The organism is Tychonema sp. LEGE 06208, assembly GCF_015207505.1.
Classification (GTDB): Bacteria; Cyanobacteriota; Cyanobacteriia; order Cyanobacteriales; family Microcoleaceae; genus Microcoleus.
In genome coordinates this window covers 1-57,671 of record NZ_JADEWT010000016.1, presented here as the reverse complement: position 1 = coordinate 57,671, position 57,671 = coordinate 1, and the positions used below count along the sequence as shown (strand labels likewise).

The following is a 57,671-nucleotide window of genomic DNA, read 5'->3' as shown; positions in this document are numbered from 1 at the left end:
CGGAATTCTGTATCTAATTACACCTTACACCTCCGGTACTGCTGGAGAGTCGATCGGTCAACTCAGCCCCATACTCGGTTTCAATCTCAGATACGGATTTTCCTTCCTAAGCTTGCTAGGTATAGCAGCAGCTACAGCAACCAAATTAAAAACTCCGAATCAACTTGTCGTAGCAGTTGTTTTAATTAGCAGTATTTCCGGCATTATTAGCAACATAATTTTTGACCTAATTAAAAATGATTCTTTTACCGGCAACAGTATTGTTTGGGGAAGCGGGTTGATTGATCGGTTTAAATCCGAGCCAGTGGCAGCCATCAATGTGGTAATTAAAATATTAGCTCCCTACGGGCTAGATTTAGCAATATACCTGTTAGCTTATATTGGCTTCATGCTGTTAGGTTGGATTTCGTTTAAGCAAAGTTCAAGTTTAACCGAGTTAAAAAATAAACTGGTAAATTTGAAAAAATCGAGTTATATGATGATAATTTGTCTGTGTATAGCTCTGTGTATAGCATTGATGGTAAGTGCTAGTTGGGTGGCGAGGGAAAAGCGAGATATTGCTAGAACCCAACTGTATCGAGGCATATACGAGTATATCGATCAAAATACAGTACCGGATGAAAGAATCGGCTTCTTTCTGAGTTCCCGCAGCTACCTGTTTTACGGGAGAAATTTAGACAGAAAAGTTTTATATATGCCCTTTAGAGCCGATCGACTTCCGGCATGGATTGACAACCTCCGAAAAAATAAAATTAGCCTTGTGGGATTCGGGCCCATGACTGAGACAGACGAATACACCAAACAAGGTTTATCTTGGCTGACAAGTCCCGATGGCCCGCTACAACCAGTTTTCGGCAAAGATTTTAATACTGAGTCGGTGTTATATCGCTTGAAAAATTAAAAGTAATTAGTTATCATGAACCAAGCGAACATTCTATTTTCAATTATTGTTCCGACTTACAATCGACCTGAGAAATTAGCGCAGTGTCTTCAGTCTTTTGTTGAACTAGAATATCCGCGCGATGGGTTTCAAGTCATTGTGGTTAACGACAGCACGGAAATATCTGTAGAAAGTACAATTTCTCCTTTTCTCAATCAGCTAAATCTCAGACTTCTGACACAACCAAATTCTGGCCCGGCTACGGCGCGAAATACTGGGGCTTTTGCAGCCGAGGGCAAATTTTTAGTGTTTACTGACGATGACTGTACTGTGGCGGTAGATTGGCTGCGAAATCTGGAACGGCGATTTATGGAAACACCAGATTGTTTGATTGGAGGTCGGACTGTCAACGCGCTGCAGGATAACATCTATTCTACGGCCAGCCAGCAATTGATCGACTATCTTTACAGTTATTACAATGCTATTGGCGATCGCGCGCAATTTTTCACTTCTAACAATTTTGCTCTTTCGGCTGAGGCTTTCCAAAAAATCGGCGGGTTTGACACGACTTTTTCGCTAGCGGCGGGAGAAGACCGGGAATTTTGCTTTCGCTGGCTCAATGCCGGAGGCTGCGCGGTCTACCGTCCTGAAGTTACAGTTTATCACTTTCACGCCCTAACTCTGGGCAAATTTTGGCGGCAGCAATTCAATTACGGTAGAGGTGCTTTTTTGTTTGGGAAAATTATCTCGAACAGCGGGGCTAAGGGGAAATTGCAACATCCGTCGTTTTATTTGAATTTGCTCGCTTATCCATTTTCCCACGCAGCGGGTATTCAAAAGCTATTAATTGCAGGATTGTTTTTTGTTTCTCAGGCGGGAATTGCGGCGGGTTTGTTTTGGGAGAAAAACAAGGTTGTTGAGGAATAGATTTGGATTTTTTAACCGCAGAGAGCGCAGAGAGCGCAGAGGGAGAAGTTAGTTTTATAGCCTTTCTCAAAAAGATGAGGTACTATCCGGCATAGGGCATAGGGCATAGGGCATAGGGCATGAGGCTCTCCTAACTTTTTTGAGAACCGCTATAGTAAATGCGTCAGCTTTGAGTGGTCGATTATTGATGGAATAGTTCGCTGTCGCACTCTACAACTTTATTCTTTAGTCCGCGGAGGTGGACTTCGTTTCTGTAGTAGCGGTTTCAACTGCCGAGTTATGCGATTAATTGCAGCATTGTTTTTTGTTTCTCAGGCTGGAATTGCGGCGGGTTTGTTTTGGGAGAAAAACAATGTTGTTGAGGAATAGATTTGGATTTTTGAACCGCAGAGAGCGCAGAGAGCGCAGAGAGAGAAGTTAGTTTTAGTAGGTGCGTCAGCTTTGAGTGGTCGATTATTGATGGAATAGTTCGCTGTCGCACTCTACAACTTTATTCTTTAGTCTGCGGAGGCGGACTTCGTTTCTGTAGTAGCGGTTTTAACCGCCGAGTTCTGCGATTACATAAATCCGTGTTCGGCTAAGAATTCGGGTGTAATTGTTCCTAAACTTTTGATTGCGGGGGTTTCTTCCCAGGATTCGGGATGCGGTTGTCGGCCGCTGCGGAGAAATTTTGCTACGTATTTGCCGAGTATATCTGCTTCTAAGTTTACTAAACTTCCTGGTTGCAAATATTTGAGATTGGTTTCGGAAAAACTGTGGGGAATTACGGCAATTTCAAACCAATTTCCGTCTGCATCGCAATCGGCGACGGTTAGGCTGATGCCGTTGATGGCGATGCTGCCTTTGGAAACGATGTAGGGTGCGATTTGACGCTGCCATGCCGAATTGGCTGCTGGTGGGGCTGCAAACTTCATTTCCCAAGCGTTGGCGGTTTGGGTTGATGTGGCTAAACTGCCGATCGCATCTACGTGCCCCGTCACAAAATGTCCGCCTAATTTGCTACCGGCGCGCAGGGAGGTTTCTAAGTTGACCAAAGCATCGGGGAACGATCCCAGAGTTGTGCGCCGCAGGGTTTCTGGCGAAGCGACGGCGACAAAACCTTGCGGCAGAACTTCTACTACTGTCAAACAAACTCCATCGACGGCTACGCTGTCTCCAATGGCTAAATCTTGTAAAATCTGGTAGGAGTTGCTTGAGGTGCAGGAAATTTGGAAGTAGTCGTTACCTAGCGACTTCAGTTTTCCGAGAGATTGAATTAGTCCTGTAAACATAGTTATTTTTCCTTGGTCGATCGCTTATTTAAGTCAAACCACAAACCAGACGCAGGAGCTTTGGCCGCCCCCTCTCCCCCCCAAGTCAATCTAAAATCTAAAATCGACTCATGCCGATCCGTTGCAGATTCAGGCGAAGATCGAGTCATACTGGATTTAGCAGGTCATTTTTGTGTCCGAGTTCTTTACCGCCTTGCAGTGTCTTAATTCTATGAGGCCGATCGAATGATTGAAATGAAAGTCGCTGGAATTGCCTTAGATGCAGCCACGCGCAGCCCTATTGTCCTATTGAGAGACGCTACTGAGCGACGCGCTTTGCCTATTTATATCGGTCAGGAGCAGGCAAAGGCTATTATTAGTGCTCTCGAAGGCAACAAGCCTCCTCGACCCTTAACTCACGATCTGATGGTCACTTTTTTAGAGGCCTGGAGTGTTACTTTGGAGCGGATAGTGATTCACTCGCTGCAAGATAACACGTTCTATGCCGTGCTGATTGTCCGTCAGGGAGAAGTTAAAAAAGAGATCGATGCCCGACCCAGTGACGCGATCGCCCTCGCCCTGCGAACGAATAGCCCCATCTGGGTGATGGAAGAAGTTGTCGCCGATGCTTCGATACCGGTCGATCGAGATGCTGATGAGGCCGAACGCCGCGCCTTCCGGGAATTTATCTCAAACCTCCGCCCAGAGGATTTGATCAAGAGAAGCGGCTTTAGCTCCGGCGAAACTTCCTAAAATTTATGCGCTATCGACGGTTTGGCAAAACGCAGTTGCACCTGTCTGTATTTTCCTTGGGAACCATGCGCTATTTGGCTTCTGAGGAAATTGCCCGTCAGACTGTACAACAGGCGGTGTCTATGGGAATCAATCACCTGGAAACGGCGGCGGGTTACGGTTGCAGCGAGGAATATCTCGGTGTGGCCATCTCGGCTGGTTTGTCGATCGATCGATCGCGCTTCCACATCACTACAAAAATCCCCCCAACGGACGATGCTGCTGCAATGGAACGCTGCATCGATTCGTCTCTCAAACGCTTGAATCTAGACTATATCGACTGTCTGGCAATTCACGGTTTGAATGTTTGGGAACATTTGGCGATCGTGCGATCGCCCACAGGCTGCATGAGCGCCGTACAAAAAGCCCTCGCTGATGGCAGAATTCGGCACGTCGGTTTTTCGACTCACGGGCCTCTGGAGCTGATTTTGGCGGCAATTAATACAGATTTGTTTGAATTTGTCAATCTGCATTATTACTATTTTTTTCAGCGCCACGCCCCCGCAATTCAACTCGCCAAAGACAAAGATATGGGCGTTTTCATCATTTCCCCGGCAGACAAAGGAGGGCAACTCTACACGCCCCCGGAAACTCTCACAAAATTGTGTTCGCCTTTCTCGCCTTTAGAGTTGAACTATCGGTTTTTGCTGAGCGATACTAGGATTGGGACTGTGAGCGTGGGGGCTGCAAATCCGAGAGAATTGGAACAACCTCTGAAATATTGCGATCGCGACTTTCCCCTCACCGACAGCGAAATCGCTGCATTTGCGAAGTTAGAATCAGCTATGGTCGATCGTTTGGCAACCGACAAATGCAGCCAGTGCTATGCCTGTTTGCCTTGCCCGGAAAACATCAACATTCCCGAAGTGTTGCGCCTTCGCAATCTCGCCGTTGGCTGCGACATGACGGACTTCGGTAAATACCGCTACGCGATGTTTGAAAATGCCGGCCACTGGTTTCCCGGCAACAAAGGCAACCGCTGCACCGATTGCGGCGAATGTTTGCCCAGATGTCCCGAAGAGTTGGACATCCCAACTCTGCTAAAAGATACTCATCAACGACTAGGCGGTAAAGCAGGGAGGCGGTTGTGGGATTGAGGCGAAGCAGCCAAAACAGGGAAAAGCTCGATCGAGCCGATGTCGAGTGATGCCAGAATTAAGTTAGACTTTTTTTAAGTAAATTTACAATACAGTCGATCGCAAAAGTACCTAGTTTGGGGACTGCCTTCGCTAGTATCCCAATTTTGCAAAAAGCATTTTTGTTTGAGTGCGAGCATCCTACACAGCCCAGCCTACATCTAAGCGCAAACACTTTTGTGAAAGCGCCTGTTTGGATGCTTCCAACACACTTTAAATAAGAGCCAAAATAATATGTAAAAACAACTAAATAACACAATCAGATCGAACGAAAAAAACAACCATTTTCTGAAATACCGATTATTTTATTACTGGGTTAGGCAGGGCAAAACCGAAGAATTTTATGATGATTGATTAACCGAATTGGACTTCAAATCTCACGTCTCAAATTGATAATTCCAGATTAATGTATCGCGTGTCATCTAGAACCGATTCAGCATCTACTACTATGAATCAAACTCAGTTAAATGACAGTCAGCTAAATTGTCCGCAGCTAACTCAAGTTGCGACTTCTGAAAGATTTCAAGCAGGGTTTAAACCGTACACCTACAACTTATCTTTTACGAGAAAACAGCTAATCGGACTGCTGGCTTTACAAATAATCTTGCCAGTCGGATTAACGGGAGCAGCTTTTTTGCTAACATCAGCACTTAGCAGCAATCAACTGCAAAATCAAGCTAAATCAGAATTGAGCCTTAGTGAAATTAACGACAATCTCAAACTCGATCGCGCCGTCCACCATTTGCCAAACTCCTCTGACAGCAAAATTATCGCCCAAACAGCCTTAATTTATAACAGCGATAAAAACATTTCCAATTTACAAGAATCTGTTAAGAAGATTCTGGAAAATCAATTTAAAATAGGGGGGATAGACGGCGCGGTTTTAGTTGAAAAAAATCGGCAAATTGTGGTTAGTGTCAACTCCAACCTGAAGCTAGCAAGTTTTAACCTAGAAAAAATAGTCGATCAAGTATTTGCTGCAAAACAGCCAATTACCGCCACCGAAATTATTGCTCGATCGGAAATTCAGAAACAATTGGGATATTTGCCACCAGCGGGCGATCGCCCTGCGGTAGTCCGCTACACAGCAATTCCCGTAAAAGATCCCAAAAATCAGACAGTGATTGCTGCCTTAGTGTTGGGAAAAATTCAGAATCAAATGCCGGCAGTTGCTATCGGCGAAACAGTCAATTTACGCAGTGGCGGATATCGCGCTATCTACACAGCGCTGGCTGACGGTAAATTTGTTTTGGCAAGCGCGCAAACACTTACAAAAAATCAAGAGTTGCCAGATTTGCTGGCAGACAAATCTGTGCTAATATCTGCACTCGCCGCCGAGGGCAAACCAGTCGCCGCCCAGCTAAAAACAGGCAGTCAAACTTATACAGTAGCAGCCCGATCCCTGGACAATTTAGCCGGAAAACCGACAGCAATTTTAGTGCGGGGCATTCCCAAAACTTCTGAAATTTGGTGGGAGAACAATTGGCTGCTGCTGGCTTTGTCTGCGACAGTCGCCCCCGTAGTTTTGGCAGTTGCAGTCGCCCGCCGGATTGCCAAACCAGCTAACTCTGTTTTACTAACAACCGATGGGAATTGGGCATCTAATTCTAGGGCACAACCGCTGCTGCAATCGGGGAAGTTCGATCGCACTTCTGATAATTTATCCGATCGTATAAATTTGGCTGAATTTGGTTTATTTTCCAAAAAACCGAGTTTAGACGGTCAATTAGCGGTTGATTTTCAAGATAATTTTTTTTCGGGCGATGGAGGACAAATCGCCAATCCCGAAAGTCCGCTAACTTTCCCACCCGGAGAATTGCATGAAAACTGGATTTCTCAGCAGCCGTTGCTGGTAAGTACAGAACTAGAAAAAAGCGCGATCGCCTTAAATCAAGTCCAAGAAGCTTGGCAAGATTTAAATCGCCTCAACTGGGAATTGCAGCAAGAAATAGTCGAACGCCAAAACACTAAAAAAGCCCTGCGAAAGAGCGAAGCACTGCTGCAAGCGATTTTAGACAACTCAACAGCAATGATTTACATCAAAGATGTTGACGGAAAATACCTGCTCACAAACAGCCATTTTGACAGTTTGTTCCACAGGACAAAAGAACAAATAACAGGCAAAACTGACAGAGATATTTTTCCCGAAGACTCTTGGGCAGCCTTGCGAGAAAATGACCTAAAAGTTATCGAGACCTGTACGCCTTTGAGCATTGAAGAAGTCATCCCTCAAGACGACGGGCCGCACACTTATATTTCTCTCAAATTTCCCCTCTGCAACTCCAAAGGCAAAGTTTATGCAGTCGGTACAATTTCTACAGATGTCAGCGATCGCAAAACAGCCGAACTCACCCTAGAAAAAGCTAAAGCAGAACTAGAAATAGAAGTCGAACAGCGCACGCTATTCCTCAAACAAGCCAACCAACTATTGGAGTTTGAACTGGCGGCTAAAGTTCGCGGGGCGATCGCCGTCAGACAAATGACCGCCCAGGTAGCCCGACACGCCAGAACAGTTGACGGCATTCTCCGCGCTTCCCTCGATTTAATTTTTTTGGTCGATCGATCGGGAAAATACACCTATGTCAGTCGCATGGCCGCTAAAGCTGCCGGCATGAACGCCAGAGAAATGATTGGCAAAACCTGGCAGGAATTAGGCTGGTCGCCAAAAATTATGCAGCGAGTTCACCAAGAATGCGACACCGTATTTGCCACAGCCGAGTCGGTCAAAGGCGAAGTAATAGTCCCCACCGCCACCTGGGGAACCCGCGACTACGAATACATTCTCAGCCCGGTTGGGGGGACAGACGGCAGTGTGGAATCGGTGGTGGCGACGTTGCGGGATATCACGGATCGCAAAAATGCCGAGGAAGCGTGGCAGTTGGCCAAAGAAGCTGCAGAAGTCGCCAACCGCGCCAAGAGTGCTTTTCTGGCAAACATGAGCCACGAGTTGCGGACTCCCCTCAACGCGATTATTGGTTATAGCGATATGTTGGTGGAAGATGCCGAAGAGTTGGGCAATTTAGAAGTTGTCTCGGATTTAGACAAAATTCGCACTGCTGGCAAACATTTGCTGCGGCTGATTGACGACATTCTCGACATTTCCAAAATTGAAGCTGACAAGATGGATATTTACCTCGAAAGCTTTGATGTTGGCGGGTTAATTGAGGAGGTGGCGACAACTGTAAAACCGCTAATGGATAAAAACGGCAATACTTTGCAAGTGTTGATTGCTGAGAATGTCGGCGCTATGCACGGCGATTTGATGAAAGTGCGACAGGTAATACTGAATTTGTTGAGCAATGCGGCTAAATTTTCGACTGATGGGACGATCGTGCTTAATGTCGAAAGAATTACCAGCGCAGAATTAAAAAATAAATATCAACCGAGGGTTGCTCAAATGTTAATTTTGGATTCAGACTTTTTAGTTTTCCGAGTGACGGATACGGGCATCGGCATGACAAAACAGCAGCAAGATCGACTATTCCAACCTTTCACCCAAGCGGACAATTCGACTACTCGCAAGTACGGCGGTACTGGTTTGGGACTGACTATCAGCCAGCGTTTTTGTCAGATGATGGGCGGCGATATTGAAGTTAGCAGCGAGTTGGATTGCGGTTCTACTTTTACTGCTTGCCTGCCTGCTTCGCTGTTTAGGCGATCGGAATTTTAACTTTTTTGTCGCCATAAAATATGATGAATTACCACAAATTGCCCCACATAAATCAAGATTTCCCCCGCAGACCTAGCATTTTGACAAAAAGTTTATTTTTGTTCTCAATTGCCAGTTCTACCTGCATCACGGCCTTGCTGTGGGGACAATCTGCGGCGTATTCCCAGCAGCGGTTTTGCCCGACTGGTGACATTGCGAATTTCCCGTCGCCGCCGCTTTCGCAAGCCGAACCAAGCGTGCCGAGTCTGTGGTTAGCTGAAAAACTGTTTGGTGGCAAATTGCTCGATCGCTGGTTTGTCGATCGCGATAACGCTTTGGTAATCATCATCGTCAACCGCCAACTGTGGAGTTTGCTAGACTATATCGAACGCTATCAGTTTGTCAACCGCTTCGGCACGGTTTCGAGCGAATACGGTTACAATCTGCGAGTTTGCAACCGTCAAGGGAAGGCTTTGGCGGTTTATTCGTGCAAGGGCGATCGGCTTAACTGTAAAATTGATTTAGATTCTCTCTCAAATCCAGGACTTAGAGGCAAAAAGAAAGGCTTTTAGTAGGGTGCGTCAGCTAGAGAGATTTTTGGGATAATCGATAAATCAAAAGCTGACGCACTCTACATTTTAGCTAACAAAATAACAGACAAAAAATGGCATTTCCTAAAAAAGCTTCACGTAGTATCACCATAAACGGGGAAAAATATCGTTGGCTTATTTCACGCGACGATTACGGCATTGGTTTGTACGTAGAGTTATATGATAATCCTGCTTAGAAATTGACGACAGGTTTTTCTGATGATTATCAAGCTATTACGCCTGTGCTGGTACGTGAGGTAATTCTCCATGCCTTAGCACAAGGATACACGCCTCACAAAAAAGGTCAGGATTTTTGTTTACCTGAAAATTCACCCTTAGTAGTAGTAGAGAATCTAAGAGCTGACGCACCATACAGGTACAACTGGTGACTGACGAACCCTACGGTTTAAGGTGTGTCAGTTTTGATGATTTTCTCGGCGCTTTTGGGCTGGCGACTGACGCACCCTAGATTTTAAGTTCTCACTACTTGCCGAATTTCTTGCCAGAGCGATCGATATTGCTGAATCCCCGCCTCCCCGAAAGGCAGCATAAAGTCGCTAGCAGCAAGAATTTTAGTAGGCGGCAACAGCACGGGATTAGCGCGAATATCCGCAGGCAAATCCTCGGGTTTCATGCCGACAATTATCGGCGAACTAGCCTTAGCCAGCAAAGATAACTGAGGCGCAATTTGAGGCTGCAAGCAAAAATCAATCCATTTTGATGCTAACGAAACTGCTTTTTTCGAGGCGGGTTCTACCCACAAATCCGTCCAAAGTGCAGTTCCCGAAACCGGAATTACTAAAGCAAGATCCTTTTGAGTTTGTAGCAGTGGCAGCAAGTCTCCAGATGAACCGACAGCTAACCAAGTATCGCCTAAAACCAACGGTTGCAGGTAAGCGTCGGAACTGTAAAATTTAACTTGTGCGTTCAGATTTGTGAGTTCTTTTTTGAGGTTTGGAACTCGATCTAATTGCTGCGTATTGTAAGATTTTCCCAGTTTTTTTAAGGTTAAACCGATAACTTCTCTGGCGCTATCCGGTAGAGAAATTCGATCGCGCAATTCGGGCTTCCACAAGTCACTCCAATCTGTCGGAGTCCACCCCAAAGCCTTAAATTTGTCGGTTCGATAGGCAATTACCGTACTTCCCCAGCGGTAAGGTGCCGCCCAAATTTGACCTTTAGCGTCCAATTGTCCGTCATCGTTGCGCCGGACGAGTTTTTGCCATCTTTCGGGCAATTTTGACCAATTATCAAATTTAGCAGGATCGATCGGCTGAATCAATTTTTGCCGAATTGCCAAAGTCAGCCAATAATCTCCCAACATCACCAAGTCAGCTTGATTTTTGGCTTTCGGAATTCGTTTCCACTGCTGCAACAGCGCGAATAATTCTTTTAATTGTGCTTCCTGCGTTACCTGCAAAACCGGAGACGGTTGTAAGTCGCGGCTAAATTTGCTTGCGAGTTGGGCCGGAATACCGTTTTTGAGCGATCGAATTTTGAGAATGGGCTTCGAGTCGCATCCTGCCGCCAATTGACTTAAAGTTAGGGTGGCTGCACCCAATAGCAAAGACCTTCGTTTCACCTGTGAACCCGTTTTATCTAAATATTAAGCGATCGTGTTGTATTCAGCCGCCATAAAAATAATAGTTTATTGAGTCCGGTATTTGGCGCTGAGTTGTTTTACTCTAGGAGGCGCGGGCACCCGTCACCTTTGTTTTTAGAGAAAATTATTCTCACGCTACCCGCAGTCAGGGTAAAAAAAACTCAGGTTTGAAGGTCTTCATGCGTCCGGGAGCGTATTTTATTTCTTTCTGAAACACAGAGCCATTGTACTAGGTTTTGGTGCGATCGGAGTTTGTTTTACCGAAAGCGCTGGTGGCGCACAATTAATTTAACGGAAGACTCCGCCATCCAACTCGCAGAAACCTGATTGTATAATTCTGATTAAAGGTTAGAACGAAGTGTCGGGGTTAACAAACCTCGTTTCAGCCTCCAAGACAAGCTAAAATCTCAAATCTCAAATCTAAAATCCTGAAACTGAGTCCCTAAATCTACCGTCAGGATTTGAAACACAACAATTACCTCAAAAATTAAATAATTTAGTGATAAATGCCAGTTATGTAAAGATTTCCCTAGAATGTAAAGATATAAGTCACGAGCCAAAGGATGATGGTATGGAAGCGCTACGCCAGCAAGTTACAGTATTGAGTCAACAAGTCGAGGCCCTGTACAAACTCATAGAAAATCTCAATGAAAAGTTATTAGAGTCGGCGACGGAAAGGAAGCAGGCCCAGCGGCAGATCGACGATCGCCCTGGAACGGTAGGAAATGACCAAACCTCGTCAGATCAAACCTACAGCCGTCTCGACTTGTTCCTCGAACACAAGGACGTACTGTTAGATGACAGCTACTTCGACAAGAATTCTCAAAGCTTTGAAAAAGAGCACAGCACAGAAATTCAAATCCAGCGCCTCACTGCTCAGCTAACAGCAGCATACAATCGAATTGCAGCCTTAGAAGAACAGTTGCTCTCCAAAAGAATATACTCGCACCACGTAGGCGGGTCTAATTAAATATTGCTGCTGGCGATTGGGCATTAATTGCAGAAAAAATACAAGTAGCGTAAATTTCGGCTCGTCAACTTATAGAGAGATTGCATGGAGTTTTTTCTCTCCCGCAATTAGCATGAAAAACACTGCATCTAAGCGAAATATGGTGTAGGAAATTCTGTAAATCTGAGAGCCCAAATGCTACAGAAAATGATATAATTATCTAGCTAAAATGAAGCGGGTTGAGCGACACAAGTAGCTTCACAGTTTGAGGGGCGTATCGAAATTTTTAATGTTTAATTCCTAAAAGTTGGATCTTTGCAGGCTGCTTCGAGCATCTCCGGCTTGGTAAAAAGTATTTTTTTGCTTGAGTGCTTGAGTGCGATCGCCCCCCGATATAACCCTAAAATATACCTCTTGCAAAAATTATAAATTATCTAAAATTATCTGCGTCGATCTGTGTTGCATCTGCGGTTTATGTATCAGATACTCCCCTAGCTTTGAGAAGATTCGTCTCATGTTTAATTTCGCATCGCGAGGCTAGAGCTTCAACAGCTTGGAGAAGTTGAGCCGGAGTCCAATTTGCACTCAGCCCGCTGGCGATCGCGCACGCTCCGGCACCGACACCCTCTTTAACATACCCGCGATCGTAAGCCTGCAGTTGCCCGTAACGAGAACCCGCAAAACTGAGCTGCGCCGCCAACAGAGGCACACCGCCGATATCCTTAGCAAGTCCTACCGTGTCCCCTGTCGGGTCTTCGACCACCCAGCGCGTAGTCCCCACCGTGACTTGTTCGGGACACCATAACAGAGCATATTCCCGCGCTAAGGCTTCAATCAAAGCGTAGACTGCCAGCATTTGCGTGCCGCCAGCCAAGAGCACACCACAAGTCCGACTCGCGGCGATCGCCATTCCCGCCACCGCTATCTGCATCGGATCGCCCACCGCCGCTACCAAATCCAGGGGAGTGCTATTTTCTCCGCCAATTTTCCACTTAGCATTATTGAGTCCCGCTGTCACCGCAGCCAATTTTTGAGCGTGATTGCAGCGAGGGTGAGAACTGTTCACTTTTCCCGCCGCCGCAATTTCCAAACCCATTAACACGGCCAAAGCAGTAGTAGTTCCCCCAACTACGCACTCCCCTAAAATTAAATAACTGCCATTAGTTTGGGCGGCTAATTTAGCTCCCCAAATTAACCCTTCTTCCAGCAAATATTTGACTGTTTCGAGTTCTAAAGCATTTCCAGAAATCAGACATTTTGCTGGAGTACCGCCCAAATCAATTGCAGGTACGGGAGGCGACAGGGGTAAACCAGCATTAAACAGGTAAAGGGGAATTTCCAAAGCTTCGACTACAGCGCGAGAGATCAGTACCGGAGAAGCACCAGCTTCTAGGGGCGGCAAAGGATATTGGGGCGATGGTTGGGGGCCGTTATACAAAAATTCTGCATCCGCCAAACAAGTAAACTGTCGATCGCGCGGTGTTGCTCCGGCCGCCGAAATCCCCGGAATTAAGCCTGTCGCCGTGAATCCTAACACGCAGGCAAATATCGGTTGCTGTCCCCGATGGCGATCGAGCCACCGCTTCCCCTGTTCAATTTCTGTATAAATACCAATCATAAATTAGTTATTAGTTATTAGTTGTTGGTTATTAGTTATTAGTTATTAGTTATTAGTTATTGGTTATTGGTTATTCTTATTAGTTGTTAGTTGTGAGTTGTGAGTTGTGAGTTGTGAGTTATTAGTTATTAGTTATTAGTTATTGGTCATTCTTATTAGTTATTGGTTCTTGGTTCTGGTTATTAGTTATTAGTTATTAGTCATAGGTAATGGGTAATGGGGAATTGGTGGTCGGGAATTAATCTTTCTTCTTCCGTTCTGATTTGCTTTTGAATTCTGACTTCTTCCCTCAAAATACCTCCATTAAATCCGTTAAATCCCGTACATTGTTCGTTTGCCGAACTTCCCTCTTCCCTCAACATCAATCCGTTACATCCTTTAAATCCGCTACATAATCCGTTGCCCAACTTCCTAACACCCGTGAAATCAGTTACAAAATCTTTCTTCATTCTTCCTTCTTCCTGATGACGTTGTACGGAAAGCTCGGAGGCGACAGCACTAATGGCTAATGACTAATAACTAATGACTAATAACCAATAACCAATAACCAATAACCAATAACCAATAACCAATAACCAATAACCAATAACCAATAACCAATAACCAATAACCAATAACCAATAACCAATAACCAATAACTAATAACTAATGACTAATGACTAATGACTAATGACTAATGACTTCTTCCCTCGTATTACTCTTCATAATCAATTAAAACCTGCACCCAACGCGGCGGCCGCGGAATCGGATTTCCCAAACGATCGAGCAACAACAAAGCTACTAAATGTACGACAAATAAATAAACAATATTGTTAACCAAAATCATCCCGGCGGCGATCGCCCCAATTGCGTCCAAACTCGGCACCATCAGCCAGCCCAGCTTCACAAACGCCCATTCCACCATCTCTGTTACCTGCACAGTGATGTAAACCCAGAGATCTTGGCCCACCAAAGCTGACAGCAGCCAAAACCGAAAAAAGAAGCCGACAGTACCAATTAGCGCACCCACAATAATAGATAAAGACCAACTAGCTTTGCGCCTCCAAAGTCCTCCCAGCGCCACTCCCATAATTCCAAAAGGAATCACGTATAAAATGCTTCGCGTCGGGCCCATGAGTACCGAAAGCAGCAAACCCGATACCAAAGCTGACATCCAAGCGGCTCGGTTGCCCCAGCGCAGGTAAACCAAGGCGATGGGGAGGGGGAAAAAAACCCGCAGCAAAGGCCCCAGCGGAAAGTAATAATTTACCAGCCAAATCAAGCTAGCCGTACTTGCCAAAAATGCGGTTTCTACGAGCCTCAAAGGCGCTTCCGGGCCAGCGCGCGTCCCCGTATCTGGATTTGGGCGATCGCCCGCCAAATTTGAAATATCTGCAGTTTGGGGATCGTTATTGGTACTGGGTGAACTGCTCGAATTAGACGCGGCATCTGCTGACAAAAAATCACTCATCCGATTTTAGATTTTAGATTTTAGATTTTAGATTTTCAGGGACTTGGCGCTGGCTGATTCCCGGTTTTTGATTCCCGGTTGTTGGTTTTTGATTTTTGATTAGACTTGAGTTGCACAAGTCTTCGATCCAGAAACCGCAGATATCGGGCAGATGGAACACACCCTATAGCAGATAATTTCAGGGTATTTTCCGATTTTTGCAATTCAACTCTATTTGGAATTTTTGATTTTAGGAGAAACCGGGTTTAGATGCCTGCGCCAGTCTTATTTTAGATTAATTTTATCCGCCCAACTTTGGGGCAGTATCATTTTTCGGGTTGAGCGTCCTGAATTACAAAAACCGAACAAGATGCGTGGTGAACCACATAATTGCTGACACTGCCGAGGAAAGCTTCTGTGAAGCCCGTGCGGCCGCGCCTCCCCACTACTATTAAATCTGCGCCCCAATTTTCGGCCGCTTCACAGACAGAATGCCCTGCATCTCCATCCATTTTGCAGTCAAATTCCACTTGCAATCCTTGTTTTGTGGCAGCGTCGCAGTAATTTTTTAGCAAGCCCGAAGTCTTTTCGATCTCACTTTCCTGTCGCAAACGTTGAGCTTGATAAGCTCGATCCATTAACTCGACATTCATGCCCAAATCTACTGGAATTGGTACTGCCACCTCGCCTAGGGTGTTGACAGTAACGCAGTGAAATAGCATCATCTGAGATCGATCGCCCACAGCTAATTCTAGAGCTTGACTGAAGACGCGCTGGCCCAGTTCAGAATCATCAACGGCGGCGAAAATTTTCTTAAAACTCACAGCTTTACCTCCGGCGGGAAATCATCAATATCAGTTAATTAACAGAGAGTGCTTTTTAATTAGATTCTAATTAGCAGTCTCTGATACTTCTACATTAACAGACGCTCCAAGGCCTGTAGGTCGGGAATGCACAAAACGTCACGTTCGCGCTGAATTGTTCCTTTTTTTTCCAGCTTGCTGAGCACTCGCGTTACTGTTTCCCGAGCCAGCCCGCTGAGGCTGCTCAATTCTCTGTGTGGGAGGTTGGGAATTTCTGTGCCTCCTGTTTCCAGGATTTTTTTGCCTTGCCCCTCTGCCAAAAATAACAGAATATCTGCTACTCGCGAGGTACTGTCCGACTCTCGCAAACGCAGGCGGCGGTTGACTTGCCGCAGGCGGCGAGCCATCAGTTGAGCTAGCCGAATGCCCGCTAGCGGCTCGGTATGAATCAGTTGCACAAAATCCTGAGCTGGCATATTCCCGATCAGTGTCGGGGCTAGGGTGATGACATCTGTCGATCGCGGTGTTTCTTCGATCGCTGCCATTTCTCCAAACAATTCTCCTTTCCCTAAAATATTCAGTGTTACTTCTTTTCCGTCTAGGTTGTAGGTGCGAATTTTTACCCAACCATCTAATATAAAATACACTGATGTTCCCCAGTCATTTTCCAGCAAAATCACTTGATTTGACGGATGACTCCGGGTAACGATGTGGACAGTTGCTCTTTCAATTACAGGGTCGGGTAAACCTACAAAAAAAGGAGTAGAAACAATCAATTGATTTATATTAGACTGCGGATCTCGGGTGTTAAAGCGGTCTTCCATGAGGCCATTATTTTAATTTACGCGCTTGAGCTGCGCTGGGCAGTTAGAAATAGTTGGCAGCCGAGTCATTCGATGGGAAATTCAAAATTTGAGAAACAACTATCTCAAATCGGCAATTTTACCTCTCAAGTTAGGCGGTCTATCGGTCGAATATGGAAATTAATACCTTCAAGTTCTGATGGCGAGCTAGAAACTAAAGAATATACCATGATTTTTTAGATATATACCGCAAAGCAAATTTTATTAACAAAATTTAAGCAGCGTGGCAAGCTGCTTGTGCCGATCGAGTTAACGAAGACCAGCACTTGACGAAAACAAGCTTAACACTGTTGAGAGATTTGTGGTCAGCCGGCCCAGCAGTCGATCGGCACGGAGAAACACCACAAGCGGGCACACCGGGTATACAGCGACCAAATCGACCGCAACCGCTGGGAGTCTAATGATACCATTAATCTTTCTAACCACGAATACAGATCAAAAGCTATCATCGGAGGTTGTTACCATCAACTGTAGCCGGATAAAGCCGAATTTGGGGCACCTAAATCCTACAATTTTCGATTGAAGATTAAAGAATTGAAGCATTGGGAATGAGTTACTGGATATGAGTTTGGGTTAGGGACATACAGTTGCATTGTTTTTTTGAAACGGTAAGTAGGGCGGGCAGAATTAATTACACTTGCAAATAGCCCCAGGGCCTAACCAGCTTCAAGAGTCTTTTTGTAATTAATGGGGCTGTTACCGATCGCCAATTGTTTGAGGTTTTTTCTGTCGGAGTAAGGCCTTCTCAACCCGGTTTTTGAGACGATCGCGGCCCGCGAGCCAGAGACGGGCGATCGAGAAACCGGGTTTTTGAACTGCGACGCGCGAACTGTTCTGCTTTCGGTGAAAGAGCGAGATAGAATGGCCAGCCGGTGCGGCACGCCACAGCCCCGGGCCGGTGCCAGCCTGCATTTCATCAAGCCCAGCTATCCCTCTTCCGGGATCGTCCCTGCAGTCGATCGGCAAAAACGGAAAGCAGCCACAGAATTTGAGAACATTTGCAGTTGATAGAAGCCAGCATTTGATGCGGAAGTACCAGCTAACCTATGATGGGTAATAGAAGTCATCCGAAGGCAAAAGCAAAAGGTTAATTCCAAGTTGTCATAAAATATTAGTCGATTATTTACAGGCTCGCATTCAGATTATTCTATCTATTGGTATAGCTGCCGCCTGACTTCACTCTTTTTTCAACAAAATTTCTGCCAAGCCGCATTCCCAGAGGTTCCGCCCTTGAATTCTCAGAAGTACAAAATTCAAGCACTAATTGCTGAGATTGACGAGGTACTCAGCAAGCCCGCCCCCCGCTTGCCTTGGACGGGTTCTCTTGATACTGTCCACCAGCGCCAACTGTTAGAGCGAGTTCGCGCTTACCTGTTTTCCCAAGACTCAAAGCTAGCAATTCCCAACAGGCCGCCGGCCCCAAACGTCCGCCCGGTACCGGTTCCAGTGCCAAAATTGCCGATGCCGCCCGCGATTCCCTCAGCAGCAGAGCAAATTATGCTTGCCGTCACCGGAGAAATTAGCAACCTGCGTTCGAGCCTGACGGGGCCGCTGCAAGAAGACATAGAAGCTCTGCGACAAGAGCAGCAAGCTCTAATTCAAGAAATCAAACAGCTAGAAGCACAACGGCAGCAGCAACAATCCCTAGCTCAGCAACAAGCTAACCAACAGCAAATCATTTCTGAATTCTTGCAGGTGCTCAGGAGCCGCTTGACAGAAACCTTGGATCGCGATTTGTCCCAAATTTTCGCTACCCTAGAAAATCAGTTTTTGCCAAGTAGTGCAGCACAATCCGAACAATCGGCTTTAAACCCACAAACTTCAGAAGAACTCCCGCTGCTGACACCGGGTCAGAGGTTGGAGCAAATGCAAAATTTCCAAGCTCGTGCCGACAGCCTGCTGATGAGGCTAGATTCGACGATGAATATGGCCTTCGAGGGTTTGGAAACAAATTTGCAAAGCTATCAAGCTTCCTTGGGACAAGGACTCGAAAATATGTACGGTTTGAGCCAGCAGAGCGAGGCAATGTTCGCGGCTTTTGTTAACCACTTGGCGACACAGTTGGGACGAGAAGCGTCTTCCTACGTTCAGCAGCCGATATCTGTGGAAAACCTCGAAACGGCAGCCCCAAGAGCCACAGACAGCTCTGGTGCGGCTCCCGCTATCTCAAATCGGGCGATCGAACCGGATGCCCCTGCCACCCGTGAAAATCTGAGCGGCGAACTGCCAGAACAAGACAGATTTCCCTACGCCGGTACAGAAATTTCTCAGCAATTCGGACAGGTGAGGCACGATCGCGATCCTATTGAAACTCCTCTCTCTCTCTCGGATTGGGAAGATAATTTGTTCGGTTCTGCACCAGAAGAAGAATCAGCATCTGTAACTCTGTTGTCCGGCGCTGAGTCGGAAGATATGTTAGCAGAAAATGGCGAAGATGTTGAAGATTTGTACGCAAGTTTGTTTGCGGAAAAAGAAGTCGCAGAATTAAAATTAGAACTCGAAGAGTTTACTATAGAAAATACTGAAAGTGCTGCGACCAATAAAGCGGTAATATCTCAAAAAGCAGGCGAGGAAACTGCCGAACTCTTGAATGATGCGGAAGATTTGTTTGTAAATCTGCTGGATGAAGGCGAATCGCTGGAAGATTATTTGGGTGAAACTTCAGACTTTGTAATCGGTGATTCGATCGAGGATCTAACTTTAGATAGTGAAGATTTATTTGAACTGCAAGTTGCAACAGTACCTCAAGTTTCAGAACCGCCAGCCAAAAGTTCGATCGCGCCGCAACTTGATTCGGACGATCGACCAAATCGAGCAACGGCTAAAAACCTAGGCGATAGTTCCGACACTGCAACATTACCACAGCCGCCGACTTTGAGCGCGACTCCTGAAACTAGCCCGAAGCAACCCAGTGCCGCGCGCCTCCCCAGTGCTCGTGATGTTCGCACGGGCGAGTCCGACGCATCTTCGCAGCTATTAGATGATGACTACATCCAAGCTTCGCCGGATGAGGATTTGCTGCCGGTTGAAGCATTAGAAGATGACCTCGATCGAGCTCTAAATTTGGATAACAATACTCTGGAATTGTTGGAGACAGACCTCTACAATCTGGAGGGATTGGAAAATACGGCCCAAGGGCGATCGAATTCAAGTGCGGTTAGCAGCTTTAATTTGGCGAATTCCTCCGACGACGGTGCAGAAAATCCCTTTCCCGAAACCCTAGAGGAAGAATTCGGCACGCTGGAGGATTTGTTCTCCGATGTGTTGGAACTCTCATCTGAAGATGAACCGTTTGTTGTGGAAGACGAACTTGAGGATGATTTGTTTGTTGAGGAAGATGAGTCAAAGTTGACGCTAGACGACATTTTGGCTAGTTTGACTCAAACCGATCGAGAAATTGCAGAAACTGATGAATTGCGATCGACTCCAGCAGAAAGTAAAAAAAAAACCTAATTCCCACAGAGAATAAAACAAAAGCTGTTGAGGCGAAAACCGAGCCTAGGGAAAGCGCGCAGCAGCAAGAGTCGCCAGCAGATTTTGTTCCCAGCGAGATCGCCCCTTCCTCCTCTCAATCTCCAAAACGCCGGAATTCTCGCTGGTATTTGGGCATTGATTTGGCATCGGGCGGACTGTCGGCTGCTTTGCTCGATCGCACCAGCGGCAAGTTGTACCCGATTTACTGGGAAACACCGCAGGCCCCGGAAGCCTCGGCTACCTTTCGGATTCCCTCGGTTGTGGCGGTGGAGGAAACAGTCCCAAGCAATGCAGACCCGCAGGTGGCTTGGCCAGGGGAAGAATTTTTGCTGCAAAATTTTAAATTGCCTTTAAAAGTGACCATTCCTTATCAGCGAGAAGCTGCTGGGATGTACGAACCGCTGTTGCAGTGCTATGGCGGGGCTTTGTCGGTCGCCATACCGGTGCAAGGTGTACGGGCGCTGCTGGCTACTTTGAATCCCCGCCGAGGGCAAAAAGTTGGGGGATCGGGGGAAGTTTGTAAAGCTTCGGGACTGACTGCTGAAACTCTGGATGCGGCACTCTCAGACTTGCAGGGTGTAATTTTGGGGACTCCGGCGGGTTGGTCGGATGCTTATCGGTTTAACCTGCGGGAGGCTGTTTTGGGCGCAGGTTTGGTGGCTTCGGCTTCGCAAATTTTTGTGGTGCCAGATGCGATCGCCACTTTAATTGCTGTTGTAACTCCTATCAAAAATTCCACAAAAGTGCAATCTTTGGCGCTCGATTCTATTAGTGGCAAAGTCGCAGAAGCTGTACCGCTAACTGTGAATGATGGGGCTTTTAGCGGGGGAACTTTGATTCTGAATGCGGGGGCGACAACGGTGGAATTAGCTTTAGTTGATTTGCCCTCCAATCTTGAAAGTTTAACTCGTGCTGATTTTACTTGCCAAAGTTTTGATGTTGCTGGCGATGCTTTCGATCAGGATATTGTCTGTCAGTTGTTGGCGAAAAATGAAACTTGGGGAATGTCGGTCGATTTGCCGCGTCCGGGGCATCCCGATTTGCCTAGTCGCTATCAATTGCAGCAGCGGTTGCAAGGTTCTGCTTTTGGGCTGCAATTGTTGGCAGCGGCAAGGCATTTGAAAGTTATTTTGCAACATCAAGAAAGTTTTGTTTTGAATATTGGCCAGCAGCATTGGGATGTGAAGCGCAGAGATTTGGAAAGTCTGGTTTTAGTGCCTTTTGTGCAGCAGTTGAACCGCGAATTAAATGCTTTGCTCAGCCGCGCGGGAATGTCGCCGGCGGGGATCGATCGCGCGATTTGTACTGGAGGTATGGGCGCTTGGCCTGCGATCGCCCGTTGGTTGCGACAGAAGCTGCCCAATGCGATCGTCGTTCAAGACAGGCTAGACAGGGAATTTGAGGGCGATCGCAATATTTCTGAGTCACACAATTCGGCTGTTGATTCTGTATTGCCAAGCACAAACTATTCAGAAAAAATTGGTTTAGTTGCCTGCGGGTTGGCGAGTTTGGCTCTTTATCCTCAAATTTTGGATGTGCCGCAGCAGTACAGCGACTTTTTTCTGCTGTGGGAATTAATGCAGGTTTTGGGTGCCCAAACTCAGAGTTTTGAGGAAATTTTGCAGTTGTTGGAACGCCAAGGCGTGAATACCCGCACCTGCAGGCCTCGGATTTTGGAGATTTTGGCTGGAAAATTGCCGGCGGGACTTTTGCCGGAGGAGCAAGATTTCATGTTGCTAGCCCAGGAGTCGAGGCAAAATCCTGATTGGCAAGCAATTTTGGCTGAGCCGCTTTTCTTTGAGGATGTCTCGCGGGGTTATCGCTTGAATATCGAGCACGCTAGGCTTGTGCGCGAATATTTAGGAAAACTCGCCGGATTCAGCCAGCAAAAATTTTTAGAACCGCTCACCATTGTTTGGGATGTTGACACACCGAGCGATGGGTAATATCAAATCCGGTAGCATCGGAATGATTCAGATATATATTCTCGGACTCTGTGTACTCTGCGTACTAATAAGGTTAAATCACCTGACGATGCAAGCGGAAACGATATAACGAGAAATCGCTTAAGTGATTAAATTTTCATTCCCAGTCAAGATGCTTGCTTGCAAGTAATATTGTTTCCGGTTGCATCGGAATAATAAAATCGAGTTAACAGTCAACAGTCAACAGTCAACAGTCAACAGTTAACAGTTAACAGTCAACAATCAACAGTCAACAGTGAATTTACTATTCCGATGAAGATAGGATTTGATATGAATCAAGAATCCTCTCCCATGAAAGACAGAGGTTTGTCAAGACATCAATCTGATTTGCAAAACAATTTGGGTTGTCTTAAATAAACAAGCTGCGTGTTAATATACCTGCTGTTTTGGTTGTTAGTTTGTCGTGAGCTGTGGATAAAGATTGAGCTAAAAGCTGTTTTGCTAAAAATAAAAATGTTACAAAAAAATGTTAAATTAAGGGCAATATTTTGTAAAAATATTGCCCTTAATTTTTGTTCATCTCCATCTCCCTTGACTGATGACTGATGACATCATTTCTGGTCGATTGACAACGATATACCCCATGCCCCATGACCTGTTTGGCCAATTCCCAATGACCAATTCCCAATGACCAATGACCAATGACCAATGACCAATGACCAATTCCCAATGACCAATGACCAATGACCAATGACCAATTCCCCATTCCCAATTCCCCATTCCCAATTCCCCATTCCCAATTCCCAAGTCCCAATTCCCCACGACTTCTATGATGAATTTACCTAATTTGATTACTTTTTCCCGCTTGCTGGGAGTGCCTTTTCTGCTCTACGGTTTGTACGATCCCAGCGCCCAAAGTCGCTGGATTTGCACCGCAATTTTTGTGGTAGCTGCGGCTACTGATTGGCTGGACGGCTATTTGGCTAGGAAGCTGAATCAAATTACCGATTTGGGAAAGTTTCTCGATCCTTTGGTGGATAAATTGTTAGTGTTAGCGCCGCTTTTAGTGTTGATTGAGTTGGGTAAAGTGCCGGCTTGGGCAGTGTTTTTAATTTTGGGGCGGGAGTTGACAATTGCGGGGTGGCGTGTTAATAAAACTACGATTTCTGGAGCTAATATTTGGGGCAAGTTGAAGACGGTTAGTCAGATTGTGGCGATCGCGCTTTTAATCGCTCCTCTATCTGAGGCGTGGAACGTTCCGGCCTTAGTTGCGTTTTGGATTTCTGTAGCTTTAACTTTGATTTCTGGCGCTATTTATCTGTGGCCACAATCGGCGGTTGAGACAAACTAAATCGGTTTTTGGTAACTGCAGATTGACGCGGATTAACCCAGGTAAAAACTTCGATCTATTTGTAGGGACACGGCGCGGTGCCGTGTCCTAATCGCCGCTTAATAATGACTGCCCGATTTCCGGTAGTGCACCGCTGTTACCCCGTCATTTTTCAGCAAATGACCGTTTTCAACCGCTGCATAAACTACCCAGTGATCGCCGCATTCCATCCGACTTATTACTTCGCATTCGAGATAAGCTAAAGCTTCTGTCAAAACCGGACAGCCGTTGCTAGCTTCCACCGTTTCAACTCCGGCAAATCTGTCTTCTCCCGGAGCAAAGTTTTTCATGAAATACTTCCGCAACTGTCGCCCTTCTGCTAAGATGTTGAGCACAAATTTATCTCCGGCGTACATCAAAGCTTCGATCGATCGATCTTTAGCCACCGAAATCGTCACGCCAGGGGGATTAAACGTGGCTTGCGATACCCACGAAGCCAGCATCGCACTCGTAAGATCTCCGCGCTTCGCCGAGACTACGCACAGCGAACCTACTAATCTTCCCACTGCTTGTTCCGTGCGATCGCTCCCACCAGTCAACTGCGGTTTCGGTGCCCGCAATTTTTGCGATCGCACCAAAGCTTGAGCAAAATCTGTTCCCGCCTCTTTGCACTCGTAAATCGTCGCCGCCGTCGGCTTAAATTTCGCTCTAATCGGCTCAAATCCAATGCGGTAGCCAGCATCTTTCAGCTTGTTTTCTACTAAATCGATCGCCTCTCCACTCCAGCCAAAGGAACCGAAAACCCCCGCTAATTTGCTCTTAGCCGCTGTTGAGAGCACAATTCCCAAAGCAGTTTGAATTTGCGTCGGCGCGTGTCCTGCTAGCGTCGGAGTTCCGATGATAAATCCCGCGCATTTCTCGATCGCCTCTTTAATTTCTCCCGGTTCGGCAAATTCGCAGTTGATCGTTTCTACAGCAACGCCTGCTTTCGTAATGCCTTTGGCGATCGCCTGCGCCAAAGTAGCCGTATTTCCGTAAGCCGAAGCATAAAGTAGAGCAACTGTCAAGTCTTTTGAATTTTGTTGCTGGCTCCATTCCCGATACAAATTGCTCAGTTCGTGGAGGCCGTAACGGACGATTGGGCCGTGGCCTGGAGCATAAAATGCTGTTGGTAAATCGACTAATTTATCCATTGCCGTCAGCACTTGTTTAGCCTGAGATGCGTGCAGAGAATCGTAATAATAGCGCCGGTCTTCGCTATATACGCTCCACCCTTCATCGAATACTTGGTCGCCACAAACGTGAGCACCAAAAAATTTGTCCGTGAACACAATTCGAGTTTGCGGATCGTAGGTGCAAAGTTCGTCAGGCCAGCGGGGAGTCGGAGTCGCGATGAATTTTAATTTGTGACCTTTTCCTAAATCGAGAGTTTCTTCTCCCCGCACAATCATAATGTTTAATTCTTGTTCGGGAAAAGCGCCTCGCAAACCAATCGCCGCTGGATTTGTACAAACAAAAGCTAGTTGCGGAGCCAATTCTAACAAAGCTGTAATTGTGACAGCTCTGTTAGCGTTGAAATGCCCCAAAATCACATAATCTAGCTTTGTCAAGTCCACCCGTTGCTGCAAAGAATCCAGATAATTTTGGGTGAAAGATTCCCCCGGCGGGTCAAACAAAGCTGTTTTGTCGGCTTGAATGATATAGCTGTTTGCTGTCGTCCCCTTTTGCAGGGAATATTCTACTTCAAATTTTAGTCTATCCCAAGTGCGCGATCGTACTGTTACCGTATCTGCAGCAATTTGGACAAACTGCACGTCGCGCGGTTTGGCATCAGATGCGGTTCTGGAAACTAGAGCGTTAGTCATTTATTGCACCTATGAGAAACTGAACAACAGAACTTCTTTTAATTTCGTGCCAAAATTTGGTATCTACAATATCAAATTTGGCACCTTGAACCTGTAAATTGGTATCCAGATCAATTAGAAATTTCTGGGTTTTCAAATCGTCCCCAATTTGGATAAAGCTCACACCAATTTCTTCATCTCTATCTATTTTATTGGCCGCACTTACAAGAATTTCGGCGATAGCAGCGCCATTTTCTGGTTTTTCATCTAGCACTACAACAATTATTGCTCCTTGTTTCCCAGCAGCCTTTGTTTTGAGCTGAAAATAATCGCTAAAAGCTGTGGTTAGAGGTTCTGCCAAATTAATTGCAGTCGGTTTTGCTGAATCAGGTTCCGTATTTTGTCGCTGCAAAATTTCAGCCAACCGGGCAACATTAGAATTTTTATACTTCCACATAGGAGTAGAAGCTTCATAGACGGTTATGCCGTCACTGTCAAATTCTTGACATTTTTTTGCTAAGTCGATCAGAGATGCCTGTGCTTCTACCCATTCCTCATAAAAAGGATGTTTTGGGTCTCGGCTGCCATCGCTTCTGGCAATAATAATTGTGTAATCTCGGTCTTCTAAAAGATTAGCGGGCATTAGCAATTCCCCTAGTTAAAATGGAGTCTAAATGACAACGGTTTGCCCGGTTTGCTGCTTGTGGCGCACCCAACACCTAGAACCTGGTAAGGTGCGCCACAAGCACAAAGTTGAGAGTTTTGGCGTAGCCAGTTGCCTCCTAGACTTTAATTGTAGGGTGCGTCAGTAGATAGTCGATGATGAAGTCGAATAAAACATCGTCTGACGCACCTTACTAATCAGTTTGGCCTGTGTTGACTCAGACTGTCGATCGATATATCGTTTAATTTCCCTCTTGCTCCTGACAACAGTTAACAGTCAACTGTCAACTGTCAACTGTTAACTCACTTCCTAATAGTGATTGCCGACTTTGCGGTGGTGAACTGCCGGCAGCGCCTCGGGGTTGGATACGCGACCGCTATCGACCGTAGCATATACGATATGATGATCCGAAAGTTCCATCCGGCTGACTACTTCGCATTCCATGTAAGCCAAAGCATCTGTCAAAATTGGAGAACCGTTGCTGGCTGGTTGAGTTTTAACTCCGGCAAATCGATCGGCACCAGGAGCAAAACGCTTCAAAAAGTGCCTCATCAAGGTTTGATAGTTGCCTTCTTCGAGCACGTTGAGCACAAATTTATCGCCCGCGTGCATCATCGATTCGATCGCCCGATCCTTCGCAACTGCTATAGTTAAACCCAACGGTTTAAAACTCGCTTGCGTCACCCAAGAAGCTAACATCGCACTGCTAACCGCGCCTTTTTGAGCGGTAATAATGTACAGTCCGCCGCTGATCCGTCCCAAAGCTTTATCCAAGTCGCTATCGAGGGATTTCATCTGTTTGACAGCCTTGTCCCGCGTCAACCACTGTCCCAAGTCGGTGCCGGCTTCGTCGCAAAGTTGATAAACTGCTTCCGTCGGCGCTTCTTTGATCAAAATGTTGGGAAATATTTCTTTCAAACCCAATTCTTTGAACTTGTTTCGCAGCGGGTAAATAGATGCGTCATCGCCGCCGCCGGATTCGCACAAACCGAAGGATTGTTTGTTGTTAGCTGCGACTAAAATTGTGTTGATAGCTGCTTCGGCATTTTCTGCAGCAGCGCCGTTACTAGGCGGCGAACAAATCACGATCCCCGCAGCAGTACCGACAAGTTCGCGGACTTCTTGCAAGTCGGCGGTTTTCAAGTCCATCATTTCTACGGCGACACCGGTTTTGGTGATTCCGTGGGCGATCGCCTGACTGAGCCGATCGCTAAATCCGTAATCAGAAGTGTAAAATACCGCTACCGTGGTTTCTGCCTTAGCTTGGGCTTGGCTCCACTTTTTGTAACGTCCAGTAAGTTCAACTACATTGTACCTGAGCAGTGGCCCGTGACCTGTTGCCACCGTACCGATTTCTCCCAATTCTGCCATCCGCTTCATGGCGCTGAGTACCGATCGAGCATTGGGAGCCATCAAACACTCATAATAAAAGTGATAATCTTCCTCAACCGCTGCCAAATCGTCATCGTAGGTACTGTCGGAACAATAGTGCATCCCGAAAGCATCGCAGGTGAAGATCACTTGAGTTTTGCTGTCGTAGCTGAAAATAGTATCAGGCCAGTGCAGGTTCGGCGCAGATACAAATTCGATAACGTGGCCGTTACCTAAATCTAATTTGTCGCCATTTTTGACTACAAGCCGCTCAAAAGGCTGGTGTACGAGATTTTCTAAAAATTGAATTGCTACTTTCGCCCCCACGACTATTGCTTGGGGTGCCAAAGCCAACACATCTTTAACTAAACCGCTGTGGTCGGGTTCGGTGTGACTGATAATTAGATAATCAATTTGTTTCGGGTCAATTTCCCCCGTCAGAGTCTCCATATATTGCTGGCGAAACTTCTCGTGGGATGTATCGACGAGGGCGGTTTTTTCGCCGCGAATGATGAATGAGTTGTAAGTTGTACCGTTTTGGAGTCCGAATTCAATGTCAAAGCGGTCTCTATCCCAGTCCAGGCATCGAATTGCCGTTGTATCAGGGGCAATTTCGACTTTTTCCACTGTCAATCTGCGTTGGACTCGTTCAGTCAGGGCTACCATACTGTGCCTCCTTGTCTGTTATCCATTACCTTATTGTTTCCATTCTGACACGTTTCTTTTGTAAATCTTCATAAAATTTCTTATGAAGGTGTTAAGTAACTTGAAAGTTATTAATGTATGGATGGGGCGATCGCCTGCGGGATAGCTTCGTTTCGCGGGAATTTTGTAAAAAATCTACAAATTAGGTATTGACAAAATTACAATTTTACCAATCAAATTTTAAAATAAATGGGAAGCACCCAAAACTCAGAAACCCGGTTTCTAAGTTTTGGGTGCTAGTGATATCAATTCCGGTTGCACTCATACATGATGTTAACAGTCAACAGTTAACAGTTAACAGTCAACAGTTAACAGTCAACAGTTAACAGTGAATTTACTATTCCCATGAAGAGAGGATTTGATATGATGTGTTTCGGAAGATGTATGGGACTTCGCTTTATGTTTTTTGGGGGAAGATACGGTGTCGTATCGCCGTTTTCCGACACTACCTGCTGCTAATTTTCCGAATAGAGAACGGTTGTACAACCAGTTGACTAAGCAGAATGGTGATTTGGTAGTACCGAGTTTTGATTGAGCCCGTGGCTTTGATTTATAGAAGCTAAGGCGATAAAGAGTTTTGAGTTACCGGCTTCCAGGGAGGCGATCGCCTCCCTTTGATGCTTTTGCTAAGCGTTTTTTCCCAGCAATCTTACAAGAAAGAACCGCTATTAAGAGCAGATTGGTTCACATTATAAACCACTCCTAAGTAGTCATTACCAGACTTGATTGCCGTTGAAGCTAAAGCTGTCGCCCCATCTAAAACGACGTTGACTGACTCAAAAGTTAATTGACTGAAACTAAAACCAACCAATCTGATTTTATCCTCAGAAGAATTGAAATCAGTAATCACATCAGCTTGAGATGGGTTAGTGTCAGTATATTGTAATACAAAGGTGTCCCTTCCTCCACCACCTGTGAGAGCATCGAAACCTCGATCGCCCCACAACTCATCATCCCCATCTCCGCCAAGCAAGACATCATTTTCCTTACCACCGCGTAAGAGGTCATTACCAGCACCGCCGGTGAGAGTGTCATTGTCATTATTGCCACTCAAGAAATCATTACCATTGCCACCTGATAATTGATCTGACTCTTTCCCACCAAATAAGGAATCGTTACCATCAGCACCATTAATGATATCAGCACCTTGGTTGCCCAAAATCGTGTCATTACCAGAACTTCCCGTCAAGTTATCATTACCTGATAACGCGAAGATTGGTTTGCCAAAGGCTGATGATGGAATGCTAGTATCATCTCCATCGGTGAGTAAATATTGACCATCTACTACTTGATTTTGTGGGAAACCGGTGGGTTCGCCACGACCGATGAGACTGATTGGCGGCGTGTTAATTACTAATGTGCGTGCCGGTGTTGGTGTCGGCGATGGCCCCGGCGATGGTGCCGGTGTTGGTATCGGTAATGGTGTCGGCGAGGATCCCTGTCCGGGTGTCTGCGGGGGTGTCGGTGCCGCATTCACGACAAGTTGGAAGAAATCGCTCGTTGAGGCTTTCCCGTCATTCGCAGTCAATTTTACCTTTAAGTTTCCGACATTTGCAGCCGCAGGTGTGCCACTAAAAGTCTGAGTCGCCGCGTCAAATGCTAACCAAGTCGGTAACGCCGTGCCGTTTTCTTGAGTCGCAGTGTAAGTCAACGGGTCATTTTCAGCATCCGTAAAGGTACCGGCCGGTACTGTAAAACTAAACACCGCACCGCTCGTCGTTGACTTATCGATAGTTGCACTGGCAACAACAGGAGGAGTATTGAGTTGATCGGATACCGTTAAGATAAAGGTATTGCCCGTAGAGGCTTTGCCGTCATTCGCAGTCAATTTTACCTTTAAGTTCCCGACATTTGCAGCCGCAGGTGTGCCACTAAAAACGCCTGTTGTCGCATCAAAGGTTAACCAACCCGGTAACGCTGTTCCGTCTTCTAGGGTGGCGGTGTAAGTCAAAGGGTCATTTTCAGCATCCGTAAACGTAGTTGTTGGTACTGTAAAACTAAACGCCGTATTGATTGTCGCTGACGTATCGTTGAGCGCAACGGCGACAACAGGAGGAGTATTGAGTTTATCGGATACCGTTAACAGGAAAGTATTGGTCGTAAAAGCTTGACCGTCGGAAGCAGCCACATTAACTTTCAGGTTTCCAATATTTGCTGTTGCAGGTGTGCCACTAAAAATGCCTGTTGCTGCATCAAAGGTTAACCAAGTCGGTAACGGTGTTCCGCCTTCTAATGTCGCGGTGTAAGTTAACGGGTCGTTGTTAGGATCGGTAAACGTACCTGTGGGTATTGTAAAAGTAAACCCCGTATCGATCGTCGCAGATTGATCGTTAATCGCAACGGCGACAACAGGAGCGCTGTTTTTACCAACAGTATAAACCTGTCCCTTAAAGTTTCCATCGTTCGGGGCCGCTCCACCTAGAGGAGCATTCAGGGCATTAAGGATGCTGTTATTATCGACTAAATCCAGTTGTACCGTGCCATCTAAAGTCCCTGTGTTCACTGGGACATTATAGGTTGTGCCTGAACCCGTGATTGCACCGATAGTTGCGCCGGTGACACCATTCGTTACTAAGGTGAAGTCCGCAGCATCAACTCCTGTCACAGATTCATTAAAGGTGACTTGATAATTAACTGTTGTAGCAGCAGTAGGATCTGGATCGAGTTTGTTGATGGCGGTGACGTAGGGAGTAACCGGATTAAAGGTGACAGAATTATCCGTACTGGTACTGACTGTATTACCATTTCCGGCTAAATCGTTAGCAGCATTGGCGGCAATAGTAGCAGTCAATGCTCCCGGTTGGGTCAAACCTGTAACGGCTACGTTGTAATTTTGACCTGTACCATCTCCTGTTACGGTAGCGGCGGCCCCGGTGATACCAGTGAAAGTGATGTCGGTAGCATCAAACCCCGTCACCTCTTGGTCAAATACGACGGTGTAGTTAATAAGGGTATTGCTCGTCGGATCGACTTGGCTACTAGCTTGGTTAATCGTAACGTTGGGTGGGGTGGTGTCAATGACTAAGTTTTTATTCACACCCAAGGAATTAGCAGCACCCAGAGCAGGGAGATCGAGTATCGCTGCGCTAGTCGTCACCGTTGCGTCATTAATCGTACCGCCATTCAGGGTAAGGGCAGCGATCGCGCTATAGTCCAGGTCAGCGATGGTTTGACCTGCTGCTACGGTGTAGTCAAAGGTGAGCGTATTCGTACCGCTACCACCACCCACAGTGCGATAGGTAGCCGTCCCCCCGGAGTTGAGCGCGATCGTCGGTGAACCAGTGACGACGACGGGTTCGGTAAATGTGACGGTAATCGGAATTACTTTACCAGTCCCATAGCTACCATCAGGGGAAGTTGAGCTAATACTGGTGACTTTAGGTGGAACGTTCGCATTAACCAGCAGTTGCGCTGCTGTATTGGGATTTAATGCTGCATCTGTCGCTTTAGATGCAGCGACATCAATGGTGACAGGCCCATCATTTGTAGGTGTGACATCAAAGGTGTAGAGTCCAGGTGTAGTAGCACTTGGAACAAAGTTACTTATACTACCATTGCCTAAAGTGACATCAGTATCATCAAAAGTTGTTCCCACAGTCTCATCAAAGGTAGCCGTGACGCTAAACAGGCCGGTGACAGGTGCTACTGCTGCGGTTGTTAAGGTAAGAGTTGGCTCCTTAGTATCTACCGTTATGTTATTAGCTGCTAAAGATACCGTAGTAGGAGTCAGAGAAGTAATAGCATTGCCAGCAGCATCTGTTAAGGTTGCTAAACCTCCAACCAAATTTATGGGAGTTGTTGCGAACAGGTCAAGAAGGGGAATATCTCCGGCTCCTGCAACTCCCGGAGTGGCTCCGTCTGGTGGAGTATAAGTGCCGCTAACAGATGCAGCGGCGGTGGCGAAAGCTGGAATAGTGACAGTGCCACCATTATTTAAGGCGACAGTTATGGCACTCGTTGATGTGACAGGTTCGCTGAAGGTTAGAGTAACGTTGATATCAGGAGCAGCAGCTAGGTTGCTGTAACTGCCAGTAGCGGTGGTAGAAGTAACGCTTTGGAGAATTGGTGGTGTTGCATCTCTCGTGTAGGTGTCCCCAGTGTTAAATGGTGTTGCGACGGCATTACCCGCATTATCAACAAGCGCTGTGGGAGCTGCAGCTAGGTCTAAGCGGATAGTACCATCACCACCTGCAATGCCATTCACCGTAACATCTACACTGTTGCTGGCGGTTGGTGCCGAAACGACAACACCGGTATTAGTAACACCGCCGACGGAAGTAACGGTAAAATCAGCGGGATCTAGGCCACTAACCTGTTCGCTAAATGTCACCGTGTAAGTCACGGCGGTGGTTGTACCAGGGATTGATTCTGTTGTAGGAGTTTTACGAACGATGCTGGTGACTGTAGGTACTACTGCATCCACGTTTATCGTTGGAGTTGCGGGTGGAGTGAAGGTAAGAGTTGCATCATTCCCTGCGGCATCTTTAACAGTCGCACCGGTAGGTAATGTTAAGGCTGTCCCTACTCCAATGCCATTGGTATCTGCGTTGCCAGCTACAACAGTATAACCGAAAGTATGGGTGGCAGATGATGCTCCTCCACTCGTTAAGGTAGCATTGACTGTACCCCCAGTATCTAAAGTGATGGGTAAGTTTGCACCGCCTATGATGGTGACTGGTTCGAGAAAAGTCGCCGTGAAGTCGAGGACATTTCCAGCTAAGTAGGTGGTGGTGGGTGTGCCGGTACCAGGTGTAATCGGTCCGGTTACACTGGTGATGGTGGGTACTACTCCATCCACATTTACCGTTGGAGTGACGGGTGCAGTGAAGGTAGGGTTAGCAACAGCATTAGCGGCACCATCTGTAATAGTTCCAGTTAAGGCTGTCCCCACTGCGATGCCGCCAGCGGTATCTAGGTTGGGAGCTACAACAGTATAACGGAAGGTTTGGGTGGCAGACAATGCTCCTGAACCCACTAAGACAGCAGTTACCCCACCACTATCTAAAGTAATGGGTAAGGTTGCACCGGCTGTGACAGTGACAGGTTCGCTGAACGTTGCCACAAAGTCGAGTGTATCTCCAAGTTTGTAAGTGGCGGCGGCGGGGGCAGTTACACTGGTGATGGTGGGTGGTACTGCATCTGCGATGACAAAGGCTTTATTGTCACCCAGGGAGTCAAGAGCCCCACCTGTAACGGGAAGCGTTAAAGTAGCAGGACTATTATCGGAGGCTGTAGTTATCGTACCGTTGAGAGAAGTCGAGCTATAATCAAGGTTTGCAGCGACTTGACCCCCAGTTATGGTGTAGTTAAAGAGGAGGGTATTTGTCCCTGCACCACTAGCATAAATTGCTACTCCTCCTGAGTTAAGATTGAATCCTGGAAAGCCCGGGGCGAAGGAGACGTTGACGGGTTCGCTAAAGGTAACGGTAATCGGAATAGTTTGACCTGCCACATAATTACCATTCGGTGCAGTTGAAGTGACATTGGTGATGGTAGCTGGCAAAGTATAACCATAGTTGGCAAAATTCAGGGGTTGGGTTTCAATTTCCCCAAATCTCACTTCTAAGCTCCAGTCTCCACCTAATGCCGCCGCACCGGTTAAGTTATTAGAAGCCGCTACAGCCGCACCCGTGATTTCACTTAATTTTTTGACAAATTTCTTACCAACTTCTCCGGCAGCAACATTACATCCATATAATAGGATGTCGCCTGTTTTAGTTAAGGCTTTTCCCCACTGTTTTAGCCGATCGCGGAAAGTTTCGATCGCACTTTCATCAAGTACCTCAGTACCGAGTGTGATACTCCCTTCATTCCCGTGAGAAATGATGTGCAATGCTTCAATATCACTTTCTCCGGCTAAGGATTGAGTGATTTGCGCGATTTTGCTGGATTTGTCATCTAAAATGACAACTTTACCGCCCTCGGCACTTTGAACAAGGCTTTGATAATCTTGTACAGAGGAGTCAACGAAAATGATTTGCTTAGTCATGCTTAGTTTCCGGTTAATGATTGATTGGTTTTGAATACACTTGAGTTAAGCTGGATATCCTCTCGCCCTATACCCCCTTCCTAACCCATTTAAAAAAGGGACAAGATAGTTCTTAAAGTCAATCCCTACTTCCCTTGAAAAAAAGGTTTAGGGATATCTCCGGGGAACAGATGTCAAGGTTTTACGATTTATTTAGCTTTTTCGACAATGGCACTAGCGCGGCTATTTGTGGTCTTATTCCAACAAAAATAATCTATCTAATCGCTCAATAAAGTCTAGTAATAAGATTGCTTTTCTCTCCTTGAAACTAGACTTGAGAACGCACCTGATGTAACCCTTGGGCTTTCAGTTCATTGTCAAATAATGGCTCGCCCTACTGGACATTATCGAAATCACGAATGAATTTTTCTTCTCCTAAAAACTGATAAATTAGCGATATAGTTTTCTCTGGTACTTTTGTCAATAAATTGTAATCAACTAATAGTAGAGATGCACTTTGTTCGCTATAGAATACTTCTTTCAGGGAGTTGTAGGCAAATCCTACTAAACGATTACCTTGGCTTAATGCTTCGGTACGACTACCAACTGTCGCTCGTTCCGCTGGATTCTTAAATAACTAGGAAACATCAAACCCACATTCCGCACGTCTATTTGTAGTATGCCAAGTAATACGAAAATTCTGAGTTATTTGACGTTTGATTTACGTACAAATACTTAGTTTTTTCAATTTTAAGGTTGGCTCAATTACTAAGTTAATGTAATAATTACATATTACATTTTGAAGTACAAAAGGTGGGTCAAAGGCATTACGCCGAATCCGTAACTCAATGCTATCCATTATCCAGGCGATGTTCCTGATAGGGTAGATGACTGTCGCTTGGGGAAATAGTTCCCAATTAAAGGTAATTTGCTACACCATAGGCGATTGGTATCGAAAATCACTTCTTTTTTATCAGCTTCCGGGTGATAGTAGGCTGAAAAGATGCTCAGAATGAGCGCCCGTTTTTGTTCATCGGAAATGAAGACAGAAAACTCGTTATCTTCGTTCATGGCTTCCAACATTCGATCGAATTTAACCACCCACAGGGCTAGTCATGGCTGCGTGAAACCGGAGGTTTCGCCGCAGGATGGCAGCGATTAAGGTGGAACCGGATCGCGCGCGGCAATCCTGAAATAAAATGGATTTTCTGGGGCATCGAGTTGGAAGATGTTTCAGGTTTTCAAGTAGTTTACCCCGGTCAAGAAGAAGGCTGACGCTTGGTGGTAGACACTTGCTCTGACTGCGACACCTGTTAGAGACTTAAATAATGTCTGGAGACAAGACTGTACATCTAGCATCTGAGACAGTATCTGCTTCAGGCTGGATGTTGCATAACTTTACGGCATTACCGTCGGTTTTTTGCAAGGTCTATCTGGCGGTAGATGGCAGTCAAGGGATCCTCGCGATTATATGATGGTGAGCTGGACAGGAGCGCGATCGCGCTCATCAAAGACTCATGATCTAGATCGTTGCTTTTTGCCACGAAATATGCTAATACCCTATATTATAAAAAATCTGGAATTCAATAAAAGGTCGATCGACAATAAGTGCGATCGACAATAAGTGCGATCGCCCAAATACTGTGATTAAATGGCGCTGGGGCGATCGTCATTTAAGCATTGTTGGAAACAGAAACCCGGTGGCTTACAATAATAAGCTCGCCCAGCATTTAAATTGCACCTCAAAAAATAATTAAACCATCAGTGGGGTGTTAGTCTAGTTGCTAGCCAAAAATATGCAATTCAAATGCCAAAACAACTTACAACCACTAATCATTAACCCATCTCAACCCATCTGATTGGTCAACGGCAATTCAACAATCAACTCAGTTCCTCCGCCAACCTCACTGACGCACCGAATCCGGCCGCCGTGGGCTTGCACAACTACCTGATAGCACACAGAAAGTCCCAAACCAGTACCTTTCCCGACAGGTTTAGTAGTAAAAAATGGGTCAAAAATCTTATCCTGAATTTCCGCAGGAATGCCATTTCCGGTATCGCGGACAGAAATTGCTACCCAGTCCGGCTCGCTTTGCCAACTGCGGATTGTTAATTCCCCCGGTTTGTCTGCAGAGTCGATCGCATCTAAAGCATTGTCAATCAAATTATAAAATACTTGGTTGATTTGGCCTGCATGACAGTTAACTAGCGGCAAACTTCCGTATTCTTTCTCGATTTTAATCTTGGTTTTTAGCTTATTTTGCAGCATCAATAAACTGCTGTCCAAACCTTCATGCAAATCCACCGCTTTAAATTCCGCCTCGTCTAATCGAGAAAAACTTCGCAGCGTCGTCACGATTGAGCGAATCCTACCGCTGCCTTCTCGCATGGAATTGAGCAGTTTGCCAAAGTCTTCTCGAACATAATCTAGTTCTAGTTCTTCATTGATTTTGACAAGTGCTTCCGCGGCTTCCGGGCAGGCTGTTCCGCAGAATTCAAGAGCTTCGTTTAAGACTTTAAAATATTCTTTAGCGTGAAACAAATTGGCGTGAATAAAATTGTTGGCGTTGTTGATTTCGTGAGCAATACCGGCCACCATTTGCCCCAAACCAGACATTTTTTCGGTTTGAATTAATTGCTGCTGTGCCGATCGCAATTCTTGCAGCGCTGCTTGCAGTTGCTGGGTTTGAGCTTGAGATTTGACCGCAGCTTCTCGGACTTGGCTGTAAAGTTCTGCTTGCTGAATCGCGATCGCCATTTGGTCGGCTAGCTGCGACAGCAACTCCATTTCTTGTCGCTGCCAGTTGCGAGTATCCCGGCACTCGTGAGCAATCAGCAAACCCCAAAGTCTACCGGGAAATTTGAAATTACAACTTCCGTCGGCAGACAGCGAATTTTCTTCATTTCTGGATGTAATAATCGGTACGATCAGATTAGCTTTTACCTGCAAACTGTCTAAAAAATCAACGTGACAAGGCTCTAAACCGGAATTAAAAATATCATTAATTGCTTTGACTCGCCCTTGCTGGTAAAGATCGGCGTAATCTCCTCTGAAACACTTATCTGCCCCCATATCTCCTAAAATTGAAGGCCAAGGAACCGTCATATCTTCAACGACAACTTTTCCCTGCCAGTTATCTTCAAACTGGTAGATAATTACTCGATCGCACTGCAACATTTGGCGGACTTCTCTCACCGCTGTTTCCAGGATAGTTCCCAGATCCAGCGTACTGCGAATTTGGTTGCCGATCAGTCGCAGCAGCGATTCTCGTTCAGCTTGGCGGCGGGTTTTCCTGTAGAGTTTGGCTTGATTGATCGCGATCGCCAATTGAGAAGCTACCCCTTCTACAAGTTGCCTTTCCCAATCTGTCCATTCCCGTTCGCGATCGCACTGATGCAAGCCAATTATGCCATTGACTTCACCTTGATAGCGAGTAGCTACTGACAGCATTGACTTAATCTCCAAAGCTTCCGCAATTGTCCTGGTTTGTGGGTTCAACCCCGGAAAATCGAGAAACTTCGTCACTGCTAGCGACTCCTGCTGAGACATAACTTTTTCCAAGTGCGGGTTGTCAGCAAGCGGTACTTTCATGCCCAGTTGGATCGGATAATCCCCCGCGTTGTACTCTCCCCGCGTGACTAAAATATTTCCTGTACTTGATTCTTTGACTAAAATACTCGCGCGGCTGGACTGCAGCACTTGCCCCAGCAATCGGCAGGCAGATGTCAAAATTTCTTCTATGTCAAGTGTGCTGCGAATTTCGTTATTAATTTGGTTGAGCAGGTTTGATAGCTGAACTTGCTGCTGCATCTGCACAATTAGGGCTTTTTGTTCGTCTATTTGCGGCTGCAAAAGACCTTCTTCCTGCCTCCAATTTTCAGCTTCCGGCAATTGCGAAGTGAAGATCGTGCAATGGTTTTCTTGTTGTTGTATTTTTAGAGACATATTTACTCTGCCGTTGTACTGTATTTCGATAGATCCTGGTTCTTTACAGATTTGCTTACCCTGCCAACAGCGCGATCGCCACTACTAGGAATGTTGGAAGATATTAAAACATTATAAAGGATGCACCCCGACCCTTGCAATTATTTGCTTTACAAATATTTATAAATATAAATTAAGCGTTCTGTCCACATTCCGCACCCTCAACTGTCACAATCGGTTTTTACTTACTTTTATTGAACAATTAAGCTCTAGATTATACTTTATTATCGTATATATAGCCTTTCAATCTCTCATAAAAGCTACTATCTAGGATAGGGCATAAACCTCTGTGGGCTTAGGGTATACCTCACTTTCTTGAAAACCGCTATAGACGGAAAAAAGTTTTTTGAGAGGCATAATTTATCACTTTAAAAATCGATTGCTCTGAGTAATTGTACTCTGTGACAGTTGAGGGTGCAGAATGTGGGTTATGTAGCCGAAAATACAAATTAAGCGCGCGCCATTGAAATTCCTTAGCTATCGGTCGATTTGAGATTTTCCATTTTTCGCTTTGAGATTTACTTCACAGATCGGTTAGCAGGAACAAAATTCTAAAACTTTGGAAGCATCCACAACAATTGTCGGGGGCGCGCAACCTGTTTTTTTGCAGGTAAATTAGACTTACTTGCTAGGTTAAGCGAATCAAATTAATCTAAAATCTATCTTTAGTTCAATGTTGACGATCGCGCTCGATAAACATGAAAAACTCAATTGTCGATAATTTTCGCCCGCTAGTTGCTACAAGCAACCTGACACCTCAATTCACAGGTAAAGACGAGGTTAAAATAGCTTTGGCGATCGGCAATTCGCGACTCCACTGGGGATTATTTGCTGGGAAAACCATAGAAAAAACATGGAATACAGAGCATCTGAAAGCTGATGCTGTTTCCACGCTCTGTGAGACAGAAAAAGCCGAATATTTGGTAAAAACAGTCATGAGTTCCATCGGCCAAATATCAGATCTAAATCTCCCTTTTCTTCATGATACTCCCGCCGTTTCTAATTCTGACGCAGTTTCTTTCATCGCGCCACCTCTGGTTTTGGCATCAGTAGTTCCCCAGCAAACAGCAATCTGGCAGAGTTATCCTAATGTCCGAATTATTACTTTAGACCAGTTGCCGATCGGGGGACTGTATCCTACTCTAGGAATTGACAGAGCTTTGGCTTTACTGGGTGCTGGCAACCAATTGGGTTGGCCAGTTTTAGTTATAGATGCTGGTACAGCTCTAACATTTACTGGGGCAGATGTCAATAGGTATTTAGTTGGGGGCGCTATCTTGCCCGGTTTGGGTTTGCAATTGTCGTCGCTAGGGAAACAAACCGCTGCATTGCCCTCAGTTAGTTTACCAGAAAATCTGCCACACCGCTGGGCAAAAAATACTGCTGGGGCAATTCACAGCGGAGTGGTGTATGCCACTCTGGCAGGAGTTAGGGATTTTATTGAAGATTGGCAGAGGTTGTTTCCCAATAGCAAAATTGCACTCACCGGGGGCGATCGAACTTTGTTATTGCAATACCTCACCGCAGCCTTTCCCGATACAGCTTCCTGCATAATTGACGCACCAGAAGCCATTTTTTGGGGAATTAGTCCTTAGTTAGTAGTTATTGGTTATTGGTTATTGGTTATTGGTTATTGGTTATTGGTTATTGGTTATTGGTTATTGGTTATTGGTTATTGGTTATTGGTTATTGGTTATTGGTTATTGGTTATTGGTTATTGGTCAACAGCCCACAATTCCCACTGACTACTGACTACTGACTACTGACCACTAACTACTGACCACTAACTACTAACTACTGACTACTGACTACTGACTACTGACCACTAACTACTAACTACTAACTACTGACTACTGACTAATTCACTTAGCAAATTCGCGAATATACTTAGCAACAATATCCGGGGCTTCCTGCGGTAAATTGCTTTCTCCCCCGCTGACAGATTGCAGTTCGGCATTAGGAACTAGAGCGGCATAACATTGACACAGAGATAAAGCTGTGACGCTATCTTCAGAACCGTGCAACAACAAAACAGGCACTTTCAAAAATGGTAAATTATCATCAACTAACTCCGCTGTAGTTTCAGCCCGCCGACGCCCCAACAGCAACTGCACTGCAACTGGGGACTGCACCAATTGCTGTCTGAAGTTTAGCAATCTGTCAATCTTTTTTTTGCGGCCCAACAACTTAGCAATGGGATAGATCGATCGCAACAACCAGTAAGCTAAGGGAGGTTTACCGATCAGCCAGCGAGCATTCTGCCACCGCGCCCGCCGGTGGCCAACCTTTACCCCTTCAGGGGCCAACAACACTAAACCCTGAACTCGATCGGGATATTTGATCGCGTAGCTGGCCGCCACCCAGCCGCCCAAAGAATGACCGACCAAATAAACCTGTTGCAGGTTCAAAGTGTCGAGGTATTGCGCGAGACATTCTACTTCTAGGTCGATCGAATAATGAACGTTCGGCCGTTCGGAATCGCCAAACCCCAGCAAATCCGGCGCGAAACATTGGTAGTAGGGGCTCAAATGTTCGATCGTCCCCAGCCACTGACTGCTGTCCTGCCAAGAACCGTGTAAAAATACTAAATTAGAGCCTTGACCGACTTCGTGCCAGAAGATTTGCCCTAAAGAAAGTTTGACCCGAGAATTGCGTAGCTGTGAGTACATCCGGTTAAATATTTAGCAATAAAAAGATGATTAATTTAATGTTCAGAACCTGTAAATTAAGGTAGGGAAAAATTAAAAATTAATTCCACCGATCGCAGACAACTTTTGACGGCGAGATAATTTCTGACTGTGCTTAAATTTGGATGCCCCGCCGGTTTAAGCCAAAGTTGTCAGACCTTGAAAATAGTCCTGCAAGTGCTTGTCGTTATCGTGGCTCAGCAGGTTTTCCGGCAGCGATCCCGGCGAAAAAGCCTCAACCTCGCTGATTTCCAGCGTATCCTGAATTTGCATCTTTCCTTCCACTTCAGCAGCTACCACGATACAAATTGAGTGCAGGCGCGGGTCTCTATCGGCAGCCGAATAAACGCCCACCAAGCGCAGGATTTTGACTAAATCGAGTCCTGTTTCCTCCGCCAATTCCCGCCGCACTGTTGTCGGAACATCCTCTCCCCAGTCAACCATACCTCCCGGCAGTCCCCAGCGACCGTTGTCGCGGCGGCGAATTAACACAATTCGCCCGTCAGGTAATATGGGAATCACCGCAGTACCAGTGACGGGATGGCGAAAAATCAGCCCCAGCACAGTTTGTCCAATTTGCCACAATCGACGCATAAACTCAAAAGCTTGTTTAGGAGAAAGTAATTCGAGGCCTCCTAGCTCGCAGCTCTGGAGTCTTAATTTTGCATTTGTCATTCAGGCGAGATTTCTAGCAAGTCTGCTAAAATTTCCGCTGCGTGAGATTCTGGTTTGATTTTGCAATAAACCTTTTCAATCCTACCATCTGGGTCGATCGCGAAGGTCGATCGAATAATTCCCATAAATTCTTTGCCCATAAACTTTTTCAGTCCGTAACAGCCGTAGGCGGTAGCGACTTCCGCCTTTGAGTCGCACAGCAACGGAAAAGGCAGTTGATATTTAGCTGCAAACTTGGCGTGAGACGCGGCCCCGTCGGTGCTGATACCTAGCACTGCAATATTGCGCGCCCGGTATTCAGAGTAAATGTCGCGAAAGCCGCAAGCTTCTTTAGTACAGCCGGAGGTATTGTCCCGATGGTAAAAATAGAGTACAGCTCGCCGCCCTCGCAAATCTGCGAGGCTCACCAAATTGCCGGCAGCGTCGGGCAGGCTGAAGACAGGATCCCGCGTCACCGGGATTAAGTGTCATTTGTCATATTTGTCAATTGTTGAGATAAATACTCTGGGAGACTAAAAACATTGCGTCCGATCGCACCCAGATTCCCAGCGACTTGAATCCCGGTGTTCTTTTTTCTGGGTCTTGTACCGGGTGTGCTATGATCGTCATCGGTCTAAAATTGAGTATAACTAGACAACGTAAAAACTTAACTGGATTAGTTGAGTGCGTAGTCACACCTAACGGTGTTGCGGTTTAGCTAGGCAGACAGGAATCCCCACAGTATACCGATCGAAGGTTAGTGTGGGATAAAAGGCGCGTGAGACTCCTGATTCCACCCGTTCACAATCTCATAAGCATAGCTTTGAGCCGTGGAGGGGTGGACAACGAGACGAACCAATTCCTTTTTAAAATATCAGTGGGGCCCGACGTGTTCCTCACTTTAAAATGCCGTAGAGGGAAACGATTGGAGTACCTTGAAGGAAGTTCTCGATATCCTTAACAGGACTCAGAAGCCTAAACCATATCGCTTGCGATTGTTGTGGCAGCGTCACGAAAGCTAAATTTGAAGAAAACCTAGCTACAGAAACAGAACCGATCGAGTACGGTATAGTATACCGGAATTTACGCTTCGGGAGAAGACACGTCTGCTTTAGCGGGAGAAATCCTGTCAGAAGCAAGTGACTTCGCCCAAGCAAGAATCTCAGTCACGCCTGAGTGCACAGAGTATCAATCTTAAGAATTCCCGGGCTTTCGGGCGCGGGGAGTGTCAATGTTTATTAGTGAGGTCATAATGGCTAAGCGCCGCAATCTCAAGAAAGAGAAGGCACAACGAAATCAAGCATACGCTCGCAAATTTCGCAAGCGGAGAAATCAAGATATGTTCTCCAACAAGAGAAGGCGATTTGACGGCGGCAACGGCGGCGGGATGGGCGCCATGAGCGGCGGCGGACGGGACAAGGATATGGCTGCTGCTGAAGAGTAATAGAGTCAGGCTATCTGCCCAATTTAGAACCAGAGTGGAAAACACGATCGTTCTTTCGGAGAGATAGCCAGCCGGAATTTGTCCGAGAATTTAACGATGTTTAGGCGAGCCGATCGCGCGCAGCGATAAGTGATTTTCTCACTTGTTCAAACCCGGTACCTCCATAACTATTGCGAGCCGCCACCACTTGCTGAGGCGCGATCGCGCTGTAAATGTCTGTATCAAAAGCTGGGTGCAAGTCTTTCCACTCCTCAAGTGTCAAATCTTTGAGGAGTTTGCCCCCCGAAAGGCAAGTTTTGACGACTTTCCCGACGAGGTTGTAAGCTTCCCGGAAGGGAACGCCTTTAGCGGCCAAGTAGTCTGCGACGTCTGTAGCGTTAGAAAAGTCTTCGGTAACAGCCGCGGCGAGGCGCGATTTGTTAAACGCGATTCCTTCCCTGAGCAAAATCGTCATTGCTTCCAAGCAAGCCTGTACCGTTTTCACGGTATCAAACAAAGCTTCTTTATCTTCTTGCAAATCTTTGTTGTAGGCCAAAGGAAGTCCCTTCACTACTACCAACAAGGCTTGCAAGTTACCAAACACCCGTCCCGCTTTGCCCCGCACCAACTCTGGCACGTCGGGATTTTTTTTCTGGGGCATGATGCTAGAACCCGTAGCGCAGCTATCTTTGAGCGTAATAAATCCAAATTCGTGAGAAGACCACAAAATCATTTCTTCTGACAGGCGGCTCAAGTGTACCAAAATCAAGCTGCAGGCTGCGAGAAATTCGATCGCAAAATCTCGATCGCTCACTCCATCTAAGCTGTTAGCATAAACCTTGTCAAAATGCAAGAGTTCTGCCGTATAATCTCGGTCGATTGGGAAAGTCGTCCCCGCCAGCGCACCGCAACCCAAAGGCGAAACATTCACCCGCTTGGAGACATCGCCGAGACGTTCCCAATCGCGATCGGACATTTCAAAATAAGCTAACAAGTAATGAGCCAAACTGATTGGCTGAGCGCGCTGCAAGTGCGTGTAACCGGGGATTAAAGTTTCGACGTTAAGCTCGGCAATATCGAGTAAAACCCCTTGAAATTCCCGCAATTGCTGGCGAATTTCGGCGATGCGATCGCGCAAATACAAACGAGTATCAGTACCTGCTTGGTCGTTGCGCGATCGAGCTGTGTGCAGCTTTTTGCCCGCATCCCCCACAATATCCGTCAGTCGCTTTTCTACCGCAAAGTGAACGTCTTCTGCATCAACTCCCGGAACAAAAAGACCTTCGCGGTATTCGCGGCGAATTTGCTCCAAACCATTGACTAACTGTTCGCCTTCTGCTGCAGAAATAATCCCCGTTTTGGCGAGCATTTTAGCATGAGCGACAGAACCAGTCAAATCGTACTCAATCAGTTCAATGTCGAAGCCAATACTAGCATTGAATCGGGCGATCGCTGGGTGCAGCGCTGATTCAAATCTTTGACTCCAAGTTTTTTGTTGTGCTGTCATTACTGAAGGTAAAACTAGATTATATGTCTGTTGCAGAAGTCTTTAAAAAACCGGTTCTGGGCATCGAAATGCAAGTCTGCCGATTTGCAGCATCAAACTAAAATCCTGCTTCCCTAATTCGGCAAAAAAAGACTTTAATCCCGACTGCAAACTTTTTATACCTGTATTGACACTAAAAAACTGAATTCCTGACTACAAAATTATTAAAATTATACTGCATCACAAAAAAATGAAATCCTGCCTGCTAACTTTTCAAATCTTTTCCGGTTGCATCGGAATAATAAAATCGAGTCAACAGTCCGTAGGGGCGGTGGATGGTGCGGGCCCGCCCTCTTAACAGTCAACAGTCAACAGTCAACAATCACATGACAGTACAACCGGAATTGATATCAAATCTTTTCCTAATGCCCCAAGTCCCACAAAAGCTCTAAGGAAAAATGCCCTTAACGAACCAGCCAACAAATATACCTATAAAAAAAGCTCCTATTTGACCAGTCGAAACAAAATGATTCCAAGCTTTCTGGAAATTAGTAAAAATCTCGTAGCTTTGGCCCAAAATCACCGTATTCAAATGAGATTTTACAACTAACAAATCAACCGCATCATGCCAATGAATCGAGCCGGTCAATCCAGCAATAATTTCCGGCATTAAATTAACTATCATGTTGATTTTCTCCTGTTAAAGGTGTTACTCTAAGTACAACCAGTGTCATGTCATCTTCGTTGCGATTGCCAATACCGATAAACTGCTGAACTCGATCGAACAAATAATCCAAAATTTCCTCAGACTGCTGATAATTTTGACAAGCCCACTGAAAAGCCGCAGTCAAATTATCCTCATCAAACCGATCGCCTCTTTGATTAGCAGCATCGGTAAAACCGTCAGTGTAATAAATAATAGTATCTCCCGGCTGCAATTGCACCTGAGCTTCTTGGTAGTGCGAATCTGGATCGAGACCAATTAACATACCCTCCAAAGTATCGAGTCCCAGAATCGTATTAGTTGCAGCTTGCCACAGCAAAGGTGGGTGGTGAGCAGCATTGCTGTAAGACAAAACGCGAGTTTTCGGGTCATACTCCGAATAAAACAGAGTAACAAAACGGTGGGAATTTTCCAAATCCGCGTGCATTACCCGGTTTAAATGTTGCAAAATTCTCGCAGGCGAGTGGCGGTTCAAAACCTCGGCCCGCAGCATACCCCGAGTCATCGTCATCAAGAGTCCCGCCGGCACTCCCTTGCCCATCACGTCGCCGATGACGATGCTCCAGCGGCCCTTGTCGATTTTGGACTTAAGATTTTGAATCAGGGATGGGGGGGGTTCCCCCTCATTTTCCTTGCCGATCGGGTCATAGTCAGCGGGAATAAAATCATAATAATCTCCACCGACTCTGCTAGCGGTTTGGCAGCGGGCGGCCACCTCAAGACCGGGAATTTTCGGACAACTGCGGGGTTGCAGCCGCAATTGAATTTCCGCCCCGATTTCTAACTCTCTATCTAAGCGTTCTTTTTCAGCTAACTTAACAGTAAGTTCATCTTTGTAGACTGCCACTGCGGTTTGATCCGCCACCAACCGAACTAATTTCTGTCTGCTGGAAGTCCACAAATATTGAGGGTCACTGCTAAAAACATAAAGCCGTCCGCGTTCTAAATTTTTGACTAAAATTGGCGTTCCAAACAATTGAACATCCGGGCCCAAATAACGACTTACTTGCAGGTCTAGACTAGAAGTTTGCCCTGAGATTGAGGAAGCAGATTCACCAGCCGGGGCAGCAACTGCTGTAGCTTGTCTGGTGGCCATTTCCAGCGCTTTTTGCAAATCTTGGCACTGCCGTCCTTCCTGACAGTGCAACTGCTGAAACCTGACTTGACCGTTGGGTTTGAACAGCACTAAAGCTCCCCCGTCGGCATCGGTAACGCGAGTCGCCACCAAAGGTACTAACTCCAAAAATTGATTGAGATTGTTAAAACTGCGGAGGGCAAATCCCAGGGAGCCCAACATATCTTGAACGTTGTGCTGGTATCGGTGCAAGCGGCCCACCAGTTCTTTGAGGGCAAATACTGGCGTCGCGTCGGTGGAATTGCGACCCGTCGGGCGGTCAGCAGGTTGAGGTGAGGGACGAGGCAAAGGCACAGCAGTCATTTTAAATTTGTGATTTTCGATCTTAAAAGGAACTTGATTGATTGAGGACTGAGAGAAGAGTCCAGTTGCACCGAAGCGTGATTGTTGAGTGTTGAGTTTTGGAACAATACCGATACAACTGGAAACGATATTGCACGCCAGCGAGCAGAAACCCGGTTTTTTTTCTTTAGTAGTTTGGTGGGATGCTAGTTTGAGCTTAAGAATTTGAGACTTTGAAGTTCTGTCCGGGCCTCCAAAAATCGGGCCCGCGGCAGATACCTCATCAATCTAAAATCTAAAATCTAAAATCCAGTAGGGCTTCGACAAATTCGTAACTAGAAAACGGCCGCAAATCTTCGATGCTTTCCCCGACTCCAATAAAGCGGATGGGCAGACCGAGCTGCTGCACTACTGCTAGGGCAACACCACCTTTAGCAGAACCGTCGAGTTTTGTCAATACTACTCCGCTTAATTTTGCAGATTCTGCGAATACTTCTGCCTGTCGCAAACCATTTTGACCTAATGTGGCATCCAAGACCAGTAGAGATTCTACGGTAGCGCCGGGGGCTTTTTTATCTACTATGCGACGGATTTTACTGAGTTCGTCCATGAGATTTTTTTTGTTTTGCAGGCGGCCTGCGGTGTCTACGATCAGCAGTTCTGTGTTTCTGGCGTTGGCGGCGGCGATCGCATCAAACACGACTGCTGCGGGATCGGTATTTTTGCCTGGGTTGGCAATAATTTCGACACCGCTGCGGGCTCCCCAAACTTTGACTTGTTCTACGGCGGCGGCGCGGAAGGTGTCGGCGGCGGCTATTAGGGTGTTGTAGCCGGATTTTTGGGCGATGTGGGCGAGTTTGCCGATCGTTGTAGTTTTACCCGCACCGTTGACTCCGACAATTAACCAGATGTTAAAGGTGTCTTTTTCTGGGGCAAAAGTCAGGCTGTAGGCGGGATTGCCGGCGGCGGTTTCGGCTGTCGGAGCGTCTAGAATGTCGCGCAGGATGGTTTTGAGGAAGGCTAGAGCTTGTTCTGGCGGTAAAGCTTCTTGTTTGAGTCTTTCTTGCAGACGGCTGATAATGATGTCGGTGGCTGCGACTCCGACATCGGCTTGTAGGAGCAAAGTCTCAATTTCGGCTACTGCGTCTTGGTTGAGCGGGCCTTGACCGACGATCGCCTTTAGTCGATTAATTAAGCTGCGGCGGGTTCTTTCTAAGCCTTTCCGCAGTTTTTGCAGCCAACTGATTTCTTCGACGGATACTTGATCTGGCCGGCGGCCCTGACTGGCGAGGATTTCTGATGACCATAAAAAGCCTTCGTCAAAGTCGAAACCGGGAATTTCTTCGATAATTGCGGCTCTTTCGGCGGAGGCTGCAATTACTTCTGGTTCTTCAATGGCGGTTTCTTTGAGGCGTTCGATGCGATCCATGCGCTCGGCTTGAGCTCTGGCCCAAAACGGCAGAGATTCGTCGGCTTGCGCCTCAGATGCGATCGACTCGGTTTCTTCTACAACTGAGGTTGCAGTTGCAGGTTGGGCAATTTCTATATTTTCTGCTGTAACTTCTAATTGTGGAGCAACGGGTGCAAGGTCGATCGCCCCAGCGATTTGTGGATCTGTGTCGGCAAATCCTGCATTTTGTGCTGCATCGGTTGCTTCAACAATCGCTTCTGGTGCAACTTCTGGAACTTCTGCAACAGTTTCTGCTGGTTCAACTTCGGCAACTTCTGCAACTTCTGCAACTTCGGCAACTTCTGCAACTTCTGCAACTTCGGCAACTTCTGTCTCGGCTACTTCTGTTTCAGGTTTTTGCTGTTTTTGAATATTTTTGTAAGCAGCTTTCGCCCAATTGAGATAATCTTCGGCTGCCGCGGGTGAACTTTGGTCGGTTGCTGCATCTGTTGGAGACCCGGCGGGTGCCGAAGTTGCCGACTCATCTTGGGTTGGCTGGGGGGGAGTTTCTTTTTCAGAAGATCCGCTTTCGCTGTACTGGCGACGAAACCAATTAAAAACCATAGGAAATTGGGAATATAGTTATTAGCCATTAGTCATCAGTCCTTAGTGTAGAGCGGATTGCGGATTGCCAATCACTAATGACCAATGACTGATGACTAATGACTGCAGGCTGTTGACTATTGAGTGACAACTTCTGCGTTAATTTTATCGACTACTCGGCGGAGGACTCCGTTGATGAAGCGATGTCCTTCGTCGCCGCTGTAACGTTTTGCTAGTTGGACTGCTTCGCTGACGCCGACTTGTTCGGCTAAGCCGAGATAGAGGATTTCGGCGATCGCAATTCTCATGATATCTCGATCGATCCTGGGCAACCGATCTATTTGCCAATCCACGAGGGATTCCGAGAGCAATTCGTCAATTTGAGAGCGGTTGGCGCTAACTTTCGTCAGGATTTGCAAAGCATAGGTGCGGACATCTTGCTGGTTAGCAAGCTGGAGCATTTCTGGAAACTCCATTGCGGAACCGAGACGGTTGATGGCGGTTTGCGTAAGTTCCACAGCTTCGCGCACCATTACTCTAGCACTTTGTATATCGCCGGCGCGGATTTCGCTAGCAAGCAGTTTGTCACTACTCCGCTGCACTTCCGAGGCTGCTGCTTCTAAGGATTCTTGAACTTCTGCTGTCAGGGTGCGGATGGCGGCGAGGACAACATCTTCCAGTTTCTTCGCTTCTAAGAGTTCTGGATTTGACGGTAGTTGGCTGATGCCGAGGAGTGCGAGTTCGCGTGCTGTTTCGCGGGATTTTTTCATATTTTTTAGATAGAAATTGGGATAGGAATTTAAGAATTGTTGAGATTGCTAGGTGTTGGTTGAGACCCTAGCCTTGGACTTTAGCAGAAAAACCCGCAAAAAACCCGCCCTCGGTCATGATTGTTGTTGGGCTGGTTTTGGACAATATAGAATCTGTTATTAAAAATACTGGACGGTTTCAACCGCCAGAAAGTCAAACTTGCACCTACCTGCTGTGGGGGTTGAAGACAAGGGCGATTGAAATTACGTTTTTCTGAACCTGGTTTCAATCTTCTTCGACTGGTACAGGCTGGTATCTTGATTCGGATATTAACGGTTCGAGTGTTTTTCCGGGGGGGTTGTCGGGGCTGACGGTAAGCGAGTTGCTGGGGTTGACGATGCCGCCGGAGATGATCAGTTTAAAGGCATCTTCGATCGACATTGACAAATTCACTAGATCGGTTTCCGGGACTATAGCGTACCATCCGGTGGTGGGGTTTGGCGTGGTGGGGATGAAAATGCCGATCGGAGTTTCGCCGGACAAATGAGACTTAATATCGTTACTGTCGATCGTACCCGTCACAAACGCCAAAGTCCAGATTCCCCGCCGGGGATACTCTATCAACACCACCCGGCGAAATTTGTCATTTGAGTTAAGAATAGTTCCCAGCAGTTGTTTGAGGGTTTTGTAAACCGAACCCGCTAGGGGAATTGCCTGCAACAGGCGTTCGCCAAAGTCTAGCAGCCACTTCCCGAAGATGTTGCGGGCCATTAAACCGATGAGTAAAATGCTCAGCAGGGGTACAGCCAGCCCTACTAAAAAATTCAGCAGATTGACCCAAATCGGGTTGAGTCCGTCAAAAGGGTTGATCTGCTTGGGAATTTTGGTAAGAAAATTGATGACCCAACTGGCGACGGTAATTGTCAGCCAGATGGTGGTAGCTAAGGGTATCACTACCAGCAGACCTGCGATCAGGTCGTTTTTTAAGTCTTGTTTGATGCGTTGGAGCACTGGTGGTCAACTCTCCTCGTAACTGGCTGCAAATAACGTGAACAAACCTGAGAGTAAAGCAACTGCACGGGCTTTAGTGAAAGTCGGCATTTTTATTGTCTTCTATCCCACCTTGCCGCGCCCTTGGATATGGAAAGAGTTAGGAGGTGGTAACTGCGGTTGTGCTGTACTTATATTGTCAAGAATTCTTGCAAATTACTGCCTGTCTTTAATATACTACGTGACTTGGGAAACACTTTACTCCTTTGTATATTTTAAGACAATTTAGCTAGGACTTAACAAATTAGCTCTTAGAGTTGAGGCCGATCCCATCGGGACGTTTCCCCTAGAAGGCTGTTGGGCTGCTGGGAGAACAGTTGAATTTTGAGGATGGGGCTGGCTAAACCAAGACAGTTGGTAATTGTACTGCGATCGCGCTCCCTCCCATCGCACAATCATTTTTTTGAGAAATTGACAGAAGTGCGATCGACCAATGTAGCAGATATTACGTCAAATTATTTCTAAAATTCTAGATACTTATTAAACCATTTGACTATTGAATTACCATAATAAAAGAGATTCGTAGTGTGGAATGCGAGTCCGTTAAATTGTTACGGAATATCGATAGATCCCTCAATCCCTAAATCCCTAAATCCCTAAATCCCTAAATCTAAAATCTGATTGTGATGCGTCCAAGACTGGTATAGTCAAATTCATATCCGATCGCGAAAATCAGCTCAAAAATAAATAGCTTATGTGGCAGACAACAGAACTGTTGGAATAAAACCCTATTCAAGGAAATATTGCGGGTGTTTCAACCAAAATACCCGACTTATTTGGCGGACATTTACATTTCTAGCGGTGACAAACCAGGGAATTCGGGAGAACCGACAGCATCTGCCGTATTGCGGTATAACGGAGTTACTGGCGAATATATTGACAGGTTTGTCGCTGAAAATCCGAATACAGCAACTGATGAAACTGGCGGCCTGTCTCGCCCTTAAGGTTTAGCTTTTGGCCCTGACGGAAATTTTTATGTCAGTAGTTTTTTGACTGACCAAATTCTCCGATATAACGGCAAAACTGGACAGTTCATTGATGTATTTGCTGCGGGAAACCAGCAAGCAGGAGGATTGAACGGGCCGAACGGTTTACTGTTTGCTCCTGACGGCTATTTGTACGTGACAACGCAGGGGAGTGTTGCTCGTAAGGTGAAGCCGATTTTAGCGCAAATTTACCCAGTCAGGTGCTGCGTTACCTACGAATTATACTGATACTTCGCCCAGTAGCAATTATGTAGGTGGTTTGGCATTTTCGCCGATCGGCAATTTGTTCGTTGTGGGCTTTGACAACCGCGCCAGCGCTAACGGTGCGGGTGCTGTTTTGCGCTACAGTGGCAAGACTGACGAACCGCTGCCAATATCGAGCAATACTTTGTTGAGTAACAATTCTATTTTTGTTCCTCCCGACAGCAAGTTAGAGCGTCCAGTGGGAATTGCTTTCTTTCCATCGGATGCTCAATTAGGTCAAAAGTGGAATTTTTCACTGGCAAATTACCCAATCGAACATCAAGGGTTAAACAACCTGAATATTGATGTAAATTACAAGTACAAAGATGGGATTCAAAACTCTAAATATCCTGATTTTTTGCCGATTTACAAGAGCATTGACAATTTTTTAGTTAATTACCCAAACGAAACAGATTTTTGGGAAATAATGAACAAAAACCTGACGGAAAAAGTGCTGGCAGAAAATCAGACAATTGCGTCTGTGACGGTTGATTTGGATGTTTTACCGACGGAAAAATTGCCTTAGGAGCGCAGCAGCACTGTGACTCGGACAGCCGATGGCAAATTAGGAGAAAGGTGGGATTTCCAGATTCTTGATTATGCGATCGAACATCAGGGTTTGAATAATCTAAATATTGATGTCAAGTATCAGTATAAACCAGGAATTACCCAGGGTGAATATCCTGATTTTGTGCCGATTTACAAAGCTATTGACAATTTCTTGAGTGCTTATCCAAACGAAACGGATTTCTGGGAAATTGTGAATAAGAATTTGACGCAAAAAGTGCTGGCAGAAAATCCGGCTTTGAATTCAGTGGAAATTAATCTGGAGGTTTTGCCGACTAACCGATTGCCTTACGATCGAGCTAGTATTGTGTCGATCGCCTAACCTGTAAAAGTCGCTTTCCTATCAGGGTTGAATGAGCCTTGAAGGAGCGGTTTCTAAGAGCGATCGCCCATGATATGATTTGTGCCATAGATCTGTAGGAGTTCGCGATCGCATTAAGACCACAGAAATCGGGTTTTTATGGCGATTCAAGGTCTATAGCGGTTCTCAAAAAGTGAGGTATGCCCTAAGCCCTATGCCCTATGCCCACGGAGCCCTATGCCGGATAGTATCTCATACCAGAGCACAGAAAGGCTATAGATGCAGTATTTTCGTCGATAAAACTCGGTTTCTGGGCAAATAGTGCGTCCCCGGACTATATTTTTGGGAAGGAAAATTTAATAACTTATACCAATTTCATAAAGTAGCGCTAGATATTACCCCCCAACCCCCCCTTATTAAGGGGGGGCTAAGACTTCATCCGTAGCACATCTTTAGAAAAATGGTATTAAACATCTCCTGCAGTCCTATCCTTTGACATACCTCCTCGTCCTAAATGAGCGAGGATTCCTTGACGCTTCACTGCAATGCGCTACCGAAGTAGTTTGACCTTTGCTCCACGTCCGTTTAGAGTCTCCCAATGCCCGCTAGGCGACTTTTCGTTTTGCTCGCACAAGCCCAAAAACTTGTAGTTGCCTCAAAGGTCGGACTTTGCCGTTGCCCTCTTGCTTCCCCTATTTCTGATCGCAACTCTGGCAGGACTCTCAACCTTGCTGTTTATTTTGGAGTATCTCAAATCCGGGCGGGTCAGTGACCATCTACATCTTAACTTAAAGCCGTCCTAAAAGGACGGGGTTTTCAATCCAATTTTTTGATAAGTGCCAAGGTAAAAGGAGGCTCTTCCTCCGCACCTGCATTACCAGACAAAGGAGGCAGAGGCTCCGCACCTGCATTACCAGGCTCTTCCTGGTAACGAGCAAAAAAGAGTGCGTCCAGGACTATATATGAGAAATCGGGATCAACTAACCAACAGGGGCAGAGGTTCAACTAGAAAGCGGAGCAATTTTTTATTTTTTTTTTAGAGCGACCATCGAAATTGAGTGAATAATGGAAGTATTCAAAGAATTTTGATTAAAACTTTAAGTAAAAGATATTAAGGAATTGTTGTGAAAACGCTAAATATCCTCTTAATAGAAGACAGTGCCCTAGATGCCGAACTGATTGAGGCTTATCTAGTTGAAGGCGGTCTCAAGTTTTCTCTGCGGTGCGTAGACACTCGGGAAGACTTTGCTGCGGCACTAGACAAACAATGTTTTGATATTATTTTGGCAGATTATATGCTGCCTGGTTTTAACGGATTAGGGGCGCTCTCCATGGCGAACGCTACTTGTCCCGAAGTGCCGTTTATTTTTGTGTCGGCTACCTTGGGCGAGGAAGTGGCGATCGAAACTTTGAAAAGCGGCGCTACAGATTACGTTCTTAAACGCAGTTTGACGCGCTTGGTGCCGTCGATCGATCGCGCGATGCGAGAAGTGAAAGAGCGGCTCGATCGCAAAGCAGCTCAAGCGCAGCGGATCGAGAGCGAAGCGAGATTTCGGATGATGGCAGATACTGCGCCGGTGATGATTTGGATGTTGGACTCTGACAACCTTGGCGATTATTTTAACAAAGTTTGGTTGGATTTTACCGGTAAAACTTTGGCGGAAGAAATGGGCAGCGGTTGGATGGAAAGCTTGCACCCCGATGACTTGCCAAAATGTCGGGATCTTTGCAACAGAGCCTTCGAGGCCCGCCGCGAGTACCGGCTCGAATGTCGCATGAGGCGCTATGACGGGGAATACCGCTGGGTTTTGGGTACGGGCGTACCCCGGTACAGACTCGATCGCACTTTTGCAGGTTACATCGGTTCTTGCATCGATATTAGCGATCGCAAATTAGCAGAACAAGAACGCACTGCCGCTTTGAAAAACGAACAAGCAGCTCGCAAAGAAGCAGAAGAAACAGCTCATGTCCTGCTATCGGCCAACGCTCGAATTACTAACATTCTCGAAAGCATTACCGATGCTTTTGTCGCCTTCGATTTAAATTGGAACTACACTTATCTCAACCACAAAGCTCTCGAACTTTTAGGCAAATCACAAGCCGAACTCCTCGGTAAAAATCTTCTGGATTTATTTCCCAATGCTGTGGAATTATCATTTTACAAAATGGCAGCCAAAGCATTAGCAGATCGGGTAACAGTAGAGTATGAAGAATTCGTGCCTTTATTGAATAAGTGGTTGAAGGTGCGTTTTTATCCTGCCTGTTCTGGTTTGTCGGCTTACATCGAAGACGTGAGCGATCGCAAGCAAGCAGAATCTGCACTCAAAGCTAGCGAAGAAAAGCTGAAAATGTTGGCAGAATCTAACTTGATAGGAATTGTCTTCGGCGATCTTGACGATGGCATCAGCGACGCTAACGACGAATTTTTGCGGATAGTGGGCTACCGGCGGGAACAGTTGGAGCGCGGGGAACTCCGCTGTAAAGACCTTACACCGCCGGAACACCTACCGCTGGACGATCGCAGCATTGCAGAGGCAAAAACAAATGGCGTTTGCACTCCCTACGAAAAGGAATACATTCGGCCCGATGGTAGCAGGATTTCTGTGTTTTTGGGATATATTTTGTTGGGGGAAAAGCGACAACAATTTGTGGCTTTTGTTCTCGATTTGACGGATCGCAAGGAGTTAGAAAAAGCACTGCACGATCGAGCCGAGGAATTGGCGCGAGCCAACCGGATGAAAGACGAGTTTCTGGGAACTTTGTCCCACGAATTGCGGACACCGCTGAATGCGATGCTGGGATGGACGCAACTGTTGCAAAACCGCAAGTTTGACGAAAAAACGACGGTTAGAGCTCTCTCAACGATCGACCGCAATACGCGATCGCTCTCAACTCTGATCGAGGATTTGTTGGACGTGTCGGAGATTATTACCGGCAAACTGTTCTTGAATTTGCGGTGGATGGATTTGATTTCGACTGTTGAGGCTGCGATCGAAGCTCTCGCCCCCGCTTGGAGGGCAAAAAATATTCAATTCGTAACGGATTTCGACGAAACAGCGGGGCGGATTTTTGGCGATTCCGGCCGCTTGCAGCAGGTGGCGTGGAATTTGCTGTCAAATGCGATTAAGTTTACTCCTGACGGCGGACAGGTAACGGTGGCGCTGCACAAAGTGGAGAGCACTGATGGACAAGCGCAATTAACTGCGAGTAAAAATGTGTCGCATCCTAGCGTCGAAATTGAGGTCAGCGACACGGGAGAAGGGATTGCGAGGGAGTTTTTGCCCTATGTTTTCGATCGCTTTAGCCAAGCTGACAGCTCTACAGCGCGACCTTACAACGGATTGGGTTTGGGTTTGGCTCTGGTGCGCCATTTTGTCGAAATGCACGGGGGAACAGTGCAAGCCGAATCGGCCGGTGCGGGACAAGGAGCGAAGTTTTTGGTGAGATTGCCAATTAAACAGTCTCATAGCGACGGCGGAGTTTCTGTGGTAGCGCTTGGGGAGTTGGCGGTTCGAGAAACCCCGGCGCGATCGCACCCGATGGAGTCTTTTGTGAGCAGCAACCTTTCGGGAGTGCGAGTTTTGGCGATCGATCGCGACCGGGATTCCCTGGATTTTGCCCGTACAGTGCTCGAAGATTGCGGAGCCTTGGTGGAGACCGCGACCTCGGTCATGGAAGCCTTAGAGGTGATTTTCTGCCTGAATCCAGATGTTTTGGCGATCGAACTGGGGATTCCGGGGGAAGATGGAGAGGCTCTGCTGCAGCAAGTGCGATCGCGATCGGGGAACAAGGAAATTCCAGCGGTGGCGCTGACGGCGACAGGTAGGGTAGAGGAACGGGTGCGGGCGCTGCGGCAGGGTTTTCAACTTCACCTGTCCAAGCCTCTCGATCCTGCGGAATTAGTGGCGGTGGTAGCAAGTTTGGCTGGGCGATGACGAATTGTCGATCGCGCCAGTCGATTTGAGATTTGAGATTTTTCTCGTTACCAGGAAGAACCTCTCTTTACCCCTGGGCTTCGGGAGAGAGGAGTGTGAATAATATCGGAAACAATATCAAATCATGTGCGATCGGCATAGTAAATTCACTGTTGACTGTTGACTGTTGACTGTTGACTGTTGACTGTTAACACTTAACATCATGAGGAGTGCAACCGGAATTTATATCAAATCATGTGCGTGCGATCGGCATAACAAAAAAGGTTCGTAGTGCGGACTTGCATATGCTTTCCCCAAAAAAATCGTAGTGCCCACTCAATATAATTTGCCCACCCTTGACAATTCAAAAAACCCTAACTTTGTATTTAATAGAAGACAAAACATTCTGCATAACCTCTTTCGCCACAGCCTTGACCACATTAATACTCACACTATTACCTAATTGATAGTAAGCCTTATCATCCTTGGGATGCAGCACAAAACCATCAGAAAAACCTTGTAAACGCGCCGCCTCGCGGGGAGTAATTCGGCGGACTCTGTGGTTGTGATAAACACCTAATTTATTAGCATCGCTAGCAACAAGCGTTACAGAAATCTTCTGCGGATCGAGAAATTTATACACTTCAAAAGAAAAATTACCCGACACAGGCTTGTACAAATCATTTTTCCGCTGTAGGTACTTTTTAGCAACCAGCAAATCCAGAATTTCATCAAGATTGGGACGAGCAAAAAAAGTAGCGATTTGCTCTTTACTTAAAAGCTTACCATCTTGGTGACAGCCAAATTTTTTATTTCGCCTTTTTAATATAAAAAGATTCATCAACTCAATTTCATCTAAACTGCATTTTCCTCGCAAACCAAGTTCCCAAGAATGAATCGAATTGCCGCCGCGATAGTCAATTAACCGCATTCCGTGCAAGCGACTTAAATCATTGTTAACAATTTGTTTTAATGCCTTGACAAAATCGGGCGAACAATCATATTTTGGGTCTGGATTGTCTTCCAAAATATCTGCCACTGTGACAGGTTTACTTAAGGGGGAAAATAACGATAGCTGTTGGTGGTTACAGGAATGGGAATCTTTTGGCCCTAAGTCGGAAACTAAGTCAAATTGGGGCGAAGCATTTAAAATTCCGACTAGGTAAACTCGGACGCGGTTCTGAGGTAAGCTAAAGTTAGAACTGTTGAGCAAAAAGCAATCGAAGCTGTAACCTCTACTGGTAATTTCCTGTTTAATTGTTTCGAGGGTTCTGCCGCCGTCGTGGCTGACAAGTCCTCGCACGTTCTCGAAAATAAATGCTTGAGGTTTAGCGGTATCAATCAGCCTCATTATTTCAAAAAATAAGGTTCCTCTGGTATCGCCAAAACCTGCTTTTTTGCCAGCAGCGGAGAAAGACTGACAGGGGAATCCTGCTAATAAAATATCGTGTTTTGGTAGTTGGTCAATTAGTCGGATATCGCCTAAAGGTGTGTCGGCAAAGTTTTTGCGGTAAACGAATTGAGCTTCGGGATTAATTTCGCTGCTTAAGAGGCATTCTGTTTTTTGATTCAAGGAATCAGCGGCTGACTCGAAACCTAATCTCATGCCGCCTATTCCTGAGAATAGGTCGATAAAATGGATGGTTTTCATAGCATAAAAATTGCTGATTTAGATGGATATCTTGCAGCATTATTAACAGGATTTAGACCCTCTTTCATAG

General features: G+C 46.2%; 45 protein-coding genes (1 of these 45 running past the window's edge). 18 read left to right on the top strand and 27 right to left on the bottom strand.

From position 1 onward, the window contains the following. A protein-coding gene (locus IQ263_RS06765) for a hypothetical protein (RefSeq protein ID WP_194066749.1) crosses the window boundary here: on the top strand, nt 1-901 show its 3' end. It extends 1,394 nt beyond the left edge of the window; only the last 901 of its 2,295 coding nucleotides appear in the window; its start codon lies beyond the left edge, outside the window; it ends in the stop codon at nt 899-901. A 15-nt stretch (nt 902-916) separates the two neighbouring features. Further along, nucleotides 917-1,807 (top strand): glycosyltransferase family 2 protein, encoded by an 891-nt coding sequence (locus tag IQ263_RS06760; RefSeq protein WP_194066748.1) that lies wholly within the window; start codon nt 917-919, stop codon nt 1,805-1,807. A 557-nt stretch (nt 1,808-2,364) separates the two neighbouring features. Here the strand turns inward: IQ263_RS06760 and ribE are convergent. Beyond that, the gene (ribE, locus tag IQ263_RS06755; RefSeq protein WP_194066747.1) at nt 2,365-3,078 is read right to left on the bottom strand and encodes a riboflavin synthase; all 714 of its coding nucleotides are present in this window, start codon (nt 3,076-3,078) and stop codon (nt 2,365-2,367) included. 2 nt (nt 3,079-3,080) lie between these two features. Then, complete coding sequence (locus IQ263_RS06750; protein ID WP_194011412.1) at nt 3,081-3,227, bottom strand: hypothetical protein; 147 nt, start codon at nt 3,225-3,227, stop codon at nt 3,081-3,083. A gap of 76 nt (nt 3,228-3,303) precedes the next feature. Here IQ263_RS06750 and IQ263_RS06745 point away from each other — a divergent pair, with 76 nt between their 5' ends. From IQ263_RS06745 to IQ263_RS06730, 4 genes are all read left to right on the top strand, one after another. Beyond that, on the top strand, nt 3,304-3,810 hold the full coding sequence (locus IQ263_RS06745) for a bifunctional nuclease family protein (protein ID WP_194011411.1): 507 nt from the start codon (nt 3,304-3,306) through the stop codon (nt 3,808-3,810). A gap of 5 nt (nt 3,811-3,815) precedes the next feature. Then, on the top strand, nt 3,816-4,946 hold the full coding sequence (locus tag IQ263_RS06740; protein ID WP_194066746.1) for an aldo/keto reductase: 1,131 nt from the start codon (nt 3,816-3,818) through the stop codon (nt 4,944-4,946). Nucleotides 4,947-5,433: 487 nt separating this feature from the next. Continuing rightward, complete coding sequence (locus tag IQ263_RS06735) at nt 5,434-8,655, top strand: PAS domain-containing sensor histidine kinase (protein WP_194066745.1); 3,222 nt, start codon at nt 5,434-5,436, stop codon at nt 8,653-8,655. 20 nt (nt 8,656-8,675) lie between these two features. After that, on the top strand, nt 8,676-9,206 hold the full coding sequence (locus tag IQ263_RS06730; RefSeq protein ID WP_228049847.1) for a hypothetical protein: 531 nt from the start codon (nt 8,676-8,678) through the stop codon (nt 9,204-9,206). A 490-nt stretch (nt 9,207-9,696) separates the two neighbouring features. On the opposite strand, the gene IQ263_RS06725 is transcribed toward IQ263_RS06730, so the two are convergent. Beyond that, nucleotides 9,697-10,806: an extracellular solute-binding protein gene (locus tag IQ263_RS06725; RefSeq protein ID WP_194066744.1), complete on the bottom strand. Its 1,110-nt coding sequence runs from the start codon at nt 10,804-10,806 to the stop codon at nt 9,697-9,699. 520 nt (nt 10,807-11,326) lie between these two features. On the opposite strand from IQ263_RS06725, the gene IQ263_RS06720 reads away from it, so the two are divergent. Next, nucleotides 11,327-11,797, top strand: a complete 471-nt coding sequence (locus IQ263_RS06720) for a hypothetical protein (protein WP_339384785.1) — start codon at nt 11,327-11,329, stop codon at nt 11,795-11,797. Nucleotides 11,798-12,248: 451 nt separating this feature from the next. Here IQ263_RS06720 and cobT read toward each other — a convergent pair whose 3' ends face one another. The 5 genes from cobT to IQ263_RS06695 all read right to left on the bottom strand — a co-directional run bounded on the left by cobT (nt 12,249) and on the right by IQ263_RS06695 (nt 16,450). Continuing rightward, nucleotides 12,249-13,394, bottom strand: a complete 1,146-nt coding sequence (cobT, locus tag IQ263_RS06715) for a nicotinate mononucleotide-dependent phosphoribosyltransferase CobT (protein ID WP_194066743.1) — start codon at nt 13,392-13,394, stop codon at nt 12,249-12,251. A 200-nt stretch (nt 13,395-13,594) separates the two neighbouring features. Next, a complete protein-coding gene (locus tag IQ263_RS06710; protein WP_194066742.1) occupies nt 13,595-13,843 on the bottom strand; it encodes a hypothetical protein in 249 nt (82 codons plus the stop codon). 245 nt (nt 13,844-14,088) lie between these two features. Next, entirely contained in the window at nt 14,089-14,844 is a 756-nt protein-coding gene (locus IQ263_RS06705) for a DUF2232 domain-containing protein (protein WP_194066741.1), read from the bottom strand. Nucleotides 14,845-15,149: 305 nt separating this feature from the next. Then, the gene (locus IQ263_RS06700; RefSeq protein WP_194066740.1) at nt 15,150-15,647 is read right to left on the bottom strand and encodes a universal stress protein; all 498 of its coding nucleotides are present in this window, start codon (nt 15,645-15,647) and stop codon (nt 15,150-15,152) included. Between the two features lie 89 nt (nt 15,648-15,736). Beyond that, the gene (locus IQ263_RS06695; protein WP_194066739.1) at nt 15,737-16,450 is read right to left on the bottom strand and encodes a Crp/Fnr family transcriptional regulator; all 714 of its coding nucleotides are present in this window, start codon (nt 16,448-16,450) and stop codon (nt 15,737-15,739) included. Between the two features lie 305 nt (nt 16,451-16,755). On the opposite strand from IQ263_RS06695, the gene IQ263_RS29205 reads away from it, so the two are divergent. Further along, nucleotides 16,756-16,890 carry a hypothetical protein gene (locus IQ263_RS29205; RefSeq protein WP_255515824.1) on the top strand — a complete coding sequence of 45 codons (135 nt, stop codon included), beginning with the start codon at nt 16,756-16,758 and terminating at the stop codon, nt 16,888-16,890. 295 nt (nt 16,891-17,185) lie between these two features. On the opposite strand, the gene IQ263_RS06690 is transcribed toward IQ263_RS29205, so the two are convergent. Further along, complete coding sequence (locus IQ263_RS06690; RefSeq protein ID WP_194066738.1) at nt 17,186-17,401, bottom strand: hypothetical protein; 216 nt, start codon at nt 17,399-17,401, stop codon at nt 17,186-17,188. Nucleotides 17,402-17,719: 318 nt separating this feature from the next. Between IQ263_RS06690 and IQ263_RS06685 the strand changes: the two genes are divergently transcribed. The 3 genes from IQ263_RS06685 (at nt 17,720) to pgsA (ending at nt 23,239) form a co-directional block, all read left to right on the top strand. Further along, a complete protein-coding gene (locus tag IQ263_RS06685) occupies nt 17,720-19,942 on the top strand; it encodes a hypothetical protein (protein ID WP_194066737.1) in 2,223 nt (740 codons plus the stop codon). 149 nt (nt 19,943-20,091) lie between these two features. Continuing rightward, complete coding sequence (locus tag IQ263_RS06680; RefSeq protein ID WP_194066736.1) at nt 20,092-21,909, top strand: acetate and sugar kinases/Hsc70/actin family protein; 1,818 nt, start codon at nt 20,092-20,094, stop codon at nt 21,907-21,909. An 811-nt stretch (nt 21,910-22,720) separates the two neighbouring features. After that, nucleotides 22,721-23,239, top strand: a complete 519-nt coding sequence (gene pgsA / locus IQ263_RS06675) for a CDP-diacylglycerol--glycerol-3-phosphate 3-phosphatidyltransferase (RefSeq protein WP_194066766.1) — start codon at nt 22,721-22,723, stop codon at nt 23,237-23,239. A gap of 98 nt (nt 23,240-23,337) precedes the next feature. Here pgsA and IQ263_RS06670 read toward each other — a convergent pair whose 3' ends face one another. From IQ263_RS06670 to IQ263_RS06645, 6 genes are all read right to left on the bottom strand, one after another. Next, nucleotides 23,338-25,083: a diflavin flavoprotein gene (locus tag IQ263_RS06670; protein ID WP_194066735.1), complete on the bottom strand. Its 1,746-nt coding sequence runs from the start codon at nt 25,081-25,083 to the stop codon at nt 23,338-23,340. After that, nucleotides 25,076-25,705, bottom strand: coding sequence for a vWA domain-containing protein (locus IQ263_RS06665; protein ID WP_194066734.1), 630 nt, complete (start codon nt 25,703-25,705; stop codon nt 25,076-25,078). The genes IQ263_RS06670 and IQ263_RS06665 overlap by 8 nt, the downstream gene beginning before the upstream one ends. Before the next feature lie 330 nt (nt 25,706-26,035). Next, the gene (locus tag IQ263_RS06660; protein WP_194066733.1) at nt 26,036-27,763 is read right to left on the bottom strand and encodes a diflavin flavoprotein; all 1,728 of its coding nucleotides are present in this window, start codon (nt 27,761-27,763) and stop codon (nt 26,036-26,038) included. Nucleotides 27,764-28,451: 688 nt separating this feature from the next. Next, a complete protein-coding gene (locus IQ263_RS06655) occupies nt 28,452-33,791 on the bottom strand; it encodes a DUF4347 domain-containing protein (RefSeq protein ID WP_228049846.1) in 5,340 nt (1,779 codons plus the stop codon). An 837-nt stretch (nt 33,792-34,628) separates the two neighbouring features. Then, nucleotides 34,629-34,841, bottom strand: a complete 213-nt coding sequence (locus IQ263_RS28260) for a hypothetical protein (RefSeq protein WP_228049845.1) — start codon at nt 34,839-34,841, stop codon at nt 34,629-34,631. Between the two features lie 775 nt (nt 34,842-35,616). After that, nucleotides 35,617-37,716: a GAF domain-containing sensor histidine kinase gene (locus IQ263_RS06645; RefSeq protein WP_194066732.1), complete on the bottom strand. Its 2,100-nt coding sequence runs from the start codon at nt 37,714-37,716 to the stop codon at nt 35,617-35,619. Nucleotides 37,717-38,453: 737 nt separating this feature from the next. Here IQ263_RS06645 and IQ263_RS06640 point away from each other — a divergent pair. Beyond that, entirely contained in the window at nt 38,454-39,350 is an 897-nt protein-coding gene (locus IQ263_RS06640) for a pantothenate kinase (protein WP_194066731.1), read from the top strand. Nucleotides 39,351-39,617: 267 nt separating this feature from the next. On the opposite strand, the gene IQ263_RS06635 is transcribed toward IQ263_RS06640, so the two are convergent. The 4 genes from IQ263_RS06635 to IQ263_RS29200 all read right to left on the bottom strand — a co-directional run bounded on the left by IQ263_RS06635 (nt 39,618) and on the right by IQ263_RS29200 (nt 41,726). Beyond that, nucleotides 39,618-40,424: an alpha/beta fold hydrolase gene (locus IQ263_RS06635; RefSeq protein ID WP_194066730.1), complete on the bottom strand. Its 807-nt coding sequence runs from the start codon at nt 40,422-40,424 to the stop codon at nt 39,618-39,620. A 156-nt stretch (nt 40,425-40,580) separates the two neighbouring features. Further along, nucleotides 40,581-41,036: an NUDIX domain-containing protein gene (locus IQ263_RS06630; RefSeq protein WP_194010783.1), complete on the bottom strand. Its 456-nt coding sequence runs from the start codon at nt 41,034-41,036 to the stop codon at nt 40,581-40,583. A gap of 77 nt (nt 41,037-41,113) precedes the next feature. Beyond that, nucleotides 41,114-41,572 (bottom strand): thioredoxin-dependent thiol peroxidase, encoded by a 459-nt coding sequence (gene bcp / locus IQ263_RS06625; protein ID WP_370589010.1) that lies wholly within the window; start codon nt 41,570-41,572, stop codon nt 41,114-41,116. 28 nt (nt 41,573-41,600) lie between these two features. Then, the gene (locus IQ263_RS29200) at nt 41,601-41,726 is read right to left on the bottom strand and encodes a hypothetical protein (protein ID WP_255515822.1); all 126 of its coding nucleotides are present in this window, start codon (nt 41,724-41,726) and stop codon (nt 41,601-41,603) included. Nucleotides 41,727-42,348: 622 nt separating this feature from the next. On the opposite strand from IQ263_RS29200, the gene IQ263_RS06620 reads away from it, so the two are divergent. Then, the gene (locus IQ263_RS06620; protein WP_194066729.1) at nt 42,349-42,540 is read left to right on the top strand and encodes a hypothetical protein; all 192 of its coding nucleotides are present in this window, start codon (nt 42,349-42,351) and stop codon (nt 42,538-42,540) included. A gap of 100 nt (nt 42,541-42,640) precedes the next feature. On the opposite strand, the gene argH is transcribed toward IQ263_RS06620, so the two are convergent. From argH to IQ263_RS06585, 7 genes are all read right to left on the bottom strand, one after another. Further along, entirely contained in the window at nt 42,641-44,026 is a 1,386-nt protein-coding gene (gene argH / locus IQ263_RS06615) for an argininosuccinate lyase (protein ID WP_194066728.1), read from the bottom strand. 427 nt (nt 44,027-44,453) lie between these two features. Further along, nucleotides 44,454-44,690 carry a hypothetical protein gene (locus tag IQ263_RS06610; protein WP_194066727.1) on the bottom strand — a complete coding sequence of 79 codons (237 nt, stop codon included), beginning with the start codon at nt 44,688-44,690 and terminating at the stop codon, nt 44,454-44,456. Further along, the gene (locus IQ263_RS06605) at nt 44,680-46,167 is read right to left on the bottom strand and encodes a PP2C family protein-serine/threonine phosphatase (RefSeq protein ID WP_194066726.1); all 1,488 of its coding nucleotides are present in this window, start codon (nt 46,165-46,167) and stop codon (nt 44,680-44,682) included. Before IQ263_RS06605 ends, IQ263_RS06610 begins: the two co-directional genes overlap by 11 nt. A gap of 274 nt (nt 46,168-46,441) precedes the next feature. Then, nucleotides 46,442-48,160 carry a signal recognition particle-docking protein FtsY gene (gene ftsY, locus IQ263_RS06600; RefSeq protein ID WP_194066725.1) on the bottom strand — a complete coding sequence of 573 codons (1,719 nt, stop codon included), beginning with the start codon at nt 48,158-48,160 and terminating at the stop codon, nt 46,442-46,444. A 116-nt stretch (nt 48,161-48,276) separates the two neighbouring features. After that, a complete protein-coding gene (gene nusB, locus IQ263_RS06595; protein ID WP_194066724.1) occupies nt 48,277-48,909 on the bottom strand; it encodes a transcription antitermination factor NusB in 633 nt (210 codons plus the stop codon). A gap of 265 nt (nt 48,910-49,174) precedes the next feature. Continuing rightward, entirely contained in the window at nt 49,175-49,900 is a 726-nt protein-coding gene (locus IQ263_RS06590; RefSeq protein WP_194066723.1) for a DUF502 domain-containing protein, read from the bottom strand. A 264-nt stretch (nt 49,901-50,164) separates the two neighbouring features. Continuing rightward, on the bottom strand, nt 50,165-50,338 hold the full coding sequence (locus IQ263_RS06585; RefSeq protein ID WP_194066722.1) for a hypothetical protein: 174 nt from the start codon (nt 50,336-50,338) through the stop codon (nt 50,165-50,167). 350 nt (nt 50,339-50,688) lie between these two features. On the opposite strand from IQ263_RS06585, the gene IQ263_RS06580 reads away from it, so the two are divergent. The 5 genes from IQ263_RS06580 to IQ263_RS06560 all read left to right on the top strand — a co-directional run bounded on the left by IQ263_RS06580 (nt 50,689) and on the right by IQ263_RS06560 (nt 55,971). Beyond that, on the top strand, nt 50,689-50,883 hold the full coding sequence (locus IQ263_RS06580) for a hypothetical protein (protein WP_194066721.1): 195 nt from the start codon (nt 50,689-50,691) through the stop codon (nt 50,881-50,883). Nucleotides 50,884-50,928: 45 nt separating this feature from the next. After that, nucleotides 50,929-51,153, top strand: coding sequence for a hypothetical protein (locus tag IQ263_RS06575; protein WP_194066720.1), 225 nt, complete (start codon nt 50,929-50,931; stop codon nt 51,151-51,153). A gap of 31 nt (nt 51,154-51,184) precedes the next feature. Next, a complete protein-coding gene (locus tag IQ263_RS06570; RefSeq protein WP_194066719.1) occupies nt 51,185-51,694 on the top strand; it encodes a hypothetical protein in 510 nt (169 codons plus the stop codon). A gap of 15 nt (nt 51,695-51,709) precedes the next feature. Next, the gene (locus IQ263_RS06565; RefSeq protein WP_194066718.1) at nt 51,710-52,057 is read left to right on the top strand and encodes a hypothetical protein; all 348 of its coding nucleotides are present in this window, start codon (nt 51,710-51,712) and stop codon (nt 52,055-52,057) included. 1,103 nt (nt 52,058-53,160) lie between these two features. After that, entirely contained in the window at nt 53,161-55,971 is a 2,811-nt protein-coding gene (locus tag IQ263_RS06560; RefSeq protein ID WP_194066717.1) for a PAS domain S-box protein, read from the top strand. A gap of 343 nt (nt 55,972-56,314) precedes the next feature. Here IQ263_RS06560 and dcm read toward each other — a convergent pair whose 3' ends face one another. Next, entirely contained in the window at nt 56,315-57,601 is a 1,287-nt protein-coding gene (dcm, locus tag IQ263_RS06555; RefSeq protein ID WP_194066716.1) for a DNA (cytosine-5-)-methyltransferase, read from the bottom strand. Nucleotides 57,602-57,671: the final 70 nt, after the last annotated feature.

Bases quoted from the DNA above. Each gene is read 5' to 3' on its own strand.
- IQ263_RS06605 (WP_194066726.1), bottom strand. From the start codon at position 46,167: ATGACTGCTGTGCCTTTGCCTCGTCCCTCACCTCAACCTGCTGACCGC.
- IQ263_RS28260 (WP_228049845.1), bottom strand. From the start codon at position 34,841: ATGAACGAAGATAACGAGTTTTCTGTCTTCATTTCCGATGAACAAAAA.
- IQ263_RS06745 (WP_194011411.1), top strand. From the start codon at position 3,304: ATGATTGAAATGAAAGTCGCTGGAATTGCCTTAGATGCAGCCACGCGC.
- IQ263_RS06730 (WP_228049847.1), top strand. From the start codon at position 8,676: ATGATGAATTACCACAAATTGCCCCACATAAATCAAGATTTCCCCCGC.
- IQ263_RS06665 (WP_194066734.1), bottom strand. From the start codon at position 25,705: ATGCCCGCTAATCTTTTAGAAGACCGAGATTACACAATTATTATTGCC.
- IQ263_RS06635 (WP_194066730.1), bottom strand. From the start codon at position 40,424: ATGTACTCACAGCTACGCAATTCTCGGGTCAAACTTTCTTTAGGGCAA.
- IQ263_RS06690 (WP_194066738.1), bottom strand. From the start codon at position 17,401: ATGCAGGCTGGCACCGGCCCGGGGCTGTGGCGTGCCGCACCGGCTGGC.
- argH (WP_194066728.1), bottom strand. From the start codon at position 44,026: ATGACAGCACAACAAAAAACTTGGAGTCAAAGATTTGAATCAGCGCTG.
- pgsA (WP_194066766.1), top strand. From the start codon at position 22,721: ATGAATTTACCTAATTTGATTACTTTTTCCCGCTTGCTGGGAGTGCCT.
- IQ263_RS06655 (WP_228049846.1), bottom strand. From the start codon at position 33,791: ATGACTAAGCAAATCATTTTCGTTGACTCCTCTGTACAAGATTATCAA.
- IQ263_RS06620 (WP_194066729.1), top strand. From the start codon at position 42,349: ATGGCTAAGCGCCGCAATCTCAAGAAAGAGAAGGCACAACGAAATCAA.
- IQ263_RS06705 (WP_194066741.1), bottom strand. From the start codon at position 14,844: ATGAGTGATTTTTTGTCAGCAGATGCCGCGTCTAATTCGAGCAGTTCA.
- IQ263_RS06585 (WP_194066722.1), bottom strand. From the start codon at position 50,338: ATGATTGTGCGATGGGAGGGAGCGCGATCGCAGTACAATTACCAACTG.
- cobT (WP_194066743.1), bottom strand. From the start codon at position 13,394: ATGATTGGTATTTATACAGAAATTGAACAGGGGAAGCGGTGGCTCGAT.
- IQ263_RS06740 (WP_194066746.1), top strand. From the start codon at position 3,816: ATGCGCTATCGACGGTTTGGCAAAACGCAGTTGCACCTGTCTGTATTT.
- dcm (WP_194066716.1), bottom strand. From the start codon at position 57,601: ATGAAAACCATCCATTTTATCGACCTATTCTCAGGAATAGGCGGCATG.
- ribE (WP_194066747.1), bottom strand. From the start codon at position 3,078: ATGTTTACAGGACTAATTCAATCTCTCGGAAAACTGAAGTCGCTAGGT.
- ftsY (WP_194066725.1), bottom strand. From the start codon at position 48,160: ATGGTTTTTAATTGGTTTCGTCGCCAGTACAGCGAAAGCGGATCTTCT.
- IQ263_RS06695 (WP_194066739.1), bottom strand. From the start codon at position 16,450: ATGGAAGACCGCTTTAACACCCGAGATCCGCAGTCTAATATAAATCAA.
- IQ263_RS06750 (WP_194011412.1), bottom strand. From the start codon at position 3,227: ATGACTCGATCTTCGCCTGAATCTGCAACGGATCGGCATGAGTCGATT.
- IQ263_RS06660 (WP_194066733.1), bottom strand. From the start codon at position 27,763: ATGGTAGCCCTGACTGAACGAGTCCAACGCAGATTGACAGTGGAAAAA.
- IQ263_RS06735 (WP_194066745.1), top strand. From the start codon at position 5,434: ATGAATCAAACTCAGTTAAATGACAGTCAGCTAAATTGTCCGCAGCTA.
- nusB (WP_194066724.1), bottom strand. From the start codon at position 48,909: ATGAAAAAATCCCGCGAAACAGCACGCGAACTCGCACTCCTCGGCATC.
- IQ263_RS06640 (WP_194066731.1), top strand. From the start codon at position 38,454: ATGAAAAACTCAATTGTCGATAATTTTCGCCCGCTAGTTGCTACAAGC.
- IQ263_RS06610 (WP_194066727.1), bottom strand. From the start codon at position 44,690: ATGATAGTTAATTTAATGCCGGAAATTATTGCTGGATTGACCGGCTCG.
- IQ263_RS06670 (WP_194066735.1), bottom strand. From the start codon at position 25,083: ATGACTAACGCTCTAGTTTCCAGAACCGCATCTGATGCCAAACCGCGC.
- IQ263_RS06630 (WP_194010783.1), bottom strand. From the start codon at position 41,036: ATGCGTCGATTGTGGCAAATTGGACAAACTGTGCTGGGGCTGATTTTT.
- IQ263_RS06710 (WP_194066742.1), bottom strand. From the start codon at position 13,843: ATGAAGAAAGATTTTGTAACTGATTTCACGGGTGTTAGGAAGTTGGGC.
- IQ263_RS06645 (WP_194066732.1), bottom strand. From the start codon at position 37,716: ATGTCTCTAAAAATACAACAACAAGAAAACCATTGCACGATCTTCACT.
- IQ263_RS06760 (WP_194066748.1), top strand. From the start codon at position 917: ATGAACCAAGCGAACATTCTATTTTCAATTATTGTTCCGACTTACAAT.
- IQ263_RS29200 (WP_255515822.1), bottom strand. From the start codon at position 41,726: ATGACGATCATAGCACACCCGGTACAAGACCCAGAAAAAAGAACACCG.